At 74.3% G+C, this 57,671-nt stretch carries 44 protein-coding genes and 3 pseudogenes; 27 read left to right on the top strand and 20 right to left on the bottom strand.

Going from position 1 to position 57,671, the window contains the following annotated elements:
• The first annotated feature begins 11 nt into the window (after positions 1–11).
• On the top strand, positions 12–1,373 hold the full coding sequence (locus QSK52_RS30390) for an alpha/beta hydrolase (RefSeq protein WP_285739421.1): 1,362 nt from the start codon (positions 12–14) through the stop codon (positions 1,371–1,373).
• Between the two features lie 67 nt (positions 1,374–1,440).
• Here the strand turns inward: QSK52_RS30390 and QSK52_RS30385 are convergent, their stop codons facing one another.
• The 7 genes and pseudogenes from QSK52_RS30385 to QSK52_RS30360 form a co-directional block, all read right to left on the bottom strand.
• Entirely contained in the window at positions 1,441–4,146 is a 2,706-nt protein-coding gene (locus QSK52_RS30385) for a beta-L-arabinofuranosidase domain-containing protein (RefSeq protein WP_285739420.1), read from the bottom strand.
• A 163-nt stretch (positions 4,147–4,309) separates the two neighbouring features.
• Complete coding sequence (locus QSK52_RS39540; protein ID WP_352230327.1) at positions 4,310–4,450, bottom strand: hypothetical protein; 141 nt, start codon at positions 4,448–4,450, stop codon at positions 4,310–4,312.
• Positions 4,451–4,850: 400 nt separating this feature from the next.
• A pseudogene (locus tag QSK52_RS39535) lies at positions 4,851–4,898 on the bottom strand (hypothetical protein); the annotation flags it as partial.
• A gap of 120 nt (positions 4,899–5,018) precedes the next feature.
• Positions 5,019–6,527, bottom strand: a complete 1,509-nt coding sequence (locus tag QSK52_RS30375) for a glycoside hydrolase family 43 protein (RefSeq protein WP_285739419.1) — start codon at positions 6,525–6,527, stop codon at positions 5,019–5,021.
• 96 nt (positions 6,528–6,623) lie between these two features.
• On the bottom strand, positions 6,624–8,609 hold the full coding sequence (locus QSK52_RS30370) for a beta-galactosidase (RefSeq protein WP_285739418.1): 1,986 nt from the start codon (positions 8,607–8,609) through the stop codon (positions 6,624–6,626).
• A gap of 254 nt (positions 8,610–8,863) precedes the next feature.
• On the bottom strand, positions 8,864–10,825 hold the full coding sequence (locus QSK52_RS30365; protein ID WP_285739417.1) for an alpha-amylase family protein: 1,962 nt from the start codon (positions 10,823–10,825) through the stop codon (positions 8,864–8,866).
• Between the two features lie 50 nt (positions 10,826–10,875).
• Positions 10,876–11,562 (bottom strand): SDR family NAD(P)-dependent oxidoreductase, encoded by a 687-nt coding sequence (locus QSK52_RS30360; protein WP_285739416.1) that lies wholly within the window; start codon positions 11,560–11,562, stop codon positions 10,876–10,878.
• A 188-nt stretch (positions 11,563–11,750) separates the two neighbouring features.
• Here QSK52_RS30360 and QSK52_RS30355 point away from each other — a divergent pair, with 188 nt between their 5' ends.
• Complete coding sequence (locus QSK52_RS30355; RefSeq protein ID WP_285739415.1) at positions 11,751–14,126, top strand: glycoside hydrolase family 95 protein; 2,376 nt, start codon at positions 11,751–11,753, stop codon at positions 14,124–14,126.
• An 86-nt stretch (positions 14,127–14,212) separates the two neighbouring features.
• Here QSK52_RS30355 and QSK52_RS30350 read toward each other — a convergent pair whose 3' ends face one another.
• On the bottom strand, positions 14,213–15,436 hold the full coding sequence (locus QSK52_RS30350) for an MFS transporter (RefSeq protein WP_285739414.1): 1,224 nt from the start codon (positions 15,434–15,436) through the stop codon (positions 14,213–14,215).
• Positions 15,437–15,615: 179 nt separating this feature from the next.
• On the opposite strand from QSK52_RS30350, the gene QSK52_RS30345 reads away from it, so the two are divergent.
• Entirely contained in the window at positions 15,616–16,350 is a 735-nt protein-coding gene (locus QSK52_RS30345; protein WP_285739413.1) for a FadR/GntR family transcriptional regulator, read from the top strand.
• Positions 16,347–17,234 (top strand): amidohydrolase family protein, encoded by an 888-nt coding sequence (locus QSK52_RS30340; protein WP_285739412.1) that lies wholly within the window; start codon positions 16,347–16,349, stop codon positions 17,232–17,234. Before QSK52_RS30345 ends, QSK52_RS30340 begins: the two co-directional genes overlap by 4 nt.
• 71 nt (positions 17,235–17,305) lie before the next feature.
• Here QSK52_RS30340 and QSK52_RS30335 read toward each other — a convergent pair whose 3' ends face one another.
• The 7 genes from QSK52_RS30335 to QSK52_RS30305 all read right to left on the bottom strand — a co-directional run bounded on the left by QSK52_RS30335 (position 17,306) and on the right by QSK52_RS30305 (position 25,177).
• Positions 17,306–18,001: a FadR/GntR family transcriptional regulator gene (locus QSK52_RS30335; RefSeq protein ID WP_285739411.1), complete on the bottom strand. Its 696-nt coding sequence runs from the start codon at positions 17,999–18,001 to the stop codon at positions 17,306–17,308.
• A gap of 82 nt (positions 18,002–18,083) precedes the next feature.
• Positions 18,084–19,070: an aldo/keto reductase gene (locus tag QSK52_RS30330; protein ID WP_285739410.1), complete on the bottom strand. Its 987-nt coding sequence runs from the start codon at positions 19,068–19,070 to the stop codon at positions 18,084–18,086.
• On the bottom strand, positions 19,067–19,840 hold the full coding sequence (locus tag QSK52_RS30325; protein ID WP_285739409.1) for an SDR family NAD(P)-dependent oxidoreductase: 774 nt from the start codon (positions 19,838–19,840) through the stop codon (positions 19,067–19,069). The genes QSK52_RS30330 and QSK52_RS30325 overlap by 4 nt, the downstream gene beginning before the upstream one ends.
• The gene (locus QSK52_RS30320) at positions 19,837–21,168 is read right to left on the bottom strand and encodes an enolase C-terminal domain-like protein (RefSeq protein ID WP_285739408.1); all 1,332 of its coding nucleotides are present in this window, start codon (positions 21,166–21,168) and stop codon (positions 19,837–19,839) included. Before QSK52_RS30320 ends, QSK52_RS30325 begins: the two co-directional genes overlap by 4 nt.
• Before the next feature lie 11 nt (positions 21,169–21,179).
• Entirely contained in the window at positions 21,180–22,031 is an 852-nt protein-coding gene (locus QSK52_RS30315; RefSeq protein ID WP_285739407.1) for a fumarylacetoacetate hydrolase family protein, read from the bottom strand.
• Between the two features lie 338 nt (positions 22,032–22,369).
• On the bottom strand, positions 22,370–23,359 hold the full coding sequence (locus tag QSK52_RS30310; protein ID WP_285739468.1) for a LacI family DNA-binding transcriptional regulator: 990 nt from the start codon (positions 23,357–23,359) through the stop codon (positions 22,370–22,372).
• A 270-nt stretch (positions 23,360–23,629) separates the two neighbouring features.
• Positions 23,630–25,177, bottom strand: a complete 1,548-nt coding sequence (locus tag QSK52_RS30305; protein ID WP_285739406.1) for a non-reducing end alpha-L-arabinofuranosidase family hydrolase — start codon at positions 25,175–25,177, stop codon at positions 23,630–23,632.
• A 454-nt stretch (positions 25,178–25,631) separates the two neighbouring features.
• Between QSK52_RS30305 and QSK52_RS30300 the strand changes: the two genes are divergently transcribed.
• From QSK52_RS30300 to QSK52_RS30235, 14 genes are all read left to right on the top strand, one after another.
• Positions 25,632–26,615 carry an ABC transporter substrate-binding protein gene (locus QSK52_RS30300; protein WP_285739405.1) on the top strand — a complete coding sequence of 328 codons (984 nt, stop codon included), beginning with the start codon at positions 25,632–25,634 and terminating at the stop codon, positions 26,613–26,615.
• 65 nt (positions 26,616–26,680) lie between these two features.
• On the top strand, positions 26,681–28,201 hold the full coding sequence (locus QSK52_RS30295) for a sugar ABC transporter ATP-binding protein (protein WP_285739404.1): 1,521 nt from the start codon (positions 26,681–26,683) through the stop codon (positions 28,199–28,201).
• A gap of 73 nt (positions 28,202–28,274) precedes the next feature.
• A complete protein-coding gene (locus tag QSK52_RS30290) occupies positions 28,275–29,360 on the top strand; it encodes an ABC transporter permease (protein WP_285739403.1) in 1,086 nt (361 codons plus the stop codon).
• The gene (gene yjfF / locus QSK52_RS30285; protein WP_285739402.1) at positions 29,357–30,328 is read left to right on the top strand and encodes a galactofuranose ABC transporter, permease protein YjfF; all 972 of its coding nucleotides are present in this window, start codon (positions 29,357–29,359) and stop codon (positions 30,326–30,328) included. The genes QSK52_RS30290 and yjfF overlap by 4 nt, the downstream gene beginning before the upstream one ends.
• A gap of 247 nt (positions 30,329–30,575) precedes the next feature.
• Positions 30,576–32,285, top strand: a complete 1,710-nt coding sequence (locus QSK52_RS30280) for a ribulokinase (protein WP_285739401.1) — start codon at positions 30,576–30,578, stop codon at positions 32,283–32,285.
• A gap of 2 nt (positions 32,286–32,287) precedes the next feature.
• Complete coding sequence (locus tag QSK52_RS30275; RefSeq protein ID WP_285739400.1) at positions 32,288–32,959, top strand: L-ribulose-5-phosphate 4-epimerase; 672 nt, start codon at positions 32,288–32,290, stop codon at positions 32,957–32,959.
• Positions 32,960–32,973: 14 nt separating this feature from the next.
• Entirely contained in the window at positions 32,974–34,479 is a 1,506-nt protein-coding gene (araA, locus tag QSK52_RS30270) for an L-arabinose isomerase (protein ID WP_285739399.1), read from the top strand.
• A gap of 100 nt (positions 34,480–34,579) precedes the next feature.
• On the top strand, positions 34,580–35,662 hold the full coding sequence (locus QSK52_RS30265; protein ID WP_285739398.1) for an aldose epimerase family protein: 1,083 nt from the start codon (positions 34,580–34,582) through the stop codon (positions 35,660–35,662).
• Between the two features lie 221 nt (positions 35,663–35,883).
• Complete coding sequence (gene katG / locus QSK52_RS30260; RefSeq protein ID WP_285739467.1) at positions 35,884–38,121, top strand: catalase/peroxidase HPI; 2,238 nt, start codon at positions 35,884–35,886, stop codon at positions 38,119–38,121.
• Between the two features lie 29 nt (positions 38,122–38,150).
• Positions 38,151–38,651 (top strand): DUF5709 domain-containing protein, encoded by a 501-nt coding sequence (locus QSK52_RS30255; RefSeq protein ID WP_285739397.1) that lies wholly within the window; start codon positions 38,151–38,153, stop codon positions 38,649–38,651.
• A 101-nt stretch (positions 38,652–38,752) separates the two neighbouring features.
• Positions 38,753–39,349 (top strand): sulfite oxidase-like oxidoreductase, encoded by a 597-nt coding sequence (locus QSK52_RS30250; RefSeq protein ID WP_285739396.1) that lies wholly within the window; start codon positions 38,753–38,755, stop codon positions 39,347–39,349.
• 30 nt (positions 39,350–39,379) lie between these two features.
• A complete protein-coding gene (locus tag QSK52_RS30245) occupies positions 39,380–39,979 on the top strand; it encodes a sulfite oxidase-like oxidoreductase (RefSeq protein WP_285739395.1) in 600 nt (199 codons plus the stop codon).
• 15 nt (positions 39,980–39,994) lie between these two features.
• Entirely contained in the window at positions 39,995–40,717 is a 723-nt protein-coding gene (locus QSK52_RS30240) for an FAD-binding oxidoreductase (RefSeq protein ID WP_285739394.1), read from the top strand.
• Positions 40,718–40,737: 20 nt separating this feature from the next.
• Positions 40,738–40,989: a DUF6510 family protein gene (locus QSK52_RS30235; RefSeq protein WP_285739393.1), complete on the top strand. Its 252-nt coding sequence runs from the start codon at positions 40,738–40,740 to the stop codon at positions 40,987–40,989.
• 74 nt (positions 40,990–41,063) lie between these two features.
• On the opposite strand, the gene QSK52_RS30230 is transcribed toward QSK52_RS30235, so the two are convergent.
• Both QSK52_RS30230 and QSK52_RS30225 read right to left on the bottom strand, forming a co-directional pair.
• Positions 41,064–42,035, bottom strand: coding sequence for an alpha/beta hydrolase (locus QSK52_RS30230; protein ID WP_285739392.1), 972 nt, complete (start codon positions 42,033–42,035; stop codon positions 41,064–41,066).
• Between the two features lie 154 nt (positions 42,036–42,189).
• Complete coding sequence (locus QSK52_RS30225; RefSeq protein WP_285739391.1) at positions 42,190–44,892, bottom strand: helix-turn-helix transcriptional regulator; 2,703 nt, start codon at positions 44,890–44,892, stop codon at positions 42,190–42,192.
• Positions 44,893–45,079: 187 nt separating this feature from the next.
• Between QSK52_RS30225 and QSK52_RS30220 the strand changes: the two genes are divergently transcribed.
• Positions 45,080–47,278: a M4 family metallopeptidase gene (locus QSK52_RS30220; protein WP_285739390.1), complete on the top strand. Its 2,199-nt coding sequence runs from the start codon at positions 45,080–45,082 to the stop codon at positions 47,276–47,278.
• A gap of 134 nt (positions 47,279–47,412) precedes the next feature.
• Here the strand turns inward: QSK52_RS30220 and QSK52_RS30215 are convergent, their stop codons facing one another.
• The 3 genes from QSK52_RS30215 to QSK52_RS30205 form a co-directional block, all read right to left on the bottom strand.
• Positions 47,413–49,356, bottom strand: coding sequence for a YhgE/Pip family protein (locus QSK52_RS30215; protein ID WP_285739389.1), 1,944 nt, complete (start codon positions 49,354–49,356; stop codon positions 47,413–47,415).
• Positions 49,353–50,057 carry an ABC transporter ATP-binding protein gene (locus QSK52_RS30210; protein WP_285739388.1) on the bottom strand — a complete coding sequence of 235 codons (705 nt, stop codon included), beginning with the start codon at positions 50,055–50,057 and terminating at the stop codon, positions 49,353–49,355. The genes QSK52_RS30215 and QSK52_RS30210 overlap by 4 nt, the downstream gene beginning before the upstream one ends.
• 120 nt (positions 50,058–50,177) lie before the next feature.
• The gene (locus QSK52_RS30205) at positions 50,178–50,615 is read right to left on the bottom strand and encodes a hypothetical protein (protein ID WP_285739387.1); all 438 of its coding nucleotides are present in this window, start codon (positions 50,613–50,615) and stop codon (positions 50,178–50,180) included.
• A gap of 225 nt (positions 50,616–50,840) precedes the next feature.
• Between QSK52_RS30205 and QSK52_RS30200 the strand changes: the two genes are divergently transcribed.
• The 8 genes and pseudogenes from QSK52_RS30200 to QSK52_RS30165 all read left to right on the top strand — a co-directional run bounded on the left by QSK52_RS30200 (position 50,841) and on the right by QSK52_RS30165 (position 57,551).
• Positions 50,841–51,905 (top strand): cation diffusion facilitator family transporter, encoded by a 1,065-nt coding sequence (locus QSK52_RS30200; RefSeq protein WP_285739386.1) that lies wholly within the window; start codon positions 50,841–50,843, stop codon positions 51,903–51,905.
• Between the two features lie 420 nt (positions 51,906–52,325).
• Positions 52,326–53,879: an alpha-L-arabinofuranosidase B gene (locus QSK52_RS30195; protein WP_285739385.1), complete on the top strand. Its 1,554-nt coding sequence runs from the start codon at positions 52,326–52,328 to the stop codon at positions 53,877–53,879.
• A 102-nt stretch (positions 53,880–53,981) separates the two neighbouring features.
• Positions 53,982–54,668, top strand: a pseudogene (locus QSK52_RS39530) (S1 family peptidase); the annotation flags it as partial.
• A 216-nt stretch (positions 54,669–54,884) separates the two neighbouring features.
• Positions 54,885–55,595 (top strand): annotated as a pseudogene (locus QSK52_RS30185) (putative Ig domain-containing protein); the annotation flags it as partial.
• 115 nt (positions 55,596–55,710) lie between these two features.
• Positions 55,711–56,127 carry a CBS domain-containing protein gene (locus tag QSK52_RS30180; RefSeq protein WP_285739384.1) on the top strand — a complete coding sequence of 139 codons (417 nt, stop codon included), beginning with the start codon at positions 55,711–55,713 and terminating at the stop codon, positions 56,125–56,127.
• A gap of 99 nt (positions 56,128–56,226) precedes the next feature.
• A complete protein-coding gene (locus QSK52_RS30175; RefSeq protein ID WP_285739383.1) occupies positions 56,227–56,685 on the top strand; it encodes a DUF6098 family protein in 459 nt (152 codons plus the stop codon).
• A 50-nt stretch (positions 56,686–56,735) separates the two neighbouring features.
• Positions 56,736–57,236 carry a hypothetical protein gene (locus QSK52_RS30170; protein ID WP_285739382.1) on the top strand — a complete coding sequence of 167 codons (501 nt, stop codon included), beginning with the start codon at positions 56,736–56,738 and terminating at the stop codon, positions 57,234–57,236.
• A 123-nt stretch (positions 57,237–57,359) separates the two neighbouring features.
• Positions 57,360–57,551: a hypothetical protein gene (locus QSK52_RS30165; protein ID WP_285739381.1), complete on the top strand. Its 192-nt coding sequence runs from the start codon at positions 57,360–57,362 to the stop codon at positions 57,549–57,551.
• The last annotated feature ends 120 nt before the right edge of the window (positions 57,552–57,671 follow it).

The following is a 57,671-nucleotide window of genomic DNA, read 5'->3' as shown; positions in this document are numbered from 1 at the left end:
TTGGAGCCCCGATGTCCCGATCGCCCCGCCGGGCGCTGGCCGCCCTGTGCGCCGCCACCGCGCTCGCCCTCACCACCCCGCTCGCCGCCGCCACCCCGGCCGCCGCCACCACCACCGCGTCCACCCACTACAGCGGCACCCTGCAGGACGGCGCCACCTGGATCGCCGACAAGCCCGCCCGGTGGAACGGCGTCCTGCTGGTGTTCAGCCACGGCTTCGGCGCGCTCACCGCCGCCAACGCCCCCTCCGACGCCGTCAGGGACCGGCTGCTCGCCGAGGGCTACGCGCTGGCCGGCTCCTCCTACGACCCGAACGGCTCGGCCTGGGCGCTCAACTCCGCCGAGCGGGACCAGTTCGCCACCATCACCGCGTTCGGCGACACCGCGGGCCGGCCCACCCACGTCGTCTCCGTCGGGCTCTCGATGGGCGGCCTGGTCAACGCCCAGATCGCCCGCGACGGCGCCGGACGGATCGACGGCGCGCTGAACCTGTGCGGACTCGTCGCGGGCGGCGTCGACCTGGAGGACTACCAGCTCGACGCCGAGTACGCCCTGGCCTGGTTCTTCGACCGCGCCGACCTGCCGAACCTGGTCAACCTCTCCGACCCGTCCGCCGCCTCCGCGCTGGCCCACCGGCTCTCCACCGCCGTCGACGCCGCCCAGCAGACCCCCGCCGGACGGGCCAGGATCTCCCTCGCCGCCGCCTACCTCAACCAGTCGGCCTGGGCCCCGGGCCAGGCCCCGCCCGCCCCCGCCGACTACGCCGACCAGGAGTACCAGCAGTACCAGTGGCTCCAGCAGGGCCTGCTGTACTTCATCGTCCCCGGCCGCTACGCCGTCGAGCAGTCCGCGGGCGGCAACCCCTCCTCCACCAAGGGCGTCGACTACACCGACCTGCTCAACAAGTCCTGGCACGCCGACGAGGTCCGCGCCCTGTACGCCGCGGCGGGCCTCGACCTGAAGGCCGACACCGCCGCGCTCACCGCCCACGCCGACATCAGCGGCTCCGCCACCGCCCGGGCGAACCTGAACGCCAGTTCCACCGTCACCTCGCTCGGCATCCCGATGCTGTCCCTGCACACCACCTCCGACCAGCTCGTCCCCGTCGAGCAGGAGAACGCCTACGCCGCCCGGATCCGGGCCGCGGGCGACAACCGCCTGCTGCGGCAGGCCTTCGTCGCCCGGCAGGGGCACTGCAACTTCACCACCGCCGAGATCGTGGCCGGGCTGCACGCCCTGGAGCAGCGCCTGGTCACCGGCGCCTGGAGCGACGTGGCCACCCCCGAGTCGCTGCAGGAGCGCGCCACCGCGCTCGACCTGGGCGGCGCCGCCTTCGTCGACTGGAAGCCCTCCCGGCTGAGCGGCGTGCGCTGAGCCCCACCCCCCCCGAACGCCGGGGCCGGGCACGGTCCGCCGTGCCCGGCCCCGGCGTGCCGGTGCGTCAGACGAAGCGCCACAGGTGGTCGCCGGTGCCGTTGTCGTCCCAGAGCACGACCTGCGCGCCCTGCGCGGTGGACGCCCCGGAGACGCCGAGCACCCGGCCGCTGACCGCGGACTGCAGGCGGAAGGTGTCGCCACCGCCGTGCCGCAGCCGCCAGCGGTGGTCGGCGCCCCCGTTGTCGACCCACTGGACGATCCGGGAGCCGTTGGCCGTGCCGCCGCCCTCCACGGCGAGCACCTTGCCGCTGTTGGCGTTGCGCAGCCGCAGGTACCCGCCCGCGTCGACCACCGCGGTCCACAGGTGGTCGGCGGTGCCGTTGTCGCCCCACTGGACCACCAGGCCGCCGTCGGCGGTCGACATGCCCGAGACCCCGAGCACCAGCCCGCTGGCCACGTTCTGGATCCGCCGGGTGCCGGTCGGGACGAACCACCACCGGCTGGTGGCCGCGGAGGTGTCCGGGGCCTGCACGGCGAGGGCGCCCTGCGCGGTGGAGCCGCCCGCGATGCCCAGCAGCTTGCCGCTGTTCACGTTGCGCAGGCCGTGCGCGCCGTCGGCCGTCGCCACCACCGTCCAGCGGTGGTCGGCCGTGCCGTTGTCCGCCCACTGCAGCACGGCGGCGCCGTCGGCCGTGGACATGTTCTGCACGCCCAGCACCTTGCCGCTGTTGGCGTTGCGCAGGCGCAGCGCGCTGCCGTCCACCACCAGCCCCCAGTCGTGGTCGGCGGTGCCGCTGTCGGCCCACTGCAGGGCGGCCCCGCCGTCCGCGGTGGACATGTTCTGCACGCCCAGCACCAGCCCGCTGCCCGCGTTGAGCAGGCGGAACCCGGAGCTGCTCCGGGTGCGCCAGTAGACGGTGTAGTTGAAGCCCTGCGCGTCGTGGAACGGGCCGAGGTTCACCGACGAGCCGTCGGCGGTCGCGGTGAAGGCGAGGCCGGTGCTGCCGTTGCGGGTGACCGACTGCGGGTCCAGCACCGGGAGCGCGCCGAGCGTCGCGCTGCCGTAGTTGCCGCACAGCACGACCGGGCCGTAGCTGACCGCGGCGACGTCCGGGTCGTCGTCGGCGGCGGTGAGCGCGACGCGCATGGGCAGCTTGACGGTCACCGTGTCGCCGGAGGCCCATGCGCGGGTGAGGACGGCGTAACTGCCGGGCGTGGCAGCGGTGTTCTGCACGGTGCCGTTGACGCTGAGGGTGGCGCCGGAGGCCCAGGACGGGATGCGGACGCGCATCGACCAGGTGTCGCCGGTGGTGCCGGTGACCTTCAGCACGGTGGTGTCCTCGGCGGGGAACGCGGTGGTCTGGGTGATCGTCAGGCCGCGCTCGGTCCAGTTGAGGACGGTGGGCACGAACAGGTTCACGACCAGGGTGGTGCCGTCGCGGAAGTAGACCGAGTCCGCCAGCTTGGTGTTGGACTCCACGCCGGTGCCCTGGCAGCACCAGAACGAGTCGTAGTCGGTGCTCCAGGTGCCGCCGCCCCAGGCCGGTCCGACGCCGCGGCGGGCGCCGGGCTTCAGCGGGGTGAAGTAGGTGACGTGCCCGTGCGGGTCGGCGGGGTTCTGCGCGCCGACCACGTGGTTGAGCAGCGTGCGCTCGTAGAAGTCGAAATAGGTGGCCCGGGCCGGATCCAACAGCCAGAGCTCGCGGGTGAGTTTGAGCATGTTGTACGAGTTGCACAGCTCGCAGTTGTCGTTGGTCAGCTGCGAGGCGATCGCGTGCGGGGCGCGGAAGTGCTCGGCCTGGCTGTTCCCGCCGATGGCGTAGCTGTGCGCCGTGGTGCAGAAGGTCCAGGCGTTCGCGGCGATGTCGTGGTAGCGGGTCGTCCCGGTGGCCAGGTACTCGCGGGCGGCGCCGATCCACTTGGGCACCTGGGTGTTGGCGTGCAGGCCGTTCAACTGGTCCTGGCCCGCCGCCAGCGGGTCGAACACGGCGGCGTGGTCGAAGCGCTGGGCGACCGCCAGCCAGCGGGCGTCGCCGGTCCGCAGGTGCAGGTCGGCCAGCACCTCGTTCATCCCGCCGAACTCGGTTCCCAGCTGCGCCTGTTGCTGCGCCTGGGTCAGTCGGCCGGTGCGCTGGTCGACCCAGCCGGCCATGGCCAGCAGCACGTCCCGGGCCTGGGTGCTGCCGAGCAGCCGCCACACGTCGAGCAGCCCGGCCATGGTCTTGTGGACGCAGTAGTACGGGACGTTGCCGTTCTTGAGCGTCCCCGCCTCCAGCTGGGCGAAGTCGCTCTCGGGGAAGCCCGAGAGGTAGCCGGCGGAGAACCCGGCCGCGCCGTTGTTGGCCTGGCACTTGGCCAGCTCGGCGACCGTGTAGAGGGCCTTGTCCCGGCAGGTGGTGTCGCCCGTCCCGGCGTAGGCCTGGGCCCAGGCGCTGAGGAAGTGCCCCTGGACGTGGGTGCGGAACGGGAACGAGGGGGCGTCCCAACCGCCGTTCTGGGTCGCGGCGTTGGTGGACAGGCGGTGGTTGGCGCGGAAGTTGTACAGCAGGCGGTCGGCGTCGACGAAGCGCAGGTACGCCAGGGTGCGGTCCTGGTTGTCGCGCAACCGGCCCGCGGTGAGCCGGACCTGGCCGAGGTCGAACGGCTGGGTCGAGGAGGTGACGGTCGCGGCGGTCGCGGCGGTCGGCGCGGCCAGGCCGACGGCGGGGGTCAGGGCCAGGACGCCGGTCGCCTTGAGCAGGCTGCGGCGGTCCAGGGGGGAGGGGGACATCGCGGATCTGGTCCTTCCGGGTGGGGGAGGGAGCCGGGGCGGGAGATTGTGAGCGCTCACATCTGACTGCACGCCCGGAGTCCGGCGTTGTTAGCGCTAACAAGTCGTTATATCCCCCACCTCCGCGGCCCGTCCAGGGGTCCGACCGCACGGTGACGGAGCGTCAGGCGGCGACGAACACCCGGACGTCCCGGGCGCCGAGCCGCACCGCGCCGCCCGCCGGGACGGCCTCGGCGGACAGCACGTCGCCCAGCGCGACCGGGGCGAGGGCCTCGGCGGGCCGCCCGCTCCAGTTGTGCAGCACGTGGACCCGGCGCCCGTCGGGGAGGTGCCGGTGGCGGCGGTGACGGTCGCGGGCAGCCCGGACCAGCCGGACACCGGCTCGGGCGCCAGCCGGGCGGCGAGCGCGCGGGCCAGTGCGCGGCCGGGCACGGTGCCCACGCAGGTGACCCGCCCGGCGCCGTGCCGACGGGTGGTGACGGCGGGTCAGCGGCCGAAGTGCGGGTGCTCGTACCCGGCGAGCACGGTGGCGTCCTCGACCAGCAGCCCCTCCAGCCAGCCAGCCAGCCGGTCGCGGCGGCGTCGGTGGGCAGGACGAGCGGGCCGCCCGGGGCGGCGCGCACCGGAAGGTCCGCGGCCGGGTTGCTGAACTCGTCGTAGGACACCCCGGCGGCGGCGGTCAGCCGCCCCGGGGCGGGCTCGGACCGGACCCGGGCCTGCTGGTCGGCGTAGCCGGTGCGCGGGCCCAGCACCAGGTGGCCGCCCGCTTCGGCGTACGCCGTGAACCAGTCAGCGGGAACACGGGGCACCTCGGGCGGGACGGGGCCCCGGCCGCGGGGCGGGCGCGGCCGGGGCACGGGGGCGGCGGAGCGTCAGGACTCCTTGCGCGGGCGGTAGTCGAACCAGTCCACGTGGACGGTGCCGGCCGCCGCGTAGGCGCCGATCACCCGGCCGGTGAAGCCGCCCGCCACCTCGGTGGACAGGTAGCGGCCGTCGAGCGAGGCCAGCGGGGTGAACGCCCCATCCGGCTGCTCGACCCCGAGGACGACCAGGTCGGGGGCGGTGCGGGAGTCCTCCGGCGGGTGCGGGGCGACGTCGATGCCGAGCACCACCGGGCCCGCGGGCACCCGGACGGAGGCCACCTCGGGGCGCAGCGGGCCGATCCGGGCGAACACCCGCACCTCGCCGTCGGCCGCCTCGACCTCGTAGTGGTGGCGCTCGTCCAGCCGCACGGCCAGGCCGCCGCGGCCCGCGGTGGCGTCCACCAGGGCGCGCACCTCGCAGAACGGGTGCTGCTGGCGGCGGCCGACGAAGACCGCGTCGGGCGCGTCGAGCGAGGCGCCGGCCGCGTGCAGGGTCAGCCAGCCGGGGCGCTCGCCGGTGGTGACGAGCTCGGCGGGGCGGCGGCGCACCGACAGCCAGCGCGGGTGCAGCCCGGCCCCGTCGAAGTCGTCGCGGACCGGCGCCTCCGGCACCGGGTGCAGCGGCCAGGCCGGGGCGGGCAGCTCCGGGGTCAGGCCGCCGACCACCGGCCAGCCGTCCTCCCAGGTCACCGGGGCGAGGAAGGTCTCCCGGCCGAGCACGTGCCAGCCGGGGGTGCCGCCGCCGGGGCGCACCCCGAGCAGCACCAGGCACCAGGAGCCGTCCGGGGCCTGCACCAGGTCCGCGTGGCCGGTGTTCTGGATCGGCCGGTGGGTGCCGCGGTGGGTGAGCACCGGGTTGTGCGGGCAGGGTTCGAACGGCCCGGAGGGGGTGCGGCCGCGGGCGATCGCCACGCTGTGCCCGCGCTCGGTGCCGCCCTCGGCGATCAGCAGGTACCACCACTCGCCGATCCGGTACAGGTGCGGCGCCTCGGGCGCCTGGGCGTCGACGGTGCCGGACCACAGCGGCCGCGACGGGCCGAGCGAGCGGCCGGTGGCCAGGTCCACGGGCTGCTGGGAGACGCCCGCGACGGTGATCCAGCAGGTGCCGTCCTCGTCCCAGGCGAGGTCCGGGTCGATGCCCGGGACGTCCGGCAGCGGCAGCGGGTCGGACCACGGTCCGGCCGGGTCGGTGGCGGTGAACAGCACGTTGCCGCCCGCGCCGACGTTGGTGACCACCAGGTGGAACCGGCCGTCGTGGTGGCGCAGGGTCGGCGCGTAGATGCCGGCCGAGGAGGGCACCTCCAGCGGCAGGTGGAGCTCCGGCCGGTCCAGCACGTTGCCGATCTGGGTCCAGTGCACCAGGTCGCGGCTGTGGAAGACCGGGATGCCCGGGAAGTACTCGAAGCTGGAGCACGCGAGGTAGTAGTCCTCGCCCACGCGGCAGACGCTCGGGTCGGGGTGGAGGCCCGGGATCACGGGGTTGGGCACGGTGCCGTGCGGGTGGTGCTGCGCTGACACGGGGTCAGCTCCTTTCCGTCGGTGCGGAGCGCGGGGTGCGGGGCGCGGGGTGCGGGGTGCGGAGTGCGGTGCTGGGTGCGGGCGGTGACGGTCCGGTCAGTGGGCGCGCAGCACGGCGCAGCCGCCGGGCGCCAGTTCGGCGAGCGGGCCGCCCGTCAGCAGGTCGTGGGCGGGCTCGGGCAGCGTCACCGGGTCGGAGCCGTGGTTGATCAGCACGTGCCAGCGGCGGCCGTCCCCGGCGCGGCGGGTCACCGACTCCACCGCCGCGGGCAGGCCGGGGACGTCCGGGCCGAGGCCGGCGGCGGCGGCGAGCGCGGCGACCAGGGCGGCGTACGCGGCGTCGTCCAGGCGGGTGGAGAGGTACCAGCCGTGGCCCGCACCGAAGGCGTGGCGGGTCAGCGCGGGGAGGCCGGCCAGCGTGCCGTCGGTGTAGGCGGCGACGGTCTCGGCGCCCTCGGTGCGCAGCGACTCGCTCCAGGAGCGGGCCCGGGAGCCGTCGGAGAGCGTCAGTTCGGCGTCGGCGGCCAGCGGCCGGTACTCCTCGACCCGGATGCCGAGCGCCTCGCGCAGCGGCGCGGCCGGGTAGCCGCCGAGCCGGGCCTGCACGCGCTCGTCGACGGCCCCGCTGAACGGCTGCACCAGCAGGGTGCCGCCGCCCTCGACGTAGGCGCGCAGGTTGGCCGCGCCCGCGTCGGAGAGCAGGAACAGGGCGGGGGCGACGACCAGGCGGTAGCGGCTCAGGTCCTGCTCGGGGTGGGCGAAGTCGGTGGTGACGCGGGCGTCCCACAGGGCGCGGTGGGCGCGGCGCAGCGAGCCGTGGTAGTCGAGTTCGGCGGACGGCAACCCGTTCACGTTCATCGCCCACCAGGCGTCGGAGTCGTGCAGCACGGCGGCCCGGGCGTGCACGGTGGAGCCGGCCAGCTCGGCGAGCCGGCCGACGGCCGCGCCGGTGGCCGCCGCCTCGCGGAAGACCCGGCTGTCGGCCCCGGCGTGCGGGACCAGCGCGGAGTGGAAGAACTCGGCACCGGCCCTGGACTGGCGCCACTGGAAGAACAGTGCGCCCTCCGAGCCGCGGGCGACGTGGCCGAGCGAGTGGCGCAGGATGTCGCCGGGCTCCTTGGGCAGGGTGCGGTCCCCGGCGTAGACGGTGTTGGTGCCCTGCTCCATCAGCAGCCAGGGCCGACCGCCCGCGAAGGAACGGGCCCGGTCGGCGCCGAAGGCGGTGTCGGCGGCGGCGTCCACGCCCGGTGCGCAGGGGTAGTGGTCGATGGCGACCAGGTCCACCTCGCGGCCGAACGCCCACAGGTCCAGGGTCTGGTAGCCCGGCAGCATGAAGTTGGTGGTGACCGGCAGGTCGCTGTGCGCCCGGATCGCGTCGCGCTGCTCGCGGTACGCGGCGAGGGTCAGGTCGGAGAAGAAGCGGCTGAAGTCCACCGAGCGGCCGGGGTTGCCGTGCCACTGGGTGGCGCGCGGCGGCTGGACCTGCTCCCAGCTGCCGTAGCGCTGGCTCCAGAACGCCGTCCCCCACGCCTCGTTGAGGGCGTCGAGGCTGCCGTGCCGCTCGCGCAGCCAGTCCCGGAAGGCGGCCGCGGTGTGCTCGCAGTGGCACAGCGTGGCGTACTCGTTGTGCACGTGCCACATCGCCACCGCCGGGTGGTCGGCGTAGCGTTCGGCGAGCGCGGAGGCGATCCGGCGGGCGGCCTCGCGGTAGGCGGGGGCGGCCAGGCAGTAGGTGTCGCGGCTGCCGTGGGTGAGCCGGACGCCCTCGGGGGTGACCGGCATCGCCTCCGGGTGGGCGAGGGTGAACCAGGGCGGCGGGGAGGCGGTCGGGGTGGCCAGGTCGACGGCGACCCCGGCGGCGTGCAGGCGGTCCAGGTGGGCGTCGAGCCAGTCGAACGCGTAGCGCCCCTCCTCGGGTTCCAGCAGCGCCCAGGAGAACACCCCGACGGTGACCAGGTTGACCCCGGCCCGGTGCATCAGTTCGTCGTCCTCCTTCCAGGTCGCGGCGTCCCACTGCTCCGGGTTGTAGTCGCCGCCGAACGCGAGGCCGCCGAGCCGGTCGGTGAGCCGGTGCGTCGTCATGGGTCCTCAGATCCTTCGAGGTGTCGGGTGCGGGAGGGCTCGTGCCAAGGGGCGGCCCCGTCCCGGCCGCTGTCGAATCGCTTCACTGTTTCGGCGACACTAACGACGGGTTACCGGTTCGGCAAGGGCCCGGCCACATGGAAAATCCAGGTAGGGCAAGGATGTTGACAGGCATGAGCGTGCCGTGTCAGCGTCGATGGGCTTCGACACGAGCTGCGCCGGCACCCGTACGCCCGTCGCCTGCGTCCGCACCGTCAGGCGTGGTCGACGACCAGCATCGCGTGGCCGTCCGGCGAGGTGACCCGGACGTGCAGGTAGGCGCCGTCGTACTCCCAGGAGAGGTCCTGGCCGGCGGGCTGCAGCCGCACCGCGCCCGGGGCGGCCGGGACCCGGACCGAGACCGGCACGTCGACCAGCGGGAACGGGTCGTGGACCAGGTCGAGCCCCGGCGTCTCCCGGGACGGCAGGAAGCTGGTGAGGTGGACGACGGTGCCCGCGGGGGTGCGGACGACGGAGGTCTCCAGGTGGGTCGGACCACCGGCGCGCAGCAGCGGGTCGGGCAGCAGCCGGTCGAGGACGGAGCCCAGCAGCAGCCGGTACGCCTCCAGGCCGCGCTCGTGGAAGGCCGACAGCAGCGGCACCGCCACCGCGGCGACCCGGTCGCCGACCGCGACCGCGACCTGCTCGGTCGGGTCGGCCGGCGGGGTGTAGGAGTGGCCGCAGAAGCGGTCCCGGGTGCGCGGGAAGTACGGGGCCGTCACCCGGGCGAGCACCTCCGCGCCGGGCCGGGCGAACGCGGTGAGCCGGGCCCCGTGGCCGATCACCGGGAAGTCCTCCGGGACGCCGGGCACGCCGGTGCAGGAGAGGAACGCCTCCCCGGCCGGGGCGGGCGCCAGGCCCTCGACCGGGAGGTCCGGGAGGACCGGCTCCGCCGCGTCGGTGAGCAGCGCGCCGCCGACCAGCAGCACCGACCCGCCGCCCGCCCGGTACGCGCGCAGCCGCTCGGCGAGCGCACCGTCCACCACGGTGGTCTCCGGGACCACCAGCACCCGGTAGCCGGAGAGCTCCGCGTCGGGGAAGACGATGTCGAACTGGGCCCGCACCTGCTGCAGCGCCCGGACCGCGCCCATGCAGGCGGCGCCCGGGTGGTCGCCGTGCGCGGGGTCGGCGAGCAGCGCGACCTCGCTGGTGACCCGTCCGCCCTCCAGGAACGGTTCGCAGGCGGCGAGGTGCCCGTAGGCCGAGCCGATCAGCCGGTACACCGCGGGGGAGAGCGCCCCGCGCGGGTGCAGCACGTCGCCGACGCCCGCGGTCAGGCCGTTGGCGAGCATCTGGGAGGTCTCGTAGCGCAGCGCGGCCAGCGGCTTGAGCGCGGCGTTGTCGCCCCAGCCCTCGTGGAACCGGCCGGTGTGGCTGAGGGTGGGCAGGCCCAGCGGGCGCACCAGGCGCGCCACGTACGGGAGGAAGGCGTAGCCCCAGCCGCCGGTGGGCAGGCCCTCGATCTCGACGTGGCGGACGTGGGCGAGCTCCTCGCGCAGGCCCGCCTTGGGGCGGCTGTTGTACCAGGCGCCCTGGACGGCGCCGTCCGGCAGCGCCTTCTCCACCATCGCGCTGTAGCGGGCGTGGTGGTCGGCGTCGGCCGGGTCGAGGCCCTCGCGGCGCATGCCGTCCACGGCCCAGCGGCTGACGCTCGGCTGGTCCCAGCACATGTCGACGAAGATCCCGTCGACCGGGGCGAAGCGCCGCAGCACCTCGTCCAACTGCTCGGCGAAGTAGTCCGCGTAGGGGCTGGACAGGTCGAGGACGCTCCAGGCCCCGTCGTACTCGGAGGTGCTCAGCCGGACCGGCCCGTGGCCCTCCTCCACGGCGAGCCACTCGGGGTGCTCGCGGGCGGCGTACTCGTCGACCTGGAGGGAGAGGTAGATCGGGGCGCGGATGCCGACCGAGTGCAGCGCCTCGACCTGCTCGGCCAGCAGGTCGAGGCCGGGTGCCAGGCCGGGGTGGCGCTCGGGCCGGTCGGTGCCGTGGTACAGGTGGCCGTGGTGGCACTTGGCGAACACGGTGACGCTGTCGACGTGCGCCTCCCGGAAGGTGCGGGCGAACGCCGCGGGGTCGAAGTCCCGTCCCACGTCCGGGATCTCGGGCGAGGTGTGGAAGTCCAGGTGGACGGTGCGGCGGGGGAAGCGGCCGGGGTCGGGCAGCGGGCGGTTCGGCATGGAGGTCCTCGGTGAGCGGGCGCGGGGCCCGGCGGGCGGTGGCCGGCCGGTCAGGCGACGGGGAGGTCGGTGCCGGTGGCGGCGGCCGCGAGCGGACTGGCCAGGTAGGCGATGGCGGCGGCCGTCCGCTGCTCGGCGTCGGCCGGACGGTGCTCCTGCGACCCGGTGCGCTGCTTCGGCAGCAGGTGCGGGGCGTCGACCGGGCCGGGGCTGACGCAGCAGACCCGGATGCCCTCGGCGGCCAGGTCGGCGGCCATCGCGCGGGTCATCGACAGCAGGGCGCCCTTGGACGCGGAGTACAGGACGCGGTCGGGCAGGCCGGTGCCGGCCGCGGCCGAGCAGGTGTTGACGATCACGGGCGCGGCGGAGCGCCGCAGGTGGGGCAGGGCGGCCCGGCTCGTCCGCAGCACGCCGAGGACGTTCACCTCGAACGCCTGCCGCCACTCCTCGTCCGAGGCGTCCTCGGTGCCGCCCCGGGGGACGGTCTCGGCATTGTTGACCAGCACGTCGATCCCGCCCAGCAGTTCGGCGGCCCAGACCATCCCGGCCCGCACCGACTCGCTGTCGGTGACGTCGACGTGCGCCCTGATCAGCGGTTCCGGGACGGTCCCGGGCCGCAGGTCCAGGCAGGCGACCCGGGCCCCGCGGGCCGCGAGCAGCCGGGCGGTGGCCAGTCCGACCGGGGAGGCCCCACCGGTGACGACGGCGGCCAGGCCGGCGAACTCCGGTTCGTTCATGGCGACGCCTCGCTCGCCTCGCAGGAATACATGGGATGGATTTATAGGCGGTGCGTCGCCCTCCGTCCAGGGGTCGCGCGGCGGTCGTTGATAACTGGCAGGTGGGAGACGGTTTTTGAGGACGGGTCGATGTGGAGCGGGTTCCGAACTCCTTCTCAGACATAGGACCACCTGTTAGGTTGACGACCATGGGAGACGACGCCGTGCTGACGGACCACCACCGCAGTCCCGACCACCTGCTCCACTACCGGAGCCCCGCCGGGACGTTCCTGGAGGCGCTGCCGCTCGGCAACGGCACGCTCGGCGCCGCGGTGTACGGCGGCGTGCCCACCGAACGGATCGAACTCAACGCCGACACCCTATGGTCCGGCGGCCCCGGCCCCCGCGACCGGGCCGGGGCCGCCCACCTGCCCGACGTGCGCGCCGCCGTGCTGGAGCAGCACGACTTCGCCAAGGCCGACGCGCTCGCCGTCGAGCACCTCCAGGGCCCGTCCGTCGAGGCGTACCAGCCGCTCGCCACCCTGGAACTGACGTTCGCCGTCCCCGGGGAGGCCGCCGACTACCGGCGGGAACTGGACCTCGCCCGGGCCGTGCACACCGTGGAGTTCGCCGCCGGGGGAGTCCGGTACCGGCGCGAGGCCTTCGTCTCCGCCCCGGCGGGCGTACTGGCCGTGCGGCTCACCGCGGACACCCCCGGCGCGCTGTCCTTCCGGGCCGCCCTGCCCACCCCGCACCCCGGGGCGCGGCCCGCGGCGGACGGCGGGACCGGCACGCTGGAGGTCAGCGGCCGCGCCCCGGTCCGCGTCCCGTACGGGCCGGACCCCGCCGACGACTACGCCGAGGACGAGGGCACCGGCTTCGCCGCCGCGCTCCGGGTGAGCACCACCGGCGGCCGGACCACCGCCGACCGGGACGGCCTGGAGGTCACCGGCGCGGACGCGGCCGTCCTGCTGCTCGCCGTCGGCACCGGCTTCCGGGGCTGGCAGCAGCGCCCCGACGGCCCCGGCCCCGCCCTGGCCGGGGCCCGCCGCCTGCTGGCGGCCGCGCACGGCCGGGACTACCGGGACCTGCGCACCGAGCACCTGACGGACCACCGGCGGCTGTTCGGCGCCGCCGACCTGACCCTGCCCGGGCCGGCCGGCGCCGCCGACCGGCCCACCGACGAGCGGCTCGCCGCGGCGAACGCGGGCACCCCCGACCCGGGCCTGGCCGCCCTGCTGTTCGCCCACGGCCGCTACCTGCTGATCGCCTCCTCCCGGCCCGGCACCCAGGCCGCCAACCTGCAGGGCATCTGGAACCCGTTCCCCACCCCGCCGTGGAACTCGAACTGGACCTCCAACATCAACCTCCAGATGAACTACTGGCACGCCGAGACCACCGGCCTCGCCGAGTGCCACCAGCCGCTGTTCGACCTGGTCGACGACCTCGCCGAGGCCGGGCGCGCCACCGCCCGCGCCTACTACGACGCGCCCGGCTGGTGCTGCCACCACAACGTCGACGTGTGGCGCGCAACCAACCCGGTCGGCGGCTCCCCGTCCTGGGCGAACTGGCCGATGGCCGGGCCCTGGCTGGCCGCCCACCTGTGGGACCACCACCTGTTCCACCGGGACCGCGCCTTCCTGGCCGAACGCGCCTACCCGGTGATGCGGGAGGCCGCCCGGTTCGTCACCGCGCTGCTGGTCGAGCACCCCGACGGCACGCTGGTGACCTGCCCGTCCACCTCCCCGGAGCACCACTTCCGGCTCGACGACGGCACCCTGGCCGCGGTCGGCGCGGGCAGCGCCATGGACCAGTGGCTGGCCGCCGAACTGTTCGAGAACACCGCCGCGGCCGCCCGCGAACTGGACACCGACCACGCCCTCGCGGCCGAACTGACCGCACTGCGCGCCCGGTTGCGGCCCCCGGCGGTCGGCGCCGACGGGCGCCTGCTGGAGTGGTCGGAGGACCTCCCGGAGGAGGACCCGGGCCACCGCCACTTCTCCCACCTCTACGGCCTCTACCCCGGCAGCGCCATCGACCCGCTCACCGCCCCGGACCTCGTCGAACCGGCCCGCCGCGCGCTGGACCGGCGGCTGGAGCACGGCGGCGGCGGCACCGGCTGGAGCCTCGCCTGGCTGGCCGCGCTCGCCGCCCGCCTCGGCGACGGCGCACTCGCCGGACACGCCGTCGAACGGCTGCTCGCCACCTCGATCGCCCCCAACCTGTACGACCTGCACCCGCCGCAACTGGCCCAGCTCGACGGCAACTTCGGCATCGCCGCCGCGATGGCCGAGATGCTGCTGCAGAGCCACAACGGCGTCCTGCGCCTGCTGCCCGCCCTCCCGCCCGGCTGGCCGGACGGCGAGGCCCGCGGCCTGCGCGCCCGCGGCGGCGTCACCGTCGACCTGGCCTGGCGCCGGGGGGCGCCGGCCACCGCCACCCTGCTCGCCGACCGGGACACCACCGTCGAACTGCACCTCCCGGCGGGCACCGGCCGCCCGGCCGGAACCGACGAGGGGGACGGCGGCCGGCTGCGCCTGCACCTCCCGGTGGGCCGGGCGACCCGGCTGGACTTCCCCGCCTGAACCGGCAGCTGCCGCACCCGGGTCCGCGGGCGGGGCGCTCCGGGCGGGGCGCACGGCGGCGGACCCGCGGGGGCGGGAGCGCGGGGTCACTCCTCCCGGAGGCGGACGACCGGAGCGGCCGGGGCGGCCGGGGTGGCCGGGCGGCGGGCCAGTGCGGCCGAGCCGACCGTGACGGTCAGCAGCCCGAGGAGGCAGAGCAGGAAGCCCACGGGCGCCAGCGACGCCGGGCCGCGGGCGCCCACCAGCAGCGAGCCGAGGTACGACCCGGCGGCGATGCCCGCGTTGAAGACCGCCGACCCGCCCGCCGAGGCGGTGTCGGTGTCGCCGGGGGCGACCTGCATGATCCTGGCCTGCAGGGCGGTGGTCATGGCGGCCAGGCTCGCGCCCAGCAGGGCCAGGCAGAGCGTGGCGGGCACCGGTCGGCCGCCGCTCGCGCCCAGCAGCCCGCAGGCGGCCGCGAGTCCGACCAGCGCGCCGGTGAACGTCCCCAGCGCGCCGCGGGAGGCGAGCTGTCCGGCCGCCTGGGTGCCCGCCAGCCCGGCCAGGCCGATCAGCAGCAGGACGGTGCCGATGCGTCCGGAGGAGAGGTGGGCGACCCGGGAGAGGTAGAGCGTGATGTAGGTGAAGAAGGTGAACACGCCGGAGACCGCGAACAGCAGGGCGGTCAGCAGCACGGCGTACTGCCGCGGGCCGGGGTGCGGCGCCCCGGTCGCCGAACCGGCCTCCGGCGGCCCGGACGGCACGCACACCACCACGGCGGCGAGGGCCGCCAGGCCCAGCACGCTCATCACCAGGAACGGCACCCGCCAGCCGAACTGCTGGCCCAGGTAGGTGCCGGCCGGCACCCCGGCGACCCCGGCCAGCGAGGAGCCGGAGAACAGCGCCGCGATCACCCGGGCCCGGTGCCGCTCCGGGAACTGGCCCGCGGCGGTGCTGGCGATGACCGACCAGAACACCGCGTGGGTGAGCGCGATGGCGATCCGCGCCGCCAGCAGGACGCCGTAGCTGCCGCTCAGCGCGCAGACGAGGGTGGCCAGCGTGAACACCGTGAGCAGGACGCCGAGCAGCTGCCGCCGGTGGACGCCCCGCACCGTCCTGGTCAGCGGGACGGAGGTGAGCATCACGACGATCCCGTAGCCGGTGACCAGCAGCCCGACCGCGGAGGGCGTGGTGCCCAGGCTCCCGGCGATCTGCGGCAGCAGGCCCACGGGCAGGCTCTCCACCGTTCCGTACGAGAACAAGGCCACCGTCAGGGCCGCGAGGACGACGAACGATCGGACGGGGACGCGCGCTTCCTGTGCTGGCGGCATGGCACGATTAGAGCAGTTCCGATCATTGCGAGTCAATGTTCGAAAGTTTCGGAAATTCGATGGATACATCCCATGTCTGATGGGGGTGGAGGCGGCCTCGTGGGGCAAAACGGCAGAGATCGACGCTGATCGAGCGAGAGACCCTTCTCAGACATGGGACCACCTGTTAGGTTGTCGCCGTGTCCCTGACCGACAAGGCCATCGCGCGCATCCGGCAGGCGATCGTGGCCGGTGAACTGCCGCCCGGATCGAAGCTGCCGCCCGAGCCGGTGCTGGCGGCCGAACTCGGCCTCTCCCGGAACCTGATGCGGGAGGCCGTCAAGGCCCTGGTGGTGGCGCGGGTGCTGGAGATCCGGCGCGGCGACGGCACCTACGTCACCAGCCTGGCCCCGGACGTGCTGCTGTCCGGTCTCGGCGGCGCGGTCGAACTCCTGCAGGGCGACACCGTGCTGGAACTCACCGAGGTGCGGCGGCTGTTCGAACCGGCGGCCACCGCACTGGCCGCCGGCCGGATCACCGACGAGGACCTCGCGGAGGCCGCCGACCACCTGGCGGCGATGCGCACCGCGCGCCTCGACGTGGAGGAGTTCAACCGCCACGACGCGGCCTTCCACCGCACGGTGGGGCGGGCCACCGGCAACGCCACCCTGGCGGCGCTGCTGGAGCACATCTCGGGCCGGACCCTGCCGGCCCGGGTGTGGCGCGGACAGGCCGACCCGGAGGCCGCCGACCGGGCCCTCGCCGAGCACCGGGAGATCCTCCGCGCGCTGGAGGCCCGCGACCCGCAGCTCGCCCAGGCCGCGGCGCTGATGCACGTCACCACCACGGAACGCTGGCTGCGCGCCCGCCTGGCGGCCGGGGGCGCGGTCCCCGCCACCGCCACCAGCCCGTCGAGGAGCGCGTCCCGTCCGTGAGAGTCGATGCCCACCACCACCTGTGGCAGCTCGACCGGCGCCCGCAGCGCTGGCTCGACGAGCCGCAACTCGCCGCCATCCGGCGGGACTTCACCATGGCCGAGCTGGCTCCGGCGGCTCGGGCGGCCGGGGTGCGGCGGACCGTCCTGGTGCAGGTCCTGCCGGACCTCGCCGAGACCCGCGAGTTCCTCGCCCTCGCCGCCGCCGAGCCGCTGATCGCCGGGGTGGTCGGCTGGGTCGACCTCACCTCCCCGGCGATCGCCGACACCCTCGCCGCGCTGCGGGCCGGCCCCGGCGGTGAACTCCTGGTCGGGGTCCGCCACCTGGTCCAGGGCGAGGCCGACCCGCGCTGGCTCTGCCGCCCCGAGGTCCGGCGCGGCCTGCGGGCCGTCGGTGCCGCCGGGCTGCGCTACGACCTGCTCACCCTGCCGCACCAACTCCCCGCCGCCGTCGAGACGGTGCGCGCCCTACCGGACCAGGAGTTCGTGCTCGACCACCTCTCCAAGCCGCCGGTAGCCCGCGGCGAGACGCAGCCCTGGGCCGGTCTGCTGCGCGAACTGGCCCGCGAGCCCCAGATGTCCTGCAAGCTCTCCGGGCTGGTCACCGAGGCCGACCCCGCCCGCTGGAGCGTCGCCGACCTGCGCCCCTACGCCGAGACCGCCCTCGACGCCTTCGGGCCGCGCCGGGTGATGTTCGGCTCCGACTGGCCGGTCTGCCTGACCGCCGCGGACTACGGCCGGGTCGTCCACGTCGCCGAGGAGCTGACCGCACCCCTGTCCCCGCACGAACGCGCCGAGGTGTTCGGCGGCACCGCCCTCCGGACGTACCGACTGGCCGGGCCGACCGGGCCCGGCACCCGACCCGGCACCGGACCCGGCACCTGACCCGGTACCGGGAAGGATCCGGGGAAGGGCCCCGGCTGAGGGCCGCCCGCGCCCGCGGGGCGCGCGGCCGTTCAGGCCGGTGCGGAGCCCGGCTCGCCGAGGGCCCCGCGCAGCCACCGCTCCAGGCCCGAGACGTGCACGGTCGCCCAGGCGTGGGCCTCCTCCGGGCGGCGGCCCGCGACGGCCTCGAAGATCGCCCGGTGCTGCTGGTGGGTGTGCGCGACGGCGCCCTCCTCGGTGAGGCCGCGCCAGATCCGGGCCCGCACGGTCGGGCCGGACAGGCCCTCCAGCAGCGAGCAGAGCACGGTGTTCCCGGAGCCCGCCGCGATCCGCCGGTGGAACTCCAGGTCGTTGGCGATCAGGTCGTCCAGCGAGGCGTCCTCGGCCAGGTCGTCCAGCACCTCGCCGAGCGCGGCCACGTCCTCGTCCGGCATCACCCGGGCCGCCATCGCGGTCGCCGCGGGCTCCAGGATGCGGCGCAGCTCCAGGAACTCCAGCACCGTGCTGTCCCGGTGGAGGTCGACCAGGAAGCCCAGCGTCTCCAGCAGCACCTCGGGCGACAGGCTGGTCACGTACGTGCCGTCGCCCTGGCGCACGTCCAGCACCCGGATCAGCGACAGCGCCTTCACCGCCTCGCGCAGCGAGTTGCGCGACAGCCCCAGCCGCTCCGCGAGGTCGGCCTCCTTCGGGAGCCGCGCGCCCGGTTGCAGCTCGCCGCTCACGATCATGGCCTTGATCTTGCCGATCGCCTCGTCGGTCACTGGCACGGCGTCGTCCTCCTGGTGGTCCGGTGCCTTGCAGCATAGGGGGTGGGATCAGGCCCCCCGCACCACCGCGGGCGCCTACCGCTCAGCCGGTGGGGGCGGGGACGGGGACGTGCGCGGGCAGCAGCCCGCGTTCGCGCAGTCCGTTCCAGAGCGCGGCGGGCACGGGGCGGTCGAGCATCGCCGCGGCGTCGCGGACCTCCGCGGCGCTGCGGGCGCCGACCAGCACGGAGACGACGGCCGGGTGCCCGAACGGGAAGTGCAGCGCCGCGGCGCGCAGCGGCACGCCGTGCTGCTCGCACGCGTCCTCCAACCGCAGCGCCCGGTCGAGGAGTTCGGCGGGGGCGGCGGCGTAGTCGAAGGTCGCACCGGGCCTCGGGTCGGCGAGCAGGCCGGAGTTGAACACCCCGCCGACGAGCACCCCGACGCCGCGTTCGTGGGCGAGGGGGAGGAGCACGTCGAGGCCGGAGTGGTCGAGCAGGGTGTAGCGCCCGGCGAGCAGGACGGCGTCGACGTCGGTGTCGCGGACGAAGCGGGCGGGCAGGGCGGCCTGGTTCATGCCGATGCCGATCGCACCGATCACCCCCTCGCCGCGCAGTCGTTCCAGGGCCGGGTAGGCCTCGCGCAGGGCCTGGTCGGCGTGGTCGTCGGGGTCGTGCAGGTGGACGAGGTCGATCCGGTCCGTGCCCAGGCGCTGCAGGCTGGCCTCCAGGGAGCGGCGGACGCCGTCGGCGCTGAAGTCCCAGACGCGGCGGTGGGTGGCGGGGACGGCGAAGCCCTGGTCGTCCGGGCCCGGCCGCCCGTCCTCGACGAGGAGGCGGCCGACCTTGGTGGCGAGGGTGTAGGCGTCGCGGGGGTGGTCGCGCAGCGCGGCGCCGAGGCGGCGCTCGGACAGGCCCAGGCCGTAGTGGGGGGCGGTGTCGAAGTGGCGGTAGCCGTGCGCGAGGGCGGTGTGGACGGCCCGGGCGGCCTGCTCGTCGGTGACGGCGGTGAACAGGTTGCCGATGGCCGCCGCGCCGAACGACAGCGGGCCGACGCTCACGCCGGAGCGGCCCAGGGCGCGGGCGGTCACGGCGCCACCGGCCGCAGGCGCAGGCCGTGCATGCCGCCGTCCACCGCGAGGGCGGTGCCGGTGGTGGAGGCCGCGGCGGGGGAGGCGAGGTAGGCGATGGCGGCGGCGACCTCCTCGGCGGTGACCAGGCGGCCGGTGGGCTGGCGGGCGCCGAGGGCGGCGCGTTCGGTGGCCGGGTCGTCGGCGGCGTCGAGCAGTCGGCCGACCCAGGGGGTGTCCACCGTACCGGGGTTGACGCAGTTGACCCGGATGCCCTCGCGGACGTGGTCGGCGGCCATCGCCAGGGTCAGTGACAGCACGGCGCCCTTGCTGGCGGAGTACAGGGCGCGCTGCGGCAGCCCGGCGGTGGCGGCGATCGAGCAGGTGTTGACGATCGCGGCGCTCGCTCCCGGACGGGACAGTACGGCGGCCCGCAGGTGCGGCAGGGCGGCGCGGGTGGTGCGGACGATGCCGAGCACGTTGACGTCCAGCACCCGGTGCCACTGCTCGTCGGGGTTGTCGGCCACCGTCCCGACCGCGCCGATCCCGGCGTTGTTGACCAGGACGTCGATCCCGCCGAGCGCCTCGGCGGCGGCCGCGACGGCCGTGCGCACCGAGGCGTCGTCGGAGACGTCGGCGGTGAAGCCGAGTTCGGCGCCGCCCGGGTCGAGGTCGAGGACGGCCACCCGCGCCCCGCGCCCGGCGAGCAGCGTCGCGGTGGCCAGGCCGATGCCGGAGGCGCCGCCGGTGACCAGGGCCCGGAGCCCGGCGAGTTCGCCCCGCCCGCTCATGCCCGGACCTCCTGCGCCGGTTCGGCCCGCCAGAACCCGCCGTCCGGGTAGCGGAAGGTGTCCAGCGACGACCGGTGCATGGCCGCCGAGAAGCCGGGCGCGGCCGGGGCCCGGTAGTGTCCGGCCTCGACCACCACCGGGTCGAGGAAGTGCTCGTGCAGGTGGTCGACGTACTCGATCACCCGGTCCTGCGTCGTGCCGGTCAGCGCGACGTAGTCGAACATGGAGAGGTGCTGGACGAGTTCGCACAGGCCGACGCCGCCCGCGTGCGGGCAGACCGGGACGCCGAACTTGGCGGCGAGCAGCAGGACGGCGAGGTTCTCGTTGACGCCGCCGACCCGGGCGGAGTCCAGCTGCAGGACGTCGATCGCCCCGGCCTGGAGCAGCTGCTTGAAGACGATGCGGTTCTGCACGTGCTCGCCGGTGGCGACCTTGACCGGGTGGACGCCGCGGCGCACGGCCGCGTGGCCGAGCACGTCGTCGGGGCTGGTGGGCTCCTCGATCCAGTACGGGTCGAACTCGGCCAGCGCGTTGGTCCACTCGACGGCCTCGCCGACGTTCCAGCGCTGGTTGGCGTCGATGGCGATCCGGACATCCGGTCCGACGGCGGCGCGGGCGGCCCGGCAGCGGCGGACGTCGTCCGCCAGGTCGGCGCCGACCTTCAGCTTGATCTGGGTGAAGCCGTCCGCCACGGCCTGCCGGGCGAGGCGGGTGAGCTTCTCGTCGGAGTAGCCGAGCCAGCCGGGGGAGGTGGTGTAGGCCGGGTAGCCGGTGCGCAGCAGTTCGGCGGCCCGTTCCTCGGCACCCCGCTTGCCCGCGGTGAGCAGGGCGAGCGCCTCGTCGGGGGTGAGCGCGTCGGTGAGGTAGCGGAAGTCGACCTGGGAGACCAGCCAGCCGGGGTCGGCCTCCGCGAGCAGGCGCCACAGCGGCAGGCCCGCGCGCTTGGCGGCGAGGTCCCACACGGCGTTGACCACGGCGCCGACGGCCATGTGCATCACGCCCTTCTCGGGGCCGAGCCAGCGCAGTTGGCTGTCGCCGACCAGGTCGCGGTAGAGCGAGCCGGGGTCGGCGCACAGCTCGGCGACCGGGCGGCCGACGACGTGCCCGCGCAGCGCCTCGACGGCGGCGACCTGGACGTCGTTGCCGCGGCCGATGGTGAAGGCGAAGCCGTGGCCCTCGGGGCCGCCGTCAGAGGTGCGCAGCACCAGGTAGGCGGCGGAGTAGTCGGGGTCGGGGTTCATCGCGTCCGAGCCGTCCAGCTCCCGCGAGGTGGGGAAGCGGACGTCGTGGGTCTCGACGGCGGTGACGCGTGCGACGGTACTGGACACGTGGGTGCCCCTCACGCGTTCCGGAAGGTCTGGCGCTGGGTGCCGAGGCCGTCGACGGACAGCTCCACGGTGTCCCCCGCGCGCAGGTAGGGGAGGCCGGGCAGACCGAGGGCGACGCCCGCCGGGGTGCCGGTGTTGACCACGTCGCCGGGGCGCAGCACCAGGTACCGGCTCAGGTACCACACCAGGTGGGCGACGCCGAAGACCATGTCCGCGGTGGTGCCGTCCTGCCGGACCTCGCCGTTGACCGACAGGTGCAGCCCGAGCGCCTGCGGGTCGCCGACCTCGTCGGGCGTCACCAGCCAGGGGCCCAGCGGGTTGAAGGTCTCGCAGGACTTCCCGAGGTCCCACTGGCCGGAGTACTCCAGCTGGAACTCGCGCTCGGAGACGTCGTTGCTGACCGCGTAGCCCGCGATGCAGGCGGCCGCCTCGGCCGGGCTCCCCAGGTAGCGGGCCTCGCGCCCGATGACCACCGCGAGCTCCACCTCCCAGTCGGTCTTCGTCGAGCCGCGCGGGATCAGCACCTCGTCGTACGGGCCCACCACCGTCGAGGGGTCCTTCAGGAAGACCACCGGGCGCTCCGGGACGGCCGCACCGGTCTCCGCCGCGTGGTCGCGGTAGTTGAGGCCGATGCACACCACCTTGCCCGGGCGGGCCACCGGGGCGCCGACCCGCAGGCCGGAGACGTCCACGGCGGGCAGCGCGCCCCCGGCCAGCGCGGCCCGGACGCGGTCGATCCCGCCGGAGGCGAGGAACGCGCCGTCCAGGTCGTCGGTCAGCCCGGTCAGGGCGTAGCTGCTCCCGTCCCGGTCCTGGACGACGGGCGTCTCGGCGCCCGGCTCGCCGACGCGCAGCAGCTTCATGGTGGCACTCCCGAACTCATCGGATGAATGACTGGCGGGCCGACCTTACGGGTGGAGGGCGGATCGACGCAATAAGTCCTCCGATGCCTTTTTCCAGCAGAGTTGAGCCTCAAGGGGACGTTCCTCATGGCCAGCCATGCAGGGAGGCTCGAGCGATACATCCGATGAATGAGTCTTTTGCTGGGTGTTCCGCTTCCGCTCGTGCCGCTTGCCGAGGACGGCGGCCCTTCGGCACCGGTCGGAGCCCGGGCCCCGCTCCTGGGCACGACGGGGCCCCGGCGCCGACCACGACGGCCGGGGCCGGGGCCCTCCCGCGTTCGGCCGCGGTGCGCCGGGATTCAGCCGCGGTGCGCCGGGCCGGTGCTGCGGCGCAGGACCATCTCGGGGGCGATCTGCACCCGGGCGATCGGCTGGTCGGTGCCGCCGAGCTCGGCCACCAGCAGCTCGAGGGCGCGGCGGCCGAGCTCGCCGAAGTCCTGCCGGACGGTGGTGAGCGGCGGGATGAAGTAGGCGGCCTCGGGGATGTCGTCGAAGCCGACCACGCTGATGTCGCCCGGCACCGGGCGGCCGCTCTCGTGCAGGGCGCGCAGCAGCCCGAGGGCCATGTGGTCGTTGGCGCAGAAGACGGCGGTGACGCCCTCCAGCCGGGCCATCCGTTGCCCGGCCTCGTAGCCGGAGCGGGCGCTCCAGTCGCCGACCGCCACGGTCGGCACCGGGGCCCCGGCGGCCTCCAGGGCGCGGCGCCAGCCCTCCTGGCGGTCCTGGCTCTCCAACCAGCCGCCCGGGCCCGCCAGGTGGTGGACGGTGCGGTGGCCGAGGTCGAGCAGCTGCCGGGTGGCGGCCTCCGCGCCGGAGCGGTTGTCGACCGTGACGGTCGGGATGCTGGAGCGGGCGCCGGAGCCGACCGCCACCACCGGGACCGAGCTGGAGACCTTGGCGACGGCGCTGACGGCCGAGGTCTGCGGCGCGATCACCACGATCCCCTCGACGCCCTGGTCGCGGAGCCGGTCGACGGCCTCCTGGACGGAGCGGCTGTCCAGCGAGCGCAGGCTGGCGACGCTGACGAAGTACCCGGCGCTGCGGGCGGCGCGCTCGATGCCGTCCAGCATGGAGGCGGGCCCGTACAGGGTGGACTCGAAGCTGACCACGCCGAGGGTCTGCGAGCGCCGGGTGACCAGGGCGCGGGCGGCCGAGTTGGGCCGGTAGTCGAGCTCCCGGATGGCGGCGAGCACCCGGTCCCGGGTGCCGGGGCGGACGTGCGGGGCACCGTTGAGGACCCGCGACACCGTCTGGTGGGACACCCCCGCCAGTTTCGCGACGTCCGCCATGACGGGCTGCCGTGCCTCCAGGCCGGCCGTTTCGCTCCCCAACGCTACCCACTCCTCACCGACCGCGGACGTGCGCCGGGCGGCCGGTCAGCCCCGTGCGGTGCGGGGAGAGCGGTGGGAGGTCACGCGCCGGTGCTCCAGAAGCGTACCCGTTCCGTTTGTTCACGCTCACAATCGGGGTCGGACGGGCGGCCGACCGGAGCGCCGGTACCGGCCGAAGGGCCCGGCCGCGCTCGGCGGCCGGGCCCCGCGGGGGTGCCGGAAGGGGGTTCAGCAGGTGCTGTTGGTCTGCGTCAGCAGGCCCATCCGGTAGGGGAGTTGGAGGTAGTCGCCGGTGGCGGCCGGGTCCAGCCCCTGGTAGACGTACTGCAGGTTGCAGGGGTTGACGGTCAGGCTCTGGTCGTTGCCCGCCCGGACCATCTCGCCGTGGCTGATGTCCTGGGTCCAGGCGCCGCCGGGGAAGGTGACGTTGTTGCGCCCGGCGAACGGCTCGGACTCGGTGGAGGCGAGCGGGGTCCAGGTGCCGGTGAGGCTGGGGGCGGTCCAGGAGCGGAAGTAGCGGCGGCCGGTGGAGCCGATCGCCTCGACGATCATCAGGTACTGGTCACGGCCCTGGATCCTGTACACGTTGGAGGCCTCGAAGAGGTTGTTGGGGGCGTCCGACAGGATCAGCTGGGTGTTGCCGAAGCCGTTGGGGAAGTTCGCCAGGGTGGTCTGCGCCCGGTACATGTGGCCGTTGTCGTCGGCGAAGAACAGGTAGCAGTTGGCGCTGTCGCAGATCGTCCAGAAGTCGATCCAGGTGCCGTTGCCCTTGTTCTGGGTCACGATCGCGGGCTCGGTGCCGATGAAGGTCCTCGGCGCCGACCAGCCGGCCGGGTTGCTCGGGTCGGTGCTGGTGGAGTAGGTCGGCGGGCCGGTCTGGTAGACCATGTACCAGAGGTTCTGCGGGGCGAAGTAGAAGACCTGCGGGGCGGCCCGGTAGCCCTTGCCGACCGCGGTGGTGTCCAGGTAGACGGGGGTGGCGGCGGCCGCCTGGGACCAGTCGGAGAAGCTGAACTGCTCCAGGCTCCAGCCGGCCGTCCTGCTCGCGGTGGTCGCGTACACGATCCACTTGTTGTTGTACCGGATGACCGAGAAGTCCTTGATCGCCGCGATGTCGCTGTGCGCGGCGTCGGGCTTCGGACCGGCCAGCACCCCGCTGGAGCTCCAGCGGAAGGTCGAGGGGAGCGAGCCGGTGGTGCCGGAGGCGTCCGCGACCGGGACGAGCTGCCACTGCTGGTTGCTGCCGCCCCAGTCGGTGTACTGGACGACCTTGCCGCCGTCGGCGGTGGACGCGCCCTGGACCTCCAGCGCCTTGCCGCTGTTGCGGTTCAGCAGCCGGACGTAGCCGCCCGCCGAGTCGGCGAGCTGGAACTGCTGGTTGGCGGCGTTCAGGTCGCTCCACTGGACGAAGTCGGCGCCGTCGGCGGTCGACCAGTTGTAGTTGTCCAGCACCTTGCCGGAGTTGCGGTTCTGCAGCCGGTACCAGCCGCTGCCGGAGTCCAGGAAGCGCCACTGCTGGGCCTGGTTGTCGGAGCGGGCCCACTGGACCACCGCGGAGCCGTTGGCGGTGGCGAAGTTGTAGTCGTCCAGGGCCTTGCCGCTGTTGCGGTTGACCAGCACGTACCACTTGGCCGTGTCGACGGTCGCGGCCTGGGCGCCGCCGGTGTCCACGGCGACCAGGAAGCCGGCCAGGAAGACCACCGACAGGACCGCGGCCAGCCGCGACCGCCAGCCTCGCCCGGGCAGGGCCCGGCGGGCCCCACTGCGAGCATTCATGTGCACCTTCTTACGGGGTGGGGGCAGGGCCGGGCCGACCTCGGCACGTGATCCGGGGACGGATCGCGGCACGGTGCGTGCGGTCGGCGTGAGCCGGGCCCTGGGTGGGGGAGCCGGGTGCTGTCTGTTAGCGCTCACAACTAGCGGGGAACCGGCTGTGGCACGGAGAAAAGCACCGGCGGGGGAGGGGTGTCAAGAAGGGCGTCCCCGCGGCCCCGGAGTCGGTCAAGATTGGATAACGGGCGGTTACTTGGGTTGTCGATCCTGATTGTTAGCGCTAACAATCTCCCTCAAGCGAAACGGCGCCGCCACACCGCGTTCACCCGGACGAGACGGAGCGCCTTCCCCGGTCGCACCCCGATCCGGTCGTCTCGCCCCCTCGTACACCCCACCCCGTGGACGCCCGGCCGGCCCCGCCGTCCGTGCGCTCGACGAACCCGAGAGGAAGTCCCACATGTCCAAGAGAGCTGCGGCGGCCCTGGTCGCCGGTGCGATGGTCGCCGTCCTCACCGCCTGCGGTTCCGGCGGCGGCGGCGGTTCCGCCGACAAGGGTGCCGGTCACAAGCTCGTCGTGGGCTTCTCCCAGGTCGGCGCGGAGAGCGGTTGGCGCACCGCCAACACCAAGTCGATCCAGGAGTCGGCGAAGAAGGCCGGCATCGAGCTGAAGTTCTCCGACGCGCAGCAGAAGCAGGAGAACCAGATCAAGGCGATCCGCTCGTTCATCCAGCAGAAGGTCGACGTGATCGCCTTCTCGCCGGTGGTCGAGTCGGGTTGGGACACCGTCCTCAAGGAGGCCAAGGACGCGCACATCCCGGTCATCCTGACCGACCGCGCGGTGGACTCCAAGGACGAGTCGCTGTACGTCTCCTTCCTCGGCTCCGACTTCGTCGAGGAGGGCAAGAAGGCCGGCGACTGGCTGGTCAAGGAGTACGCGTCCGCCGGTGGCGACGTGAACATCGTCCAGCTGGAGGGCACCACCGGCTCCGCGCCCGCCAACGACCGCAAGTCCGGCTTCGCGGACGCCATCAAGGGCGAGCCGAAGTTCAAGGTCGTCGCCTCGCAGACCGGCGACTTCACCCGCGCCAAGGGCAAGGAGGTCATGCAGGCCTTCCTGAAGTCCCAGCCCAAGATCGACGTGCTGTACGCGCACAACGACGACATGGCGCTCGGCGCGATCCAGGCGATCGAGGAGGCCGGCAAGAAGCCCGGCACCGACATCAAGATCGTCTCCGTGGACGGCGTCAAGGACGCCCTGAGCGCGATGAGCCAGGGCAAGATCAACTACGACGTCGAGTGCAACCCGCTGCTGGGCGACCAGCTGATGGACCTGGTGAAGAAGGTCAAGGCGGGTGAGAGCGTGCCGCGCCGGATCAAGACCGAGGAGGGCACCTTCACCCCCGAGCAGGCCACCGCGGCCCTGCCGAACCGCCAGTACTGATCCACCCCGCCGTGCCGGGCCGCCCGCGGGCGGCCCGGCACGGGAGACACGAGAGGAGAACCGGGGTGCGGCAGCAACCGGTCCTGGAAGTCCGGGGGATCCGCAAGGAGTTCCCCGGGGTGGTGGCGCTGGACGGGGTCGACTTCCGGCTCTTCCCCGGCGAGGTGCACGCCCTGATGGGGGAGAACGGCGCCGGGAAGTCCACCCTGATCAAGGTGCTCACCGGCGTCTACCAGTCGGACGGCGGCGAGGTCGAACTGGCCGGCGAGCAGGTGCGGGTCACCGGGCCGCTGCAGGCCCAGCAGATCGGCATCAGCACGGTCTACCAGGAGGTGAACCTCTGCCCGAACCTGTCGGTCGCGGAGAACATCTTCATCGGCCGCGAACCCCGCCGCTTCGGCCTGATCGACTGGTCGGCGATGCGCCGCCGGGCCGCCGAACTGGTCCGCGGGATCGACCTGGACATCGACGTCAACGCGCCGCTGAACAGCTACTCCATCGCCGTCCAGCAGCTGGTGGCGATCGTCCGCGCGGTCGACGTCTCCGCCAAGGTCCTGATCCTGGACGAGCCGACCTCCAGCCTGGACCGCGACGAGGTCCGCCAGCTCTTCACCGTCATGCGGCGCCTGCGCGACCAGGGCGTGGCGATCCTGTTCGTCTCGCACTTCCTCGACCAGATCTACGAGATCTGCGACCGGATGACCGTGCTGCGCAACGGCCGCCTGGAGGGCGAGTACCTGACCAGCGAGCTGAACCAGGTCGAACTCGTCTCCCGGATGATCGGCTCCGAGCTCGCCGGACTCGACCAGCTCGGCGGCGGCAAGCGGCGCGAACGCACCGCCCCCACCGGCAAGGCGTTCCTGCAGGCCGACCGGCTCACCCGCCGCGGCGCCGTCGAACCGTACGACCTCGACATCCGCCCCGGCGAGGTGGTCGGCCTGGCCGGGCTGCTCGGCTCCGGGCGGACCGAGGCCGCCCGGCTGCTGTTCGGCGCCGACCAGAACGACGGCGGCACCGTGCGGATCGAAGGTGAGGTGGCCGCGCTGCGCACCCCGCGCGACGCGATCGCCCGCGGCATCGCGTTCTGCTCGGAGAACCGCAAGACCGAGGGCCTGGTCGGCGAACTGACCGTCCGCGAGAACATCGTGCTGGCCCTGCAGGCCGCCCGCGGCTGGACCCGCCCGCTCTCGCGCACCGCGCAGGACGCCTACGCGCTGAAGTGGATCCGCGCCCTGGACATCCGCCCCGGCAACCCCGAGGCACTGGTGCGCAACCTCAGCGGCGGCAACCAGCAGAAGGTGCTGCTCGCCCGCTGGCTGATCACCGACCCCAAGCTGCTGATCCTGGACGAGCCCACCCGCGGCATCGACATCGGCGCCAAGGCCGAGATCCAGAAGCTGGTGGCGAACCTCGCCGAGGACGGCATGGCGGTGCTGTTCATCTCCGCCGAACTGGAGGAGGTGCTGCGGCTCAGCCACCGGGTCGGCGTGCTGCGCGACCACCGGATGGTCGCCCAGCTCGACAACGACGGCGCACTCACCCCGGAGCGCATCATGGCCACCATCGCGAGCGGAGCCCACGCATGAGCGAGCGCAGCGAGCGAATCACCAACAAGTGCGTGTGGGCGAATGCCTCCGCCGAGCGCAGCGAGGTGGGCGCATGAGTACGGCAGCAGCGGCGACGAGCCCGGTGAAGGCGGTGACCCGGTCCCGGCTGTTCTGGCCGGCCGTGGTGCTGGCGGTGCTCCTGGTCGCCAACCTCGCCTTCACCCCCGACTTCTTCGCCGTCCGCCTCCAGGGGGGCCACCTCTACGGCTCCCTGATCGACATCCTGCACTTCGGCGCCCCGCTGATCCTGGTCTCCCTGGGCATGACCCTGGTGATCGCCACCGGCGGCATCGACCTCTCGGTCGGCTCCACCGTCGCGATCTCCGGCGCCCTGGCCTGCCTGCACATCAGCGAGTCCAGCGACCCGGGCAGCCTCGGCACCGTGCTGACCGCCCTGGGCATCGCGCTCGGCACCGCGGTCCTGCTCGGCACCGTCAACGGACTGCTGGTGGCCAAGGCCGGCGTCCAGCCGATCATCGCCACCCTGATCCTGATGGTCGCCGGACGCGGCGTCGCCCAGCTGATCACCGACGGCCAGATCATCACCGTCACCAGCGACCCGTACAAGATGATCGGCGGCGGCTACTGGCTGACCATGCCGTTCGCGATCCTGCTCAGCGCCCTGGTGGTGCTGGCCACCGTGCTGCTGACCCGCTCCACCGCGCTCGGCCTGCTGCTGGAGTCGGTCGGCGGCAACCCGGTCGCCAGCCGGCTGGTCGGCATCCGGGCGATGCGCCTGGTCGCCCTGGTCTACGTGTTCAGCGCGCTGTGCGCGGCGCTGGCCGGCCTGATGGTCTCCTCCAACGTCTCGGCCGCCGACGGCAACAACGCCGGACTGTGGATCGAGCTGGACGCCATCCTCGCGGTCGTGCTCGGCGGGACCTCGCTCAACGGCGGCCGGTTCTCGATCGGCGGCACCGTCCTGGGCGCGCTCATCATCCAGACCCTCTCCACCACCGTCTACACCATCGGCATCCCGCCGGAGACCACCCTGGTGTTCAAGGCGTTCGTGGTCATCGTGGTCTGCCTGATCCAGTCGCCCGCCTTCCGCGCCAAGCTCGCCGCCCGCGGCGCCCGCACCCGGCGCACCACCCGGTCGCACGCCGCGGCCCCCACCAACCGGGAGGTCGGCGCATGAACGCCCACGCCCTGCTGACCCGCCTGCGCGGGCAGATCCCGCTGCTGGTCACCGCGGTCCTGCTGGTGTCGATGTTCAGCATCGGCTCGGTGCAGTACGAGGGCTTCTTCTCCGGCCAGGTCGTGCTCAACCTGCTGATCGACAACGCCTTCCTGCTGGTCGTCGCGGTCGGCATGACCTTCGTGATCCTCACCGGCGGCATCGACCTGTCGGTCGGCGCGGTGGTCGCCCTGTCCACCATGGTCTCCGCCTGGCTGGTCGAGGAGCACGGCTGGTCGCCGTTCCTGGTGATCCCGCTGGTCCTGCTGATGGGCACCGCCGGCGGCTGGGTGATGGGCTGGATCATCCACGTCTTCGAGATCCAGCCGTTCATCGTCACCCTGGCCGGCATGTTCCTGGCCCGCGGCCTGTGCTACACGATCAGCGTCGAGTCGATCTCCATCACCGACCCGACGTACACCTCCATGGCACAGACCCGGATCCCGCTCGGCGACCTGTTCGTCTCGCCCAGCGCCCTGATCGCCCTGCTGGTGGTCGCCGCCGGGTTCGTGGTCCTGCACTACACCAAGCTCGGCCGCAACGTGTACGCGCTCGGCGGCAGCGAGCAGTCCGCGCTGCTGATGGGCCTGCCGGTGCAGCGCACCAAGACCACCGTGTACGCGATCAGCGGCTTCTGCTCCGCGCTCGGCGGCGTCCTGCTCACCTTCTACATGCTGTCCGGCTACGGCCTGCACGCGGTGGGCCTGGAACTCGACGCGATCGCCGCGGTCGTCATCGGCGGCACCCTGCTGACCGGCGGCTCCGGCTACCTGCTGGGCACCCTGCTCGGCGTGCTGGTGCTCGGCCTGATCCAGACCGTGATCAGCTTCCAGGGCACCCTCAGCTCCTGGTGGACCCGGATCGTCATCGGCGCCCTGCTGTTCGTCTTCATCGTCCTGCAGCGCCTGATCACCGCCCGCCGCCGCTGACCGCCGCTCGGCACTGACGGCCCGCCGGGCTCCGCCGCCTGCGTCGCGGATCCCCGCGGGCACCACCTCCCGAACACCGCCGAACCGTCCGGCCCCCCGCTTCGTCGGACGGACCGCGCGGCTCCCGTCCGCCCTCCCAACAGGCGACGACGGGACACCGGTCGGCCGCCGGCCCGCAACGGCGCGGAAACCGCCGGCGGCCGCCAACCCACCGTTCACGCCCCCACCCCACGCCAAGGAAGAGACAGTGAGCTTCACTCCCCACCACGACCGGGCGAACGAGCCGGACAGATACGTCGTCGGCATCGACTTCGGCACCCTGTCGGGGCGCGCGGTGGTGGTCCGGGTGCGGGACGGCGAGGAGCTCGGCACCGCCGTGCACGCCTACCCGCACGCCGTGATCGAGGACCGCCTGCCCGGCACCGCCCGCCGTCTGCCGCCGGACTGGGCGCTGCAGCACCCGGAGGACTGGCGCGAGGTGCTGCGCACCGCGGTGCCGCAGGCGCTGGCGGCCTCGGGCGTCGACCCCGCCTCGGTGATCGGCATCGCCACCGACTTCACCGCCTGCACGGTGCTGCCGACCCTGGCCGACGGCACCCCGCTGGCCGAGCTGCCCGAGTGGGCCGGGCGCCCGCACGCCTGGCCCAAGCTGTGGAAGCACCACGCCGCCCAGGGTCAGGCCGACCGGATCAACGCCCTGGCGCACGCCCGCGGCGAGAAGTGGATCCACCGCTACGGCGGCAAGATCTCCGCCGAGTGGCAGTTCGCCAAGGCCCTGCAGGTGCTGGAGGAGGACCCGGCCGTCTACGCGGCGTGCGAGCGCTGGATCGAGGCCGCCGACTGGATCGTCTGGCAGCTGACCGGCGCCGAGTCCCGCAACACCTGCACCGCCGGGTACAAGGGCATCTTCCAGGACGGCGGCTACCCGTCCGAGGAGTACCTGGCCGCCCTGCACCCGGAGTTCGCGGACTTCGCCCGCACCAAGCTGGAGCACCCGGACGGCCTGGCCGCGCTGGGCTCGCGGGTCGGCTCGCTGACCGCCGAGGCCGCCGCCTGGACCGGCCTGCCCGAGGGCATCGCGGTCGCCGCGGGGAACGTGGACGCGCACGTCGCCGCCCCCGCCGCCCAGGCCGTCGACAACGGCAAGCTGCTGGCGATCATGGGCACCTCCACCTGCCACGTCGTCAACGGCCCCGCCCTGGCCGACGTCCCCGGCATCTGCGGGGTCGTCGACGGCGGCATCGCCGAGGGCGCCTTCGGCTACGAGGCCGGGCAGTCCGCGGTCGGCGACATCTTCGCCTGGTGGCTGCGCCAGGGCCTGCCCGCCGACTACCTCGCCGAGGCCGAGGCCAACGGCGAGGACGCCCACCAGCTGCTCACCCGCAAGGCCGCCGCGCAGCGCGTGGGCGCGCACGGCCTGGTCGCACTCGACTGGATGAACGGCAACCGCTCCACCCTGGTCGACCACCACCTCTCCGGCGTCATCGCGGGCCTGACCCTGGCCACCCGCCCCGAGGACGTCTACCGCGCCCTGCTGGAGGCCACCGCCTACGGCACCCGCACCATCGTCGAGGCCCTGGAAGGCGGCGGCGTCCCGGTCACCGAGTTCGTCGTCACCGGCGGCCTGAAGAAGAACGCCCTGCTGATGCAGATCTACGCGGACGTGCTGCGCCGCCCGGTCTCGCTCGCCGTCTCCGCCCAGGGCCCGGCCCTCGGCTCGGCGATCCACGCGGCCGTCGCCGCCGGGGCCTACCCCGACGTGCGGGCCGCCGCCGCCGCGATGGGCCGCGTCCAGCGCCACGCCTACCTCCCGGACGAGGCCCGCGCCGACGCCTACGACGCCCTGTACGCCGAGTACCGCCTGCTGCACGAGCACTTCGGCACCGGAGACGACCTGCTGCTGCACCGCCTGCGCGCCCTCCGCAACGCCGCCCTCAGCCACGACACCGAGGACTGACCATGACTTCCCCGATCGATCTGCTGCGCCGTCAGGTCTGCGACCTGCACCAGGAGCTGGTGCGCTACCAGTTGGTGGTGTGGACCGCGGGCAACGTCTCCGCCCGGGTGCCCGGCGAGGACCTGCTGGTGATCAAGCCCAGCGGCGTGTCCTACGACGAGCTGACCCCCGAGAACATGATCCTGTGCGACCTGGACGGCAACGTGGTGGAGGGCGAGCACGCCCCGTCCTCCGACACCGCCGCGCACGCCTACGTCTACCGCCACCGCCCCGACGTCGGCGGCGTGGTGCACACCCACTCCACCTACGCCAGCGCCTGGGCCGCCCGCGGCGAGCCGGTGCCGTGCGTGCTGACCGCGATGGCCGACGAGTTCGGCGCCGAGATCCCGATCGGGCCGTTCGCGCTGATCGGCGACGACTCGATCGGCCGCGGCATCGTCGAGACCCTGGACGGGCACCGCTCGCCCGCGGTGCTGATGAAGAGCCACGGCGTGTTCACCATCGGTAAGGACGCCAGGGCCGCGGTCAAGGCCGCCGTGATGTGCGAGGACGTCGCCCGCACCGTGCACATCTCCCGCCAGCTCGGCGAGCCGCTGCCCATCGCGCAGGCGGACATCGACAGCCTCAACTTCCGCTACCAGAACGTCTACGGCCAGCGCCCCGCTGCCCGCTGAAGGAGAAACCCCCGATGAGCGAAGTGTTCCTCAACCGCGAGATCTGGTTCCTCACCGGCAGCCAGGGCCTCTACGGCCCCGAGACGTTGCAGCAGGTCGCCGAGCAGTCCCAGCAGGTCGTCAACCAGCTCGCCCGCACCGGCCTGCCGGTGCGGATCATCTGGAAGCCCGTGCTGACCGACGCCGCCTCCATCCGCCGGGTCTGCCTGGAGGCCAACGCCGACGACGCCTGCGTCGGATTGATCGCCTGGATGCACACCTTCTCCCCGGCCAAGATGTGGATCTCCGGCCTGGACGCGCTGCGCAAGCCGCTGCTGCACCTGCACACCCAGGCCAACCGCGACCTGCCGTGGTCGACCATCGACATGGACTTCATGAACCTGAACCAGGCCGCCCACGGCGACCGCGAGTTCGGCTACATCCAGTCCCGCCTCGGCGTCACCCGCAAGACCGTCGCCGGCCACGTCAGCGACCCCGTCGTCGCCGAGCGCGTCGCCACCTGGGCCCGCGCCGCCGCCGCCCGCGCCGACCTCGCCACCCTCAAGCTCGCCCGCTTCGGCGACAACATGCGCGACGTCGCCGTCACCGAGGGCGACAAGGTCGAGGCCCAGCTGCGCCTGGGCGTCTCCGTCAACACCTACGGCGTCAACGACCTGGTCGCCGCCGTCGACGCCGCCGCCGACGCGGACGTCACCGCCCTGGTCAAGGACTACGAGGAGCTCTACCGCCTCGCCCCCGAACTGCGCGCCGGCGGCGAGCGCCACGACTCCCTGCGCTACGCGGCCCGGATCGAACTGGGCCTGCGCGGCTTCCTCACCGACGGCGGCTTCGGCGCCTTCACCACCAACTTCGAGGACCTCGGCGGCCTGCGCCAGCTCCCGGGCCTGGCCGTGCAGCGCCTGATGGCCGACGGCTACGGCTTCGGCGGCGAGGGCGACTGGAAGACCTCCGTCCTGCTGCGCACCCTCAAGACCGCCGCGACCGGCCTGGAGGGCGGCACCTCCTTCATGGAGGACTACACCTACCACCTGGAGCCCGGCCGGGAGCTGATCCTGGGCGCGCACATGCTGGAGGTCTGCCCGACCATCGCCGCCGCCACCCCGTCCTGCGAGATCCACCCGCTGGGCATCGGCGGCCGCGAGGACCCGGTCCGCCTGGTCTTCGACGCCGCCACCGGCCCCGCCGTGGTCGTGGGCCTGGCCGACCTCGGCGACCGCTTCCGCCTGGTCGCCAACGAGATCGACGTCGTCGAACCCAACGAGCCGCTGCCCAACCTGCCCGTCGCCCGCGCCGTCTGGGCCCCCCGCCCCAACCTGCGCACCTCCACCGAGGCGTGGCTGACCGCCGGGGCCCCGCACCACACCGTCCTGACCCGGGCGCTGACCGCCGAGCACCTCGACGACCTCGCCGAGATGCTCGACGTCGAACTCGTCCTCATCGACGCCGACACCACCATGCGCACCTTCACCCGCGAACTGCGCTGGAACCAGGCCTACCACCGCCTCGCCCAGCGCCTCTGACCACCCCGCCGCCCCCGACCGACGACGCCCGTCCACCCACGGGCGTCGTCCCCGTTCCCGCCCCCCGACCCTCCCCTCCCGCACACCGAACGGAGCACCCGTGTCGTCCGAAGCCCCCGCCGCACTGAGGATCACCCAGGCCGAGGTGGCGGCCCTCCCCGACGGGCAGCCGATCACCCGCTGGACGTTCGGCGCCCCCGGCGGCGTCACGGCCGAGGTGCTCAGCCTCGGCGCCCGCCTCGAGGCCCTCCACGCCCCCGACCGGGACGGGCAGCGCGCCAACGTCGTCCTCGGCGGCGGGGACGTCGCCGAACTCCTCGACGCCGCCGCCTACTTCGGCGCCACCGTCGGCCGCTACGCCAACCGCGTCGCGGGCGGCCTGCTGCCCCTGGACGGCACCGTCCACCGCCTCGCCACCCAGGACACCGGCCACACCCTGCACGGCGGACCCGACGGCTACGCCACCCGCCAGTGGGAGGGCGAAGCCGTCCGCGAGGAGCACCGGGTCGGCGTCCGCCTGCGCCTGCACAGCCCCGACGGCGACCAGGGCTTCCCCGGCGCGCTCACCGCCGAGGTCGGCTACCTGCTCGACGCCGACGGCGAGCTGACCATCGAGTACCGGGCCACCACCGACGCGCCCACCGTGGTCAACCTCACCAACCACGCCTACTTCAACCTCGCCGGGGAGGGCAACGGCACCGTCCTCGACCACCTGCTGCGGGTCGACGCCTCCGGCTACCTGCCCGTCGGCGACGACCTGATCCCGCTCGGCCCGGTCGAACCCGTCGACGGAACCCCCTTCGACCTCCGCACGGCCCGCGCCCTCGGCGAACGGTTCGCCCTGCGCCACCCGCAGCTGGGCCCGGCCGGCTCCGGCTACGACCACAACTGGGTCCTGGACGGCACCGGACTGCGCACCGCCGCCGTCCTCACCGACCCGGCCAGCGGCCGCCGCCTGGAGTGCCGCACCACCGAACCCGGCCTGCAGGTCTACACCGGCAACCTCTTCGACGGCTCGGTCACCGGCCGCTCCGGCCGCCCCTACCGGGCGTACGCGGGCATCGCGCTGGAGACCCAGCACTTCCCCGACTCCCCGAACCGGCCCGACTACCCCTCCACCGTCCTGCGCCCGGGGGAGGAGTACCGCTCCACCACGGTCTACCGGTTCACCGCCGGGCGCTGACGGCGCTCCGGACACCCGCCCGGCACGGGCCGCGGCCGCCGTCACCCGCTCGGACCAGCCGCGCGGTGTGTTGGCCGCCGCGCCCGGCGGCGGTGCGGTTGGCTGGTGCGCGCACCGGTCGCCGTCCCGCCTCCCTGCCGCACGGACGCAGGTGCCGTCGCCGGCCGTCCCGCCTGCGACCTCCCGTATCAGGAAGGCGTCCCTCCGTGTCCGAAGACGATGTGCAGCAGGTCACCAACGCGTTCCCCGAGAACACGAACCCGGCGGCGGAGGGCTGTCCGGTCAAGGACGGCGCCGCCGACCCGATGAAGGGCGACGGCATCCACCAGTGGTGGCCCGAGCGGCTGAACCTCGGTGTGCTGCGCCGCCACGCCGCGGCCCACGGCCCCAACGGCGAGGGCTTCGACTACGCGGCGGCGTTCGGGGCGCTCGACCTGGCGGCGGTCAAGCGCGACATCGAGCAGGTCCTGACGACCTCGCAGGACTGGTGGCCCGCCGACTTCGGCCACTACGGGCCGTTCGTGATCCGGATGGCCTGGCACCTGTCGGGCACCTACCGCGTCACCGACGGCCGCGGCGGCAACGGGGCCGGGCTGCAGCGCTTCGCCCCGGTCAACTCCTGGCCGGACAACGTCAACCTGGACAAGGCGCGGCGCCTGCTGTGGCCGGTGAAGCAGAAGTACGGCAAGGCGCTGTCCTGGGCGGACCTGATGGTGCTGTCCGGTAACGTGGCACTGGAGTCGATGGGGTTCGAGACCTTCGGCTTCGGGGGCGGCCGGGAGGAGGTGTGGGGCCCGGACGAGGCGGTGTACTGGGGGCCGGAGACGGTGTGGCTGACCGACGAGCGGCACAAGGACGACGGGGAGCTGCTGGCGCCGCTGGCTGCCGACACGATGGGCCTGATCTACGTCAATCCCGAGGGCCCGCGGGGCAACCCGGACCCGATGGCGTCGGCCACCGACATCCGCGAGACCTTCGCCCGGATGGCGATGAACGACGAGGAGACGGTGGCGCTGTGCGCGGGCGGCCACACCTTCGGCAAGACCCACGGCGCGGCGGGCTCCGAGCACCTGGGCCCCGAGCCGGAGGCCGCGCCGATCGAGCAGCAGGGCCTGGGCTGGAGGAGTGACTTCGGCACCGGCCACGGCAACGACACCATCACCTCCGGTCTGGAGGTGATCTGGACCGACACCCCCACCCGCTGGGACAACCGCTACTTCGAGATCCTGCTGGGCTACGAGTGGGAGCTGACCCGCAGCCCCGGCGGCGCGCACCAGTGGCGGCCCAAGGGCGGGGCGGGCGAGGGGACGGTGCCCGACCCGCACGACCCGGCGGTGCGGCGTGCTCCGGCGATGCTCACCACCGACGTCGCGATGCGGGTCGACCCCGACTACGCGCGGATCTGCCGCCGCTTCCTGGAGCACCCCGAACAGTTCGCGGACGCCTTCGCCCGCGCCTGGTACAAGCTCACCCACCGCGACATGGGCCCGATCGCCCGCTACCTGGGCCCCGAGGTCGCCGCCGAGCAGCTGATCTGGCAGGACCCGCTGCCCGAGCCCACCGAGGCCCCGCTGGACGGCGGTGCCGTCGAGCAGCTCAAGTCCCGGGTGCTGGCCGCCGGGATCCCGCTGGCGGACCTGGTGTGGCTGGCCTGGTCCTCCGCGTCCACCTTCCGGCGCAGTGACAAGCGCGGCGGCGCCAACGGCGCCCGGATCCGGCTGGAGCCGCAGAACGGCTGGGAGGTCAACGAGCCCTACCGGCTCTCCACCCTGCTGGGCCAACTGGAGGGCATCCGGGAGGCGTTCAACTCCTCCCGGCCCGCCGGGCACGGCGTCTCGCTGGCCGACCTGATCGTGCTGGCGGGCACCGCCGCGGTGGAGAAGGCCGCCGCCGACGCCGGACACGAGGTCCGGGTGCCGTTCACGCCGGGCCGGGTCGACGCGACGCAGGAGCACACCGACGTGGAGGGCTTCTCCTACCTGGAGCCGTTGGCCGACGGCTTCCGCAACCACCTCGGCAAGGACGACACCCTGCCGGCCGAGTACCGCCTGGTCGACCGGGCCGACCTGCTCGGGCTGAGCCCCCAGGAGCTGACCGTCCTGGTCGGCGGCCTGCGCACGCTGGGCGCCACCTACCAGAACGCCCCGCTGGGCGTGCTCACCCGCACCCCGGGCGTGCTGACCAACGACTGGTACGTCAACCTCCTCGACCAGGGCACCACCTGGACCCCCTCGGCCCACGACCCGGCCGTCTTCGAGGGCCGCGACGCCACCGGCACGCTCCGCTGGAGCGCCAGCCGCACCGACCTGGTCTTCGGCTCAAACGCCGAACTGCGCGCCCTGGCCGAGGTCTACGCCTCCGCCGACGGGGCCGAACAGTTCGTCGAGGACTTCGCCGCCGCCTGGGCCAAGGTCATGGACCTCGACCGCTTCGACCTCACCACCCACCGCCACGCCTGACCCGTTCGCCCGACCCGGAGGAGACCGCCGTGACCGACCCCGCCCCGCAGGACCCGCTGCCCGCCGAGGACGACGGCGTGCTCGACCCGGCGGACTCGCTGGAGACCGACGACCTCGACGACGACCCGCTGGAGACGGGCATCGTCACCGCCGACGGCTACCGCGGCGCCACCGGCTACGGCACCACCGCGGCGGAGGCCGCCGCCGGGGAGTCCCTGGACCGGCTGCTCGCCGAGGAGGAGCCCGACACCGGGGCCCCCGACGTCGACGACCGCTGGTCGGGAGGTCCGGGCCCCCGGGCCGGGCGGCTGGTGGAGGCGGGGACGGACCTGTTCGCCGAGGACGACGGCGCGGACGGCGGCGCGGCGGGCGCCGAGGAGGCGGCCGTGCACCTCACCGACGAGGACGACGACGAGGCCGCCGAGTTCGACGACGCCGACGCGTCCGAGTCGCTGTCCGACGCGCTCCGCTTCACCGCGGCGGACGACCTCCGCGACGCCGACCCGGACGCCGGCGACGACTACCGCTGACCCCGCGCCCGGGGCCGACGTGCGGCGCCGGGCGAACGGGCCTTTCATGGAGGGGCGGCGGCGTCGCCCCGCCCGCCCGGATCCCGTCCCCGGAGGACCGCATGAGCCTGTCACCCGGCTTCTCCGGCCGCCGCGGCTTCGACACCTCCCGCCTGCCGCCCGGCCAGTACCCGACGTACGACTTCCCCGTCCTGTCCGCCGGGCCCACGCCCGAGGTCGACACCGCGGACTGGGAGTTCACCGTCGCCAGCGAGACCGGGTGGCGCGCCACCTGGACGTGGGAGCAGTTCCTGGCCCTGCCGCAGCAGGACGTCACCACCGACCTGCACTGCGTGACCCGCTGGTCGAAGTTCGACACCCGCTGGCGGGGCGTCAGCCTCGACGTCCTGCTGGCGGACGCCGAGACGGCGGCGGACTTCGTGATCGCCCACTGCCACGGCGGCTACACCACCAACCTGCCGCTGGAGGACGTCCTCGACGGGCGGGCGTGGGTCGTCCACGCGTACGACGGCTTCCCGCTCTCGCCCGAGCACGGCGGCCCCGCCCGCCTGCTGGTGCCGCACCTGTACCTGTGGAAGTCCGCGAAGTGGGTGCGCGGCCTCACCCTGAGCCCGGTCGACGAACCCGGCTTCTGGGAGGCGGCGGGCTACCACAACCACGGCGACCCCTGGCGCGAGCAGCGCACCTGGCAGGACTGACCCGACCCCGGACGCACGAGGAGCCCGTCGATGGCGACGCTCACCCCAGGATTCCACGGCCACCGCCGCACCCGCGGCGACCGCCTCCCGCCCGGCCAGTTCCGCACCGAGGACTTCCCCGTGCTCTCCGCCGGGCCGACACCCGAAGTCCCGCTCGACCGGTGGGAGTTCACCCTCACCACCGAGGACGGCGAACAGCACCGCTGGACGTGGGAGCAGTTCCAGGCCCTGCCGCAGCAGGACGTCACCACCGACCTGCACTGCGTGACCCGCTGGTCGAAGTTCGACACCCGCTGGCGGGGCGTCAGCCTCGACACCCTGCTGGAGGGCGTCGCCACCGGGGCCCGATTCGCCCTCGCCGAGTGCCACGGCGGCTACACCACCAACCTGCCGCTGGACGACCTGCGGGGCGGGAAGGCGTGGATCGCCCACACCTACGACGGCGAGCCGCTGGCCGCCGAGCACGGCGGCCCGGCCCGCCTCCTGGTGCCGCACCTGTACTTCTGGAAGTCCGCGAAGTGGATCAGCGGCATCACCCTCGGCCGCACCGACCGGCGCGGCTTCTGGGAGCAGTTCGGCTACCACGACTACGGAGACCCCTGGCGCGAGCAGCGGACCTGGAACGACTGAGGCGAGGGCGACGCGATGAGCGACTGGCGCCGGGCCGAACTGCGGGCCAGGACCCCCGAGAGCACGACCGCGCGCACCCTGCACCTGACCGTGGACGGCTGGCCCGGCCACCTGCCCGGCCAGCACGTCGACGTCCGGCTCACCGCGGACGACGGCTACCGGGCCGTGCGCAGCTACTCGCTCTCCGCACCGGCCGACGGCGACCGGATCGAGATCTCCGTCCAGCCCGCGCCGTTCGGCGAGGTCTCCCCGTACCTCGCCGAGGACTTCCCCGTCGGCGCCGGGATCGAGGTCAAGGGCCCGCTCGGCGGCTGGTTCGTCTGGAAGCCGGAACGGCCCGGGCCCGTCCTGCTGGTGGCGGGCGGCTCCGGCATCGCGCCGCTCGCGGCCATGCTGCGCGCCCGGCTGGACCTCGGCGACGCCGGGCCCCCGTTCCACCTCGCCTACTCGCTGCGCGACCCCGGCCAGCGCTGGTTCGGCGCCCTGCTGGACGGCATCGCCGAGGCCGAGGACCCCGCCGTCACCGCCGCCTGCCTGTACACCCGCACCGCCCCGCCCGGACACCCCCGGCCCGTCGGCCGCATCACCGCGGCCGACCTCGACCTGCCGGGCTTCCGGCCCGCCGACGGGGCCCTCGCCTTCGTCTGCGGCCCCACCGCCTTCGTCGAGAAGGCCGCCAACCTGCTCGTCCACCTCGGCCACCGCCCCGACCGCGTCCGCACCGAGCGGTTCGGCTGACACCCCTCCGGGAGACCCCCATGCGCGACGGAAACGCCCTCGCCGGACCGCTGTCCGACCTGTTCCTCCCCGACCCCACCACCGCCTGGCGGCTGTGCCCCGGCTGCGGGACCGACGCCGCCCTGGCCGCCCTGCACGTCTACGACCAGGGCCCCGCCGCCGTCGCCCGCTGCCCCCGCTGCTCCGAGATCGCCTTCCGGGTCGCCCGCCACCCCGGACAGCTGTGGTTCGACTTCGGCCGGGGCGGGGCCCTGCGCTTCCCGGCCTCCTGACGCCGCCCGGCAGCCGACGCGCCGCACCGGCCCTCCCCGGGGAGCGGGAGGGCCGGTGCGGCGCGTCGCGCAGGTCAGCTGCCGTGCAGGGCCTTCTTCAGGGCGTCGACCGCGAGCTTGCGGGCGACGTTGGCGGCGCGGGTGTCGCGCAGGCTGTCCAGCAGCAGGAAGTCGTGGACCATCCCGGCGACCCGGACGGCGGTGACGTCGACCCCGGCCTCGCGGAGCTTGTTGGCGTACTGCTCGCCCTCGTCGCGCAGCACGTCGGCCTCGTCGGTGATGACCAGGGTGGTCGGCAGGCCGCGCAGGTCCTCCAGCGGGGTCTGCAGCGGGGAGGCGTGCGGCTCCTTGCGCTGGTCCGGGTCGGAGTACTGGTCCCAGAACCAGATCATGCCGTCGCGGGTGAGGTAGTAGCCCTCGGCGAACTGCCGGTAGGACGGGGTGTCGAAGTCGGCGTTGGTGACGGGGTACAGCAGCACCTGGGCCTTGAGGTCCAGGCCGCCGCGCTCCTTGTTCATGTTCGCGAAGACCGCGGACATGCAGCCGCCGACCGACTCGCCGGTGACGGCGACCCGGGAGACGTCCAGGCCGTGCTCGGCGCCGTGCTCCAGCAGCCACCGGCCGACCGCGTAGTTCTGCTCGACCTGGGTCGGGTACTTCGCCTCCGGCGCCCGGTCGTAGACCGGGAAGACGCCTGCCGCGCCCGCGCCGACCGCCAGTTCGCGGAACAGCCGGTCGTGGGTCCTGTCGTCACCGAACACCCAGCCCGCGCCGTGGATGTAGAACACCACGGGCAACGGGCCGGTGGCGCCCTTGGGCTTGATGATGCGGGTGCGGACCTGCCCCCACTCGCCCGCGTCGACGGTCACCCACTCCTCGTCCACGGCCGGGCGTTCGACGCCCTCGCCGCTCTGCAGGCCGAGCAGGATGTCCCGGCCCTCGGGCGGCGGCACCTCGTAGATCCGCGGGTGCGGGTCGGTGGCCTTGGCGAGCTCGGCCGCGGCCGGCTCCAGGTAGGGGGTGATCGGCGGGGGAAGCTGCGTCATGTCCACTCCATCGAGAGCGGTGGCGGGCGCGAGCGGGCGCCCGGGCCCGGTGAGGCCGGGCCAAGGAACAAACTAGGAGAATTCCGGCTGGTTCCCTCCCCGGGATGGGCCGAACGGGCCCGCCACAGCCGCCGGGGCGGGCCCGGTGGGCGGGTCACTCGGACGCGGGGACGACCGCGTGCGCGAGCTGGACGCGCGAGTGCAGGTCGAGCTTGCGGTAGACGCGGGTGAGGGTGGCTTCGACGGTCTTGACGCTGACGGTCAGGGTGGCGGCGATGTCGCGGTTGCTGGCACCGGCGGCGGCCAGGCGGGCGCAGCGCTCCTCGGCGGAGGTCAGCCGGGGGCGCGCGTCGCCGCCCGGGGCGGGCTCCAGGCGCTGGAGGGCCAGGGCGGCGGCGTCGGCCCAGGGGTGGGCCCGGTGGGCGGTGAAGAGCTCGGCGGCGCTCCGGGCCGCCGCGCGGGCACTGGCTCGGCGGCGCCCGCGGCGTTCGGCGTGGCTGAGCGCCAGCAGGGTCCGGCCGCGTTCGAGGGGCAGGTGACGCTGGCGGTCGGCCGCGTCGGCGAGGCGGCGGGCGGCGCTGTCGTGGTCGCCGCGGGCGGCGTCCAGCAGGGCCAGGGCGCGGTCGAGCGCGGGCAGCACGGAGGTCCGGCCGAGGTCGGTCGCGGTGCGGCGGGTGTCGGCGAGCAGGGCCTCGGCCTCGTCGTCGTGGCCGACGGCGACCAGGGCCTCGGCCAGGTCGCCGTGCCAGCGCAGCACGGACGGGTCGCGGACCTGCTGCTCCTCCTCCAGGACGCGGACCTCCGCCAGGGGCTCCAGGGCCTCCTTCGGGCGTCCGGCGGCCAGCAGCAGGTGTCCGAGGGCGAAGAGGTTGCGGGAGAGGAAGACCTTGTTGTCCTCCTGCCGGGAGGCGTCGATGCCGCGGTGGGCGTGGGCCAGGGCGGTGTCGGTGCTCCGGGTGGCGCCCTCGACCAGGGCCGAGGTGTAGCAGGCGGGGGAGGGTGACAGGGCGGTGCGGTCGGTCAGCGCCTGGGCGCGGCGGGCGTAGGCGAGGGCTTCGGTGCACCGTCCGGCGCGCAGTTCGGCCTCGGCGAGGCCGCGCAGCACGTCGACGGTGGCCTCCGCGTCCGCCGTCCGCTCGGCCTCGACGAGCAGGGGCAGCAGGGCGCTGCGGGCCAGGTCGGGACGGTCGTCGAAGAGGGCGTGCCGGGCGGCGAGGTGCTGGGGCGTCCCGTTGACGGGGAGGGCGGCGGAGCGCGGCAGGGACAGGGCGCGGGCCAGCGCGCCCCCGGCCCCGGGGAGGCCGAGGATGCGCTGGACGCGCGCCTGCATGGTCAGGGCCAGGGTGGTGGCGGCGGTGTCGCCGACGCTCTCGGCGAGGGCGGCGGCCCGTTCGGCCAGGGCGCAGGCCCGGCGGGGGTCGCCGTCGTTGACGTTGGCCCAGAGGGACTGGCGGATCAGGACCTGCGCGGTCAGGCCCGGGTGCCCGGCCGCCGCGTGGAGCGCCTCGGCGAACAGCTGGTCCGCGCCGTGCAGCTCCTGCCCGCTGGCGTCGATGAGGGCGACCAGGGTGTCGACGCGTTGGGCCGGGCTGGCGTGCCGGTGCAGGACGAGCCGGGCGGCGGCCCGGCCGCGGGGGAGGTCCCCGTAGTGCGCGGCGTCCCGGGCGGCGGTCAGCGCCCGTTCGGCGAGCAGGGCCGCGTCCTCGGGCGGGGTGCGCTCCGCGGCGAGCAGGGAGAGTTCGGCGGCCAGCGCGTGCTCGCCGCGCAGCCGGGCGCTCCCGGCGGCGCGGGCGGCGCGCCGGGCGGTGCCCGGGTCGTCGGCGTCGGCGGCCAGCAGGGTGTGCCGGTCGCGGCGCAGGCCGTCGTGGCTGGCCTCGGCCAGCCGGGCGTGCAGGAGACGGCGTGCGGTCTCCGGCAGCCGGGCGGTGAGTTCCGCGCCGATCGCGGAGGCGGTGAAGTGCACCTCCCCGTCGGGCCGGTCGAGGTCGACGAGTCCGGCGGCCCCGGCCTCGGCCAGCAGGTTGCCGGCGGCCGGACCGACCAGGCGGGCCAGCAGCCCGCGGTCCGGGCGGTCGTCGAGCGCGGCGAGGGTCAGCAGTTCGCGGGCCTCCTCCGACACGGTGTCCAGCCACTCGCCCACCAACCGGCGCGCCGCCGGGGGCAGGGCCGCTCCGTCCCCGCCGTCCCGCTCCGCGGCCGGGTCCGCGGCCTCGGCGAGCGCCAGGGCCAGGGCCGGGTTCCCGCCGCTGCGGGCGTGGATCCGGGTCACCTCCCCCGGGGTGGGTCGGTGCGGCGCCAGCAGGGCCGCGACCTGGCGGGGCGTCAGCGGCGGGACGCGCACCGGGTGCGCGTCCTCGCCGCACCAGTGGTTCCCGGCGCCCGGACGCCAGGTGCGCTCCGCCACGACGACGGGGAACCCGGGGGCCAGGCGCAGGGCCCAGCCCAGGACGGCCGCGCTGGCCGCGTCCAGCCACTGGGCGTTGTCCACCACCAGGGTCAGCGGCGGTGCGTCCCGCAGCACGGCGGCGGTCAACCGGCGCAACCGCAGCGAGGCTCCGGCGTGGTCGGTGCCGACGGTCTCGTCCAGGGCCGCCGCGAGCTCCTGCGCGGTCGGCAACGGCTGCAGGGCCAGGGCGAGTTCGAGCAGCCCGGTGTAGGGGACCGGGGTGTCCTGCGGGCCCGGGGCCAGCCGCAGCACGGGTCGGCCCAGCTGCCGGCCCAGCACCCCGGCGGCGGTGGTCTTGCCGATGCCGGGCGGCCCGAACAGCACCACCCGGCGGATGCCGCGCACCTCGTCCGGCAGTCCGGCACCGGACGCCTCCGGAAGCCCGTTCACCCACGTCGCAGAGTCTCGCACCGGGCCATGGTGCGCCTCCGGGGCCGTCCCGCGCCAGGTCAAGGGGTTGCCCTGATGTCGACCGCCCCCCGTCTTCCCTAACGTCATCGCCACAGTCGAGCTGTCAACCGGCTGCCGGACGCCCCCCACCCCCCGACGACGTCCTGCCGCCCTCCCCCCTCAACCCCAGCTCGGCGGGAGGAACGTGATGTCCCGTAAGAACGCCCTCGCAGCCGCCGTCGCGGCCGCCCTGACCCTGGGCACCGTGACCGCGGTGGCCACCCAGTCCACCGCCGCCGCCACCAGCCCCTCCGCCCGACCCGGCGCCGGGTTCCGGGCGATGAGCGCCGACGCCCGCACCGAGGCGCTGCGCGCCGCCGACCGGGAGGCCGCCGCGGTCGCGAAGTCGCTCGGCCTCGGTGCGGACGAGCGCCTGGTGGCCAAGGACGTGCTCCTCGACACCGACGGCGCCCGGCACGTGCGCTACGACCGCACCTACCGCGGCCTGCCCGTCATCGGCGGCGACCTGGTCGTCCACTACGACGCGAACGGCCGGGCCACCGGCTCCGACCAGGCCCACCAGGGCGCGCTCAAGGTCGCCGGCACCACGCCGAAGCTCAGCGCGGCCGACGCCTCGGCCGCGGCCGTCCGGCACGCCAAGCACGTCAGGAACGCCAAGACCGGCACCGCGGACGGCAGCGCCCTGGTGGTGTACGCGGTCGGCAAGGTCCCGGTGCTGGCCTACCGCTCCACCGTCACCGGCGACGGCGAGGCCGGCCCCGCCTCGCGCGAGGCCGTGATCGTCGACGCCGCCAGCGGCGCGCCGCTGGACCAGTACGAGCTGCACCAGGGCGTCACCGGCACCGGCAACGGCATCAACGTCGGCCAGGTCTCCATCGAGACCACCCAGACCACCAGCGGCTACACCCTCACCGACGCCGCGCACGGCGGCACCATCGTCTACGACTCCTACAACAGCTCGCAGTCGAGCCCCACCCAGAACGCCAGGGCGTTCACGAAGTCGACCAACTCCTGGGGCAACGGCTCCACCTCGAGCCGGGAGAGCGCCGCCGTCGACGCCTCCTACGGCCTGGCGAAGACCTGGGACTTCTACAAGAACACCTTCAACCGCTCCGGCATCCGCAACGACGGCCGCGGCGCCCCCGCCTACGTCCACGTCGACACCGGCCTGCTCAACGCCTTCTACGACGACTCCTGCTTCTGCATGTCCTTCGGCGACGGCTCCTCGCAGAACAGCAACACCCCGCTCACCGCCCTGGACGTGGCCGGTCACGAGATGAGCCACGGCGTCACCGCCGCCACCGCCAACCTCAACTACTCCGGCGAGAGCGGCGGCCTCAACGAGGCGACGTCGGACATCTTCGGCACCATGGTCGAGTTCTACGCCAACAACGCCGCCGACCCCGGCGACTACTACATCGGCGAGAAGGTCAACATGTCCAACGGCTACCTGCGCCGGATGGACAACCCCGCCGCGGACGGCTCCTCGCTGTCCTGCTACAACTCCGGCGCCGGGTCGGTGGACGTGCACTACTCCTCCGGCATCGCCAACCACTTCTTCTACCTGGCGGCCGAGGGCACCGGCGCCAAGACCATCGGCGGCCTGCCGCACAACGGCACCCCGTGCAACGGCGACAGCTTCAGCGGCATCGGCCGTGACAAGGCCGCCGCCGTCTGGTACCGCGCCCTGACCACCTACATGACCTCCACCACCAACTACGCCTCGGCGCGCACCGCCACCCTGCAGGCCGCCGCCGACCTGTACGGCACCAACTCCCAGGAGCGCTACCTCGTCTCCAAGGCGTGGGCCGCCGTCAGCGTCGGCACCGCGCTGCCCGACCCGGGCACGAGCAGCCCCACCCCGTCGCCCTCCTCCTCCACCAGCCCCTCCCCGTCCCCGTCCGGTTCGACCAGCCCCTCCCCGTCGCCGTCCACCTCGACCCCGAGCGGCAACGCGCTGGTCAACGGCGGCTTCGAGCAGGGCACCACCGGCTGGACGCAGAGCGACAACGACATCAGCAACTCCACGCTGCAGGCCGCGCACGGCGGCTCCTGGTACGCCTGGATGATGGGCTACGGCACCTCCGCCGTCGAGTCCCTCTCCCAGTCGAACATCGCCGTGCCCGCCACCGGCACCCCGAAGCTGACCTTCTGGCTGAAGGTCAGCACCCAGGAGTCCGGCTCCACCGCCTACGACACCCTCAAGGTCAACGTCAACGGCAGCACGCTCGCCACCTACTCCAACGCCAACGCCTCCGCCGGGTACGTCCAGAAGACCGTCGACCTGTCCGCCTACAAGGGCAAGAGCGTGAAGCTGGAGTTCGCCGGGACGGAGGACGCCTACCTGTCGACCGTCTTCCTGCTCGACGACGTCGCCATCGGCTGACCGCCCCCCCAGGACGCCGACGGCCGGAACCGCTGTGGAGGTTCCGGCCGCCGGACCGCCGCCCTCCCGCGGGGTAGCAGCGAGGACGGCAGCCCGTGACCGGCCCCACTGGGGCGGGGCCGGTCGCGGGGGCGTCAGAGTTCGACGTCGGGGTGCAACCGGGCGACCGTCCACACCCGCTGGCGGCGGACGGCCAGCGTGGTGAGCCCGAGGAAGAGGACGCCGAAGGCCGCCAGCACGGCGCCGTCGCGCAGGACGTGGGCGGCCTGGCCGCCGGAGACGGTGGCCCGCAGGCCGTCGATCAGGTAGGTCATCGGCAGCAGCGGGTGCAGGAACCGGAAGAACGCCGGGGCGGTGGGCATCGGGTACAGGCCGCCCGCGGCGGTCAGTTGCAGGACCAGCAGGACCAGCGAGAGCACGTCGCCCGGCACACCCAGCGAGGTCCGCAGGAAGTGGTCGACCGCCACGAAGGAGGCCGCGCCCAGGACCAGCAGGGCGACCGTGGCCCACGGGTGCACCGGGTGCAGCCCCAGCGTCAGGTCCACCACCGCGTACAGGACGAGCGCCGCCACCGCGCCGAGCAGCGCGGCGGGCAGCCATCCGGCGGCGGCGACGGTCGCCGAACGGGCCCGGCCGGCCAGCGCGCGGCCGTTGACCGGCCGCAGCAGCAGGTAGGCGAACAGGCCGAACACCCACAGCGCGATGCCGAAGAAGAACGGCGCCATCCCGCGCCCGTACACGCCCGCCGGGTGCAGGTTGGTGCGGTCGATCCGGGCCGGGGTGCCCAGCACCCGGGCGGCGCCCTCGACCTGCTGGCCGCTCAGTTCGGGGATCCGGTGCAGCCCGTCGTCCACGGTGGTCGACAGCCTGGTCGCCCCGTCGTGCGCCTGGTCGGCGGCGGAGCGCGCGGCGTCCGCGCCCGCCCGCAGCGACTGCAGGCCGTCGGCGACCGTCGCCGTTCCCGCGGCCACGTCGGCGGCGCCGCCGTCCAGCAGCCGCAGCGGGGCGTTCAGGGCCGCGGCGTTCTGCTGCACGTCCACGGCGGTGCGCTGCAGGTCGCGGGCGGCGGCCAGCTGCTGCTGGGCCGCGGTGTCGGCCGCGGCCGCCCGGTCGTCGATCCCGGCGGCGGTGGCGTCCGCCTGCTCGGCGTCGCGCAGGACCCGGGCGAACACCGGGTCCTGAGCCAACTCCGGTTGACCGGAGGAGAGTTGGCGCAGGTCGGCGAGGGCGGTGCCGGTGCCCTGGCGGACCTGCGAGGTGCCGGTGTGCAGGGTGTGCAGCCCCTCGGCGGCCACCGAGGCGGCCGTCACCAGCTGGGCGGCGGCCCGCGGCAGCCGGTCCGCCACCGCCCCGTCCAGCGCCTCGGCGGCCCGGTCGACCTGCCCGACGGCCCGGCTGATCTGCTGCGCCCCGGCGCCGATCCGCTCGGTGCCCGCGTGCAGGCCGTCGGCGGCGCTCGCCAGCGCCGCGCTGCCCTGCCGGGCGGTGGTGGTCGCCCCGACCAGTTGCCGGGCGCCCTCCGAGGCCACCGCCAACTCCTGCCGGAAGTCCGAGAGTTCGCCGTAGAGCGCGCGGACGTACGCCTCGTGCACCGCCGAGTCGACCTGGGCCTGCAGCTTCGACTGCACCACCTCGGTCATCACGCCCGCGATGTAGTTGTTCGCGTCGTTCAGCCGCAGCAGGACGCCGCCCTGCTGCGGCTGCGCGTCGGCGGCGGTCGCCAGCCGGCTGCTGAAGTCCGCCGGGATCTCGACCGTGAACGCGTACCGCCCCTCGCGCAGCCCCGCGTCGGCCGCCCCGGCGTCGACGAACCGCCAGCCGAAGGTGCCGGACGCCTTCAACTGCTCCACCAGCTGCGCCCCGGCGTCCACCGGCCGTCCCCCCTCGGCGACGGCGGGGCGGTCCAGGTTCACCACGGCGACCGGGATCCGGTCGGTCTTCCCGTACGGATCCCAGTTCGCCCACAGGTACATCGCCCCGTACAGCAGCGGGATCAGGCAGAGCAGCAGCGGCACCAGTCGGCGCAACGGGCCGCGGAAGCGGCGCAGTTCGAGCAGGGCGAGGCGGACGGCGGTCACGCGGCCCTCCCGTCCGCGGCCGCGCCCGGCGCGGGGGCAGCCGGTACGGGGACGTCCGGTGCGGGGGCGTCCGGGTCGGCGCGGTGCGGCAGTGCCAGCAGGACGGTGCCCGGGGGCGGTGGCGAGGGCGGCTGGGCGGCGGTGGCCAGGACGGTGCAGCCGGTGGCGGTCACCGTCGCCAGAGCCCGCCAGGCCCGGTCGCGGTCGGCATCGGGGCAGTCGCGGTCCACCGCGTCCACGGCCAGCACGGGCGGGCGGGCCGCGAGGGCGAGCGCCACGTCCAGCAGCAGCGACTCCAGCGGCGGCAGGTCCTCGGCGAGGGTCGCGCCGCGCAGGTGCAGGCCGAGCAGCCGGGCGGCCTCGACCACGCCCCGCCGGGTGACGTCCCGGTCCAACCAGCAGCGTTCGGCGACCAGTTCGCGCACCCGCAGCCGCCCCTCGGCGGCGACCGCACCGTCCGCCCGGGCCACCGCCACCGACCGGCGCACCCCGCCGGCCCCGGCCCCGGGGGCCCGGTGACGGCCCACCCGCAGCACGCCGGTGCGCAGCCGCATCCGGCCGGCCAGCGCCAGCAGCGCGCTGGTGCGGCCGGACCCGGCGGGCCCGTGCACCACCAGCAGGCCGCCGGGCGGCACGTCCGCGTCCACGTTCTCGAACACCGGCCCGCGCGGGCCGTGCACACTGATTCCCCGGGCCGTCACGGCCTCTCCGCACACCATCACTACCGGCGGGTAACCGGAATCGGCCGGGCCATGCCCCCGGCCCCGTCCGGGCAGCTCACCGCCCTCGTCCGGGCAGCTCACCGCCCCCGTCCGGGCAGCTCACCGCCCCAGCCGGGACTCCAGACGCCGGAGCCTGGCCCGCTGCCGACGGTCGAGGACGAACAGCAGCGGGAACCAGCACAGCAGGAACACCAGCGTCACCACCCCGGCCACCTGGCCGTGGCGCTGCCACAGCGACGCCGCCGACCACAGCACGCAGGCGGCCAGCACCGGCCACGCCCACCACGCGCGCCGCCGCTGCGCCCGGTCGGCGCGCACCACCCGGCGCAGCGCCGCCACCAGCACCGGGTCCTCGGGGATCCGCTCCTCCTTGACGGCGCGGTCCAGGTCGACGAGCGCGGACGCGTCCGGCAGGCCCAGCCTCCTGGCCCGGCGGCGGTGCCCCCAGCGCAGGAGCGCCAGGGTCGCCAGGGCGTAGCACCCGCCCGCGACGACCGTGAGCGGCCACGACGCCCCGTTCATGAAGTGCGTGACCATGCTCCACGCCGCCCCCGAGGCCACCGTCGCCACCCACACCTGCGGCCGCGTCCACCATGGCCTGCCCGCTCGTCGTGCGTCCGTGTGCGTCATGTCCGCCGGGTGCCCCGCCGGGCGGATTCAACTCCCTTGCCGGGGAGGGGAGGTGCGTCGGGGCCGGGGGTGCGGTGCGGCGGCGGCCGGGCGGGGCGGTTGCGCGGCGGTCCCCGGGGCACACGGCGGGGCATGACGACGGACGGCGCGCACGGCGCGGAGACGGACGGCCCGAAGGGCGCGGGGGCGGACGGCACGGAGGGGGACGGCGAGACCAGGGGGACGGTGCTGACCGCGCTGGTGGCCAACCTGGTGATCGCCCTGGCGAAGACCGCGGGCGGTCTGCTCGCGGGCTCGCCCGCGCTGCTGTCCGAGGCGGCGCACTCGGTCGCCGACAGCCTCAACGAGGTGTTCCTGCTGGCCTCGTTGAGCCGCAGCCGCCGACGGCCGGACGCCCGCCACCCCTTCGGCTACGGCAAGGAGCGGTTCTTCTGGTCGATGCTGGCCGCGGTCGGCATCTTCGTCACCGGCGGCTGCTTCTCGTTCTACCAGGGCCTGCACACCCTGCTGAACCCGGAGGCCGAGGCCACCGAGGGCTACCTGGTCGTGTACCTGGTGCTGCTGGTGTCGCTGCTCGCGGAGGGCGCCTCGCTGGCCAGGGCCGTCCTGCAGGTGCGCAGGCAGGCCCGGCGGGCGGGGCGCGGCCTGCTGGTGCAGCTGCGCCGCGGCGACGACCCGACGGTGCGGACGGTGTTCGCCGAGGACGCGGCGGCGGTGCTCGGCGTCCTGCTGGCGCTGGCGGGCGCCGGGCTCCACCAGTGGACCGGACGGCCCGGGTGGGAGGCGGGCGCGGCCCTGGCCATCGCGGTGCTGCTGATGTACGTCGCCTACCGGCTGGGCCGGGACGCCAAGGACCGGCTGGTCGGGCAGGCCGTCGACCCGGCCGTCCAGCAGCAGGCCCTGGACGTGCTCACCGAGCGGCCCGAGGTCGACACCGTGACCCGGCTGCTGACCATGCAACTCGGCCCCCGTTCGGCCCTGTTGGCCGCCCGGATCGACCTGGTCGACGGCCTGGACAGCAGCGGGGTCGAGGAGCTCTGCGTCGGGCTGAAGCAGCGGATCCGGGCGAGGTGCCCCGAGTTCGACCAGGTCTTCCTGGACATCACCGCGGCCGACGAGGACGAGCGCCGCCGCGCGGCCGAGCGCCGCCGCAGGCTGCGCGAGACGGTGCGGCGGCAGGCCGCCGCGGAGGGCTGAACCCGCCCCGCGTCCGGGCGCCCGTCGAACCGGCGGGCGCCCGGACGTCCACCTACCGCACGGGGCCGTCGCACGCTCGACGCGCACGGCGGGAATGCGGCTCCGACAGAGCATTGTGAGCGCTAACAAGCGGTGGGGCAAGGGGTTGCACCGATCGCGGGGGAGCAGTGCCGGGGGCGAGGACCAATCCGGACGGAAGCCTTGACGGGGTCACGCCCCTTCTCCATAGTGATGCACGGCCGCCTCCTGAGCCGAACTCCCGTTTTCCCCCGCTGCTCTGAGCCTCCGTCAGGGTGAATTGTTAGCGCTAACAAAGCGCAGCAGCCCTCTCGCCCGCCGCGGACGGCTCCGCCGTCGGGGCACCGGGGCGGCCGTCTCCTCGGGACCTCCCGACCCCCACCCCTCAGCAAGGAGTCACCCTTGGCTGTCCAGACCTGGCTGCGCCGCGCCCGGCGCGCCCTCCTCGCGACCGGCACCACCGCGGTCCTGACCGTCGCCCTGATCGCGGGCACCGAGACGGCCTCGCAGGCCGCCGTCCAGGGGCCGTGCGACCTCTACGCCTCCGGCGGGACGCCCTGCGTGGCGGCCCACTCCACCACCCGGGCCCTGTACGGCGGGTACGGCGGCGCGCTCTACCAGGTCCGCCGCGCCTCCGACGGCGCGACCAGGGACATCGGCGTCCTCGCCACCGGCGGCTACGCCAACGCCGCCGCCCAGGACGCCTTCTGTGCCGCCACCACCTGCGTCATCACCGTGATCTACGACCAGTCGGGCAGGGGCAACCACCTCACCCAGGCCCCGGCCGGCGGCGCCGCCCCGGGCCCGGACAACCTCGCCCCCGCCACCGCCGCCCCGGTCACCGTCGCGGGCCACAAGGCGTACGGCGTGTACGTGGCCGCGGGCACCGGCTACCGCAACAACAAGACCAACGGCATCGCCACCGGCGACCAGCCCGAGGGCATGTACGCCGTCCTGGACGGCACCCACTTCGGCGGCGGCTGCTGCTTCGACTACGGCAACGCCGAGACCAACAACCTCGACACCGGCAACGGCCACATGGAGGCCATCTACTTCGGCGACAGCACCATCTGGGGCTCCGGCACCGGCAAGGGCCCCTGGGTGATGGCCGACCTGGAGAACGGCCTGTTCTCCGGCGTCAACGCGGGCTACAACGCGAACGACCCGAGCGTCAGCCACCGCTTCCTGACCGCGATCGTCAAGGGCGCCCCCAACCTGTGGGCGATCAAGGCGGGCAACGCGCAGTCCGGCGGCCTGTCGACCTACTACAACGGGGTCCGGCCCAACGTCGCGGGCTACAACCCGATGCACAAGGAGGGCGCGATCATCCTGGGCATCGGCGGTGACAACAGCAAGTCCTCCAGCGGCACCTTCTACGAGGGCGTGATGACCTCCGGCTACCCCTCGGACAGCACCGAGAACGCCGTCCAGGCCAACATCGCCGCAGCCAACTACCAGGAAGCGGCCGTCACTTCGAGCGCCCTCACGCCCGGCGCCCGGGTCTCGCTGAAGGCGACCACCGCCTGCTGCACCGCCGACTACCTGCGCCGCAGCGCCGACGCCACGGTGGCCATCTCCCCGATCACCTCCGGCAGTCCGGCCGCCGACCGGAGCGACGCCACCTGGATCGTCCGCGCCGGACTGGCCAACGGCTCCTGCCTGTCCTTCGAGTCCGCCTCCGCCCCCGGCCAGTACCTGCGGCACTTCAACTACCAGCTCCGCACCGCGGCCTCCGACGGCAGCACCGTGTTCAAGCAGGACGCCACCTTCTGCCTCCAGGCCGGGCACAGCGGGCAGGGCTACTCCTTCCAGTCCGTCAACTTCCCCAACCGCTTCCTGCGCCACTACGAGTACACCGGCTACCTCGCCGGTGACGGCGTCGGCGGCAACACCTGGGACAACGCCAACTACTGGGCCGAGGACACCTCCTGGCTGACCGCCCAGCCCCTGTCCTGACCCCCGGCCCGCACCCGGCGCCCGGGCGCCGGGTGCGGGCCACCACCGCGGGGAATTCCGGCCACCAGTTCCGTCGGCACGGTTGACCGCATTGAAGTGGGCATGGCACTTTCGTCCGGCGCGGGCGTGCGCCAACCGGTCGCACGCCCGCAATCCCCCACAAGGAGAGCCATGTTCAAGAAACTCGCCGCCGTGTTCGGCGCGGGCGCGGTCGTCGCAGGCACCCTCACCCTCGGTGCCGCCCCCGCGCAGGCCGTCCAGGCCGGCGACCTGACCTCCACCATCGCGCTGAGCAACTGCTCGGCCTCGCTGGTCCGTTACCCGACCTCGGTGGACACCGACCGGGCGATGATGCTGACCAACGGCCACTGCCTGCCCACCATGCCGACGGCCGGCCAGGTCATCCAGAACGCGAGCGCCAGCCGCAGCGGCACCCTGCTGAACTCCTCCGGCGCCTCGCTCGGCACCGTCCAGGCCGACAAGGTGCTGTACGCGACGATGACCGGCACCGACGTCGCGCTGTACCAGCTCACCGACACCTTCTCCGCCATCAGCTCCAAGTACGGGGCGACGGCGCTGACCATCAGCGACACCCACCCAGTCGACGGCTCCGCGATGTACATACCGTCCTCGTACTGGAAGCAGGTCTGGAACTGCTCGGTCAACGGGTTCGTCGCGACCCTGCGCGAGGACCAGTGGACCTGGCACGACTCGCTGCGCTACAGCTCGGGCTGCAACACCACGCACGGCACCTCCGGGTCGCCGATCGTCGACGCGGCCAGCCGGAAGGTCGTCGGCATCAACAACACCGGCAACGACGACGGCGCGATGTGCACCCTGAACAACCCGTGCGAGGTCGCCGCGGACGGCACCACCACCGCCACCAAGGGCCAGAGCTACGGCGAGGAGACCTACTGGTTCACCACCTGCCTGGGCACCGGCCGGGTCATCGACCTGAACGTCAGCGGCTGCCTGCTGACCAAGCCGGCCGGGGCGGCCCCGTCGGTGGCCAACCCGGGCAACCAGTCGACCGCGGTCAACGGCGCCGTCAACCTGCAGGTCCAGGCCACCGGCGGCACCGCGCCGCTCGGCTACTCGGCCACCGGCCTGCCCACCGGGCTGTCCATCAACGCCTCCACCGGCCTGATCAGCGGCACCGCCACCACCGCGGGCAGCTCCACGGTGACCGTGACCGTCAAGGACGCCGCCAACCGGACCGCCTCCACCACGTTCTCCTGGACGGTCACCACCACCCAGGGCAGCTGCACCCCGACCCAGCTGCTCGGCAACCCCGGCTTCGAGACCGGCACCGCCAGCCCCTGGACCGCCTCCTCCGGCGTGGTCGACAACTCCTCCTCCGAGGCCGCCCACAGCGGCTCCTGGAAGGCCTGGATGGACGGCTACGGCTCCGCCCACACCGACACCCTCGCGCAGACCGTGACCGTCCCGGCCGGCTGCAAGGCCACCTTCAGCTACTGGCTGCACGTCGACACCGCGGAGTCCGGCAGCACCGCGTACGACAAGCTGACCGTGACCGTCAACGGCACCACGGTCGCGACCCACTCGAACGTCAACGCGGCCACCGGCTACACCCAGAAGAGCATCGACCTGTCGGCCTACGCGGGCCAGAGCGTCACGGTGAAGTTCACCGCGGTCGAGGACTCCTCGCTGCAGACCTCCTTCGTGATCGACGACACCGCCGTCCAGACCGCCTGACCCGGCCCGTCCCGGTCCCGCCCGCTCCCGAAAGGGGGCGGGCGGTGACGCATGGCCGTCGGCCACCTGGGCAGCCGCCCCTGCGGGGGACGACGGAACGAACAGGAGGAACGCGATGACGACCGCACGCGAGATCATGACCGAGGGCGCCGAGTGCGTCGGCGAGCAGGAGTCCGTCCTGGACGCGGCGGAGAAGATGACCCGGCTGGGCGTGGGCGCGCTGCCCATCTGCGGCACCGACGACCGGCTCAAGGGCGTCCTGACCGACCGCGACATCGTGGTGAAGGTGCTCGGCGCGGGCAAGGACCCCGGGCAGGTCAAGGCCGGTGAACTCGCCCAGGGCGAGGCCGTCACCATCGGCGCCGACGACGAGGCGAACGAGATCCTGCGCACCATGGGCTCCCACCAGGTCCGCCGCCTGCCCGTCATCGACGGCCACCGCCTGGTCGGCATCGTCGCGCTGGCCGACGTCGCCCGCGTGCTGCCCGACGCCAAGGTCGGCGACGTGCTGGAGGCCATCTCCGCCGCCTGACCACCCGCCCCGGCCCCCGGCCCCGGGCGGGCGACGCACCGCCGTCCGCCCGGGGCCGACCCCGCACGGGCCACCGCCCGCACGGAGGCACCCGCACCCATGACGCCCTTTCCCCACCCCGACATCACCAGCCTGGACGCCCTCGCCGACTTCCTGCGCGACCACGGGGACCAGCCGCTGTACGTGCGCTGGTCCCGCGGCCCCCGGGCCGACCTCGCGGACGGGAGCGGCAGCCAGGACGACCTGACCCGCGACGCCCTGCCCGGCCTGTCCGCCACCCCGCTGTCCGTCGAGGACTGGTGGCAGGACCGTCCGCTGCGCCTGTGGGCCGCCCGCCGCCTGTACGACTACTCGCACCTGAGGCGCGACAAGCCGCCCGGCGTCCACCCCTGGATCCTCACCGGCACCGAGACCGCCCGCGGCCCGGACGACGAACCCCTCCTCACCGGGGCCCGCCCCCTGGCCCGGATCAGCGAGGACGTCATCGCCGAGGCCAACCGCGAGATCGCCCACCAACCGGGCCGCTGGGGGCCCATGCGCCGCACCGGGAACCCGTGAGGACCCGCCGCCCCCACCCACCCGCACCGGAACGAGAGACGGAAGTGCCCGTGACCGCACCACCCACCGACCACCAGCTGCTCACCATCTACCTGAACAACCACCTCGCCGGTGCCGCAGCCGGCACCAGGCGGGCCCACCGGACCGCCCGGTCGCTCTCCGACCCGGAGGGCGCGCGCCTGCTGCGGCAACTGGCCGCCGACATCGCCTGCGACACGGCGTCCCTGCGCCGGGTGATGCGGGAGCTCGGCGTCCCCGAACGGCGCCCGTACGCCTGGCTGGGGCGCCTCGGCGAACTGGCGGGCCTGCTCAAACCGAACGGCACCCTGCTGCGCCGCTCCCCGCTGACCGACCTGGTCGAGCTGGAGGCCCTCCGGCTCGGCGTCCTGGGCAAGCGCCAACTGTGGGCCGCCCTGGCCGACCGGGCCGGTGCCGACCCCCGCGTCGACCGGGCCCGGCTCGACGAACTCGCCGACCGGGCCGACCGGCAGGCCGAACTCCTGGAAGGGCTCCGCCGGTCGGCCGCCGGGGTGCTGACCGCCCGGCCGTGACCCGGCGGCGACCGCGGGCGGTGCGAGCGCTCCGGGCCCGGCGCTGCGGGCGTTTCGGCCGGGGTGCTGCGGGCAGCCGCGGGGACAGGGGACCGGGCACGGCCGACGCTGCGGAGGAACCCGATGAGCACCCAGGACACCCCGGCCGAGCAAGGGCCGGAACGGACCGCCTCGACACCGCACCTGCACGACGACCCGCCCACCGGCGGACCCGACGGCGAGGCGCCGGACGCTCCCGCCGAATCCGGCTGGCACGACGCGGACGGCACGCCCCACCCGGGCGACCGGGAGGAGGAGCGCCCCGACCCCGCCTGACAGTGAGGATGTGACGTGGTGCTGTTGCCGGCGGGTCTGACCCTCCGCCTGACTGACGTTCTGACTGTCCTGTTTGGGATTTGTCGGCCCGCCGGGCATCACCACGCACGCGGCCGGACG

The organism is Kitasatospora phosalacinea, assembly GCF_030268885.1.
Taxonomy (GTDB): Bacteria; Actinomycetota; Actinomycetes; order Streptomycetales; family Streptomycetaceae; genus Kitasatospora; species Kitasatospora phosalacinea_C.
The sequence above is the reverse complement of the archived record's forward strand: the minus strand, read 5'-3'. Positions and strand labels throughout refer to the sequence as shown.

Excerpts from the sequence above, each read along its gene's own strand:
- QSK52_RS30390 (WP_285739421.1), top strand. The coding sequence starts at position 12 with ATGTCCCGATCGCCCCGCCGGGCGCTGGCCGCCCTGTGCGCCGCCACC.
- QSK52_RS30385 (WP_285739420.1), bottom strand. The coding sequence starts at position 4,146 with ATGTCCCCCTCCCCCCTGGACCGCCGCAGCCTGCTCAAGGCGACCGGC.
- QSK52_RS30370 (WP_285739418.1), bottom strand. The coding sequence starts at position 8,609 with ATGACGACGCACCGGCTCACCGACCGGCTCGGCGGCCTCGCGTTCGGC.
- QSK52_RS30365 (WP_285739417.1), bottom strand. The coding sequence starts at position 10,825 with ATGCCGAACCGCCCGCTGCCCGACCCCGGCCGCTTCCCCCGCCGCACC.
- QSK52_RS30360 (WP_285739416.1), bottom strand. The coding sequence starts at position 11,562 with ATGAACGAACCGGAGTTCGCCGGCCTGGCCGCCGTCGTCACCGGTGGG.
- QSK52_RS30355 (WP_285739415.1), top strand. The coding sequence starts at position 11,751 with ATGGGAGACGACGCCGTGCTGACGGACCACCACCGCAGTCCCGACCAC.
- QSK52_RS30350 (WP_285739414.1), bottom strand. The coding sequence starts at position 15,436 with ATGCCGCCAGCACAGGAAGCGCGCGTCCCCGTCCGATCGTTCGTCGTC.
- QSK52_RS30325 (WP_285739409.1), bottom strand. The coding sequence starts at position 19,840 with ATGAGCGGGCGGGGCGAACTCGCCGGGCTCCGGGCCCTGGTCACCGGC.
- QSK52_RS30315 (WP_285739407.1), bottom strand. The coding sequence starts at position 22,031 with ATGAAGCTGCTGCGCGTCGGCGAGCCGGGCGCCGAGACGCCCGTCGTC.
- QSK52_RS30310 (WP_285739468.1), bottom strand. The coding sequence starts at position 23,359 with ATGGCGGACGTCGCGAAACTGGCGGGGGTGTCCCACCAGACGGTGTCG.
- QSK52_RS30305 (WP_285739406.1), bottom strand. The coding sequence starts at position 25,177 with ATGAATGCTCGCAGTGGGGCCCGCCGGGCCCTGCCCGGGCGAGGCTGG.
- QSK52_RS30300 (WP_285739405.1), top strand. The coding sequence starts at position 25,632 with ATGTCCAAGAGAGCTGCGGCGGCCCTGGTCGCCGGTGCGATGGTCGCC.
- QSK52_RS30290 (WP_285739403.1), top strand. The coding sequence starts at position 28,275 with ATGAGTACGGCAGCAGCGGCGACGAGCCCGGTGAAGGCGGTGACCCGG.
- yjfF (WP_285739402.1), top strand. The coding sequence starts at position 29,357 with ATGAACGCCCACGCCCTGCTGACCCGCCTGCGCGGGCAGATCCCGCTG.
- QSK52_RS30275 (WP_285739400.1), top strand. The coding sequence starts at position 32,288 with ATGACTTCCCCGATCGATCTGCTGCGCCGTCAGGTCTGCGACCTGCAC.
- araA (WP_285739399.1), top strand. The coding sequence starts at position 32,974 with ATGAGCGAAGTGTTCCTCAACCGCGAGATCTGGTTCCTCACCGGCAGC.
- QSK52_RS30250 (WP_285739396.1), top strand. The coding sequence starts at position 38,753 with ATGAGCCTGTCACCCGGCTTCTCCGGCCGCCGCGGCTTCGACACCTCC.
- QSK52_RS30245 (WP_285739395.1), top strand. The coding sequence starts at position 39,380 with ATGGCGACGCTCACCCCAGGATTCCACGGCCACCGCCGCACCCGCGGC.
- QSK52_RS30240 (WP_285739394.1), top strand. The coding sequence starts at position 39,995 with ATGAGCGACTGGCGCCGGGCCGAACTGCGGGCCAGGACCCCCGAGAGC.
- QSK52_RS30235 (WP_285739393.1), top strand. The coding sequence starts at position 40,738 with ATGCGCGACGGAAACGCCCTCGCCGGACCGCTGTCCGACCTGTTCCTC.
- QSK52_RS30230 (WP_285739392.1), bottom strand. The coding sequence starts at position 42,035 with ATGACGCAGCTTCCCCCGCCGATCACCCCCTACCTGGAGCCGGCCGCG.
- QSK52_RS30220 (WP_285739390.1), top strand. The coding sequence starts at position 45,080 with ATGTCCCGTAAGAACGCCCTCGCAGCCGCCGTCGCGGCCGCCCTGACC.
- QSK52_RS30205 (WP_285739387.1), bottom strand. The coding sequence starts at position 50,615 with ATGGTCACGCACTTCATGAACGGGGCGTCGTGGCCGCTCACGGTCGTC.
- QSK52_RS30200 (WP_285739386.1), top strand. The coding sequence starts at position 50,841 with ATGACGACGGACGGCGCGCACGGCGCGGAGACGGACGGCCCGAAGGGC.
- QSK52_RS30180 (WP_285739384.1), top strand. The coding sequence starts at position 55,711 with ATGACGACCGCACGCGAGATCATGACCGAGGGCGCCGAGTGCGTCGGC.
- QSK52_RS30175 (WP_285739383.1), top strand. The coding sequence starts at position 56,227 with ATGACGCCCTTTCCCCACCCCGACATCACCAGCCTGGACGCCCTCGCC.
- QSK52_RS30165 (WP_285739381.1), top strand. The coding sequence starts at position 57,360 with ATGAGCACCCAGGACACCCCGGCCGAGCAAGGGCCGGAACGGACCGCC.